The following is a 57,671-nucleotide window of genomic DNA, read 5'->3' on the forward strand; positions in this document are numbered from 1 at the left end:
GCTATCTTAGGCTTAGTATTTCTTGTGCGGGGCTTTTTTCAGTCTGTGCAGGACATCTATATGTCGAAAGCGGCGTTAAGAGTGGCTTTTTACCTGCGGAAGCAAGTATACGCCCACCTGCAAAAATTAGATTTAAGCTATTTTGAAACTGCAAAAGCCGGTGATTTATCTTACCGCCTCACCGAAGATATTGACCGCATCGGGGAAGTAGTTAAGAAACTATTTCATGACTTTCTCCCCTGTGTGTTGCAATTAATAGCCATCCCCATCTATATGATATACCTGAATTGGCAACTCACCTTAGCCACGGTGATAGTTGCGCCATTGATGGGTGTGTTAATTGGTTGGTTTGGGGAACGCTTACGTAAATATTCGCTTAAAAGCCAAAACCGTGTATCTGATTTATCAGCAATTCTAACAGAAGTTTTCAGTGGTATTCGCTTAGTGCGGGCGTTTGCCGCAGAAAATTATGAAATTGCGAGATTTAGCCACGAAGCAGAACGCAGTTTTCAAGCTAAATACTCAGCCGAACGCCTGAAAGCTGTGCAGATACCGATTATCGGATTTTTAGAAGCTGTGAGTGCTTTATGCTTAATTTTGGTGGGAGCGTGGCAAATTCAGCAAAAAAACTTAACAGTAGGCGAATTTTTCAGTTATCTAGCCGCCGCCGGCTTATTAATTGACCCTATCGGTCATGTTACCAACAACTACAACGAATTTAAACAAGGGGAAGCATCTGTTGACCGAATTTTTGAATTGATGGCGATGCAGCCAACAGTCACAGAGAAACCCAATGTAATCAGCTTACCACAAGTTCAAGGTAAAGTTGAATATCGTCAGGTGACATTTGCTTATCAACCAGGTGAACCCGTCTTAAAAGATATTAGTTTGTTAGCGATGCCAGGGGAAGCGATCGCTTTAGTCGGTGCTTCTGGTGCAGGTAAAACCACCTTTGTAAATCTGCTGCCACGTTTCTATGACCCCAGCAAAGGTCAAATCTTAATTGATGGCGTAAATATTCGGGATGTGTCTTTAGAGAGTTTGCGGCGACAAATTGGTATAGTTCCCCAAGAAACCATCATGTTTTCGGGGACTGTAGCCCAAAATATCGCCTTTGGGCAAGAGTTTTATGATTTAAATGCTGTGGCAGAAGCGGCAAAAATTGCTAATGCTCATCAATTTATTAGCCAGCTACCAGAAGGTTATCAGACTTGGGTAGGTGAGAGGGGGGTAAATTTATCTGGTGGACAAAGACAAAGAATTGCGATCGCTCGTGCGGTATTATTGAACCCGCAGATATTGATTTTAGATGAAGCGACATCAGCCTTAGATTCTGAGTCAGAGGCTTTAGTACAGGAAGCCTTAGAAAGACTAATGCAGCAACGCACAGTATTTATTATTGCTCACCGTTTAAGTACAGTGAGAAAGTGCGATCGCATTTTAGTTTTAGAACGGGGGCAGATTGTAGAGTCAGGCACACATGAAGAACTTTTAGCCCTTGAGCGTCGCTATGCCAAATTTTATACTCAGCAGTTTAGTCATTAGTCAATATAAATTCAAAATTCAAAATTCAAAATTCAAAATGGTTGACTGTTGACTCTTACAGAATTTCTCCCTTGTCTACCTTGTCTTCCTCTGCTCCCCTGCTCCCCCTGCTCCCCCTGCTTCCTCATCCCCCTCATCTCTCCTAACCCCGAACTACCCCAGCTTGCTTTTGCTGTTCCTGTAGCCAAGCTTCAAACAGTTCATTTAAAAGTCTTGCTTTCATGGGTTCATCTAGTTGGGCGGGGACTAACTTCTCTACACGCACAATTACGAACCATTCAGCAATGCGCGCCGGGGTGGAAATTTGACCGGGTTGACAACTGGTAAGTAGTTGTGCCATCGTCGGATGAAGTGTATTTAGTTCCACAGGCCCGACTAACCCACCTGTTTGAGCCTCTGGCCCTTGTGAATATTTCTGCGCGACTTCTGTAAAAGACTGTTCTTTCGCTTGAAGGCGAAAGTAGAGTTCTTGAGCTAGTCCAGCGTCTTGAGTTCGCAGTAGGGAATAAATTACTTTATCTAATTTCGTCTTCAACTGGAAAAAATAAGATTCCAGTTTATTACCCCAAGTGACTTGCTTAAATTTTTCTAATTTTAATTTCCGAGCAATCATATTGTCTAACTGGTCAGCACTTAAACCTTGTTGCGCCATCCATGCTTGAATATCGGCAGGTTGTGTTAGCTGTCTTTCGGCGTAAAAACGCTGTTTAGCTTGGGCTACTTCTTCAGCATTGCATTCTATGGGGGCTATGGCTTCATCAATAATTATCTCGCGGATTAATTGCGGTAGCAGTTGATAATTTGCCAGTAAGGGAAGAAGCTCACTAGCTGGGATGGTACGGTTGCCGATTTGCAGCACTTCAGTCATGATGCTTTTAGTTTGGCACTCTTGGGTAATCAATGCTGAGTTTCTACAGCTTTAAGATTTTAATACAGTAATTGATTACTAATGTAAAGTTTTTTCTACAACTATACGCAGGACTGACGCAACTGGCATATTAGTAGGGTGCGTCAGATATCAAAAATACGTTTATTGACAGCATTTAAACAGTCTTCTGTAATGTGGCACTTGCATAAATCCTATATAGTGATTCAGATCCCCGAATTCTTTGAGAAGTTGGGGAGCTAAACTACACAAATGTATAAAAATTAGCAGTAAGTGGACAATCAAAAGTTACCCACCTACTGTTAATTTTGGTAAAGATGCCAATTACAAACTCTCTAAATAACTTAAAAGGTCTGCCATTTCTTGGGTGCTGGGCTGAAATTTTGGCATTGGTGGAGTTTTCCCACTAATGACTTGATTGATTAGTCCATACCTGGACTTACGTTTAGAAACGCCTTGTAAGCTAGGGCCTACTCGTCCATCAGCTTCTAAACCATGACAGCCAGAGCAATTGATTTGAAAAATAGCGTGTCCTTGTATTGGGTCTCCTTGCAACGCCAGAACACCCTTGACGTATGGGTCAGAGGCTTGTACCATCTGAACACCAAAAACGCCCAAAATCACTACTAGCAGTATCGCTAGAGCCAATAAAACGATCTGCTGAATCAGATTTTCAGGTTTAGTAAGTTGGTTATCCAAACGGTTTGCTGTTAAGGTCTAGTTGATTTGCAAAATTTTCATTTCCTACACATAGCTTAAAAGTTCTTGATGTTGTCTGCAAGCACATCCAGGGCTGGGCTGATGAGTAACTATTGCTAAAATCTTTGTAGCAAGCGGGATTCATCCGCAATTTGGTAAAATCAAAAGCGGGAAATGAATATTCAAGAATCGTAAACAGGAGATTAAAAGTGGTTGAACCCCTGCTTTCTGGCATTGTGCTTGGTTTGATTGTTGTTACCCTTGGTGGGCTATTTTACGCTGCCTACAAGCAATACAAACGCCCCACTGAGTTGGGTGGTTAAGTAGAGACGCATTTCATCGCATCTTTACATATTTTTGAGTAGGGGATAGGGGATGATGATCAAGTAATTCTGATTTTCCTTCCCCACTCCCCACTCTCTATTCTCTACTCCTCTAATTCCCCAATTCTGTAGAAAGTTATGGCTGTGTTACCGTAGACTTTTTGGCGGCAAATTTCCCAGTGAGGAATGATGATATCTGTCCAACCGTGGGGATTATGCTCAACGGCGATTTCACCATGAGCATCTAATAATTGATATTGTGCGATCGCCTCTAATACTGGTTGATATAATCCACTAGCATAAGGTGGGTCAAAATAAATTCTATCAAACTGCTGCCCTGATAAGTTCTTTAGCTGCTGGATGACATCACCACGTAATACTTGCCATTTTTGATTTTGCTGTGCGACTTTTTGCCAGTTCTGTTGAATCACAGCACAGGCTCGACTTGATTTTTCAATTCCAATTACTAGGCTAGCTTCTCTACACAAAGCTTCTGCACCCATTGAACCGCTACCGGTGCATAAATCTAGCCAGCGACAACCCGCTATTTCACCCTGCCAAATATTAAACACTGCTTCCCGCACCCGCGCACTCGTGGGTCGGGTTTCTTGTCCTGGTAAGGTTTTAATCTGACGATTCCCGTAAATTCTTAGACTCATTGTGTCGATAGTCATTAGTCACTGGTCATTAGTCATTAGTTTGTCGCAAAGCTAATGACAAAGGACAAAGGACAAATGACAAACCCTCAAATTTATACTTAATATTATGCCGCGATTTTTTCCCGTACTTGCGAAACAAAATTAGACAGGATTTGCAAGCCGATGTTAGAAGATTTCTCTGGGTGAAATTGTACCGCCATCAGGTTTTCATGGGCGATCGCTGCTGTAATGGTTTGCGTACCGTGAGTAACAGTTGCAGCGCGAACTTGCGCTTCTACGGGGTCAACATAATAGGAATGCACAAAGTAAACCCAAGGTTGCGGGGGTAAATGCTCCCACAAAATACTTTTTGGTTGAGTTAATTGCAACTGATTCCAACCCATGTGAGGAATTGTAATCCCAGGTTCATGAACAAACCGCCGCACTTTTCCCTTAACAATTCCTAGCCCTGGTTGAGTTCCTTCGGCACTGGATTCAAATAAAATTTGTAGTCCTAAACAAATGCCTAAGAAGGGTTTACCGGATGCGATTATATCTTTAATCGGTTGTTCTAAATCTCGCTCGCGGATATGCTGCATTGCGGGATCAAATGCGCCCACACCTGGCAAAACCACCGCATCTGCTTTAGCTAATTCCTTGGGGCAATCAGTAATTTTAGGCGTAGCTCCAGCTTTTTCTAAACCTTTACAAACAGAATGCAAATTTCCCATGTCATAGTCTACAACCGCAATCACTGGCATTGGCCTGTTCCTTGTAAATTATTTATGGAGGTTTTTTTATATTCTAAAGAATATTTCTGATGAAGAAAAGAATTCTATTAACTTCTTTTGACACTTGGCTTGCAGATCAACAGTCAAATTCCTCTGATGATCTATTACTTGAACTGCTCAAACTTGACTCACTCCCATTAGATTTAAAATTTTTGCGCCTGTTACCTGTTGACATCGACCTTGCTAGTGAGCAGGTGATAGCAAAAATCCAGGAATACCAACCAGATTACATCGTTTGTTGTGGCATGGCATCCAGTCGGCAAAAATTAAGTCTAGAAGTTCGTGCTAGTCGTGGAGAAACTTTTTTACACACCACAATTGATGTCAAACAATTAGTAGCAGGAGCAAAAGTCACAGATATTAGTGAAGACTGCGGTAAATTTGTATGCGAGGGACTTTATTATTCTGTACTGGACTACTTAAGGCAAAATCAACTGAAAGCACAGTGTATATTTGTCCATGTCCCAGTTTTGAATCAAGAAAATTTGATTGTGATTATGGCTAATTTCTTATTAATTATTAACAATTTGGCACTTTTGTAAAGTTATCACCGTCCGAAGGGTGGGGGATGAGGGAGATGAGGGAGATGAGGGAGATGAGGGAGATGAGGGAGATGAGGGAGATGAGGAGGATAAGGGAGAAATTCTTTCCCAGTCCCCAGTCCCCAATACCCAGTCCCTAATACCTTCCAGTCTTTGTTATCAAGGAAAATAAATTAATTCAGAATATGTTACCGTTTTTACTTGGTTTTTTAGTGGCTCAATCAACTCCTGCGACACCACCACCGGCAGAAGTGGTACAACCGCAACAGGTGCGTCCGTTACCAGGACAGTTGGATACAATACCAACATTTAATAGCAATAGTCCAGAATTAGTTTTAAAAGAGGGTATTTTACTTTCGACTTTTCCACCGGAGGGGAAAAAAGTTCCATCTGCCCATTTGAATTTTCCCTTTCGCGGTAGATTTGATGTGTTTGCTCATCACGTTGCTAGGGCTGAACCACCGGAAGATTTACGCTCATTATATGTAGGGGTAATTTTACATAATCCCACTGCCCAACCAGTAACTGTGAATGTGTTGCAAGGTGCGAGTTATTTAAGTCAACCGGATGCGCCATTTATTCAGTTACCCTCGTTTAGTCCGAATTTGTTGGGTAATGTGTTCGCGGGGCCGGGCGATCGCGTTATGTTAGATATACTCCGAGGACGACGACAAGATATTTTCCCCGCTCAAATTGTCATACCACCAGGGGAAAGTCAAATGTTACTTAACCAACCTATTCCGGTAAGAGGACTCACCCCACCCCTCAACGGGCGTTCAACTTTAGCACGACTGCGAAGTAATGGTACTGTTTATGCAGCTAGTTTGGCGATGTTTGCCAAAACTAATGCTGATGCTAGTGAACGTGCGCCGACATTAGAAGAATGGCAAGATTTATTAAAAAATAGTGATGTATCTGGCCCCCGTGATAAAGTACCTACACCCTTAGAAGAAACTGGTAAACCGCGCATTTATGGACGAGTAGCTGGGGTAGCGCGTGGCGTACATTGGCGGGCTTTGATTGCTGATAGTCCGAAAGCCAAGTATTTAACTATTCCCCAACCCGGTGCAGCATTTTCTTATCCTCTTAGCAGTCTGCATGGTGGTACTTTGGGAACAGAACAAATTCAAAGCGCACCGCTTTTGGTACGTTATCCTGACACCGCTTATCGCGCACATGGAAATTACGGTATTCAATATAGTTTGAGGTTGCCGTTATATAACAATACTCCTAATTCCCAAACTGTGAGTATCTCGATCCAAACCCCAATTAAAGAAGACAGACTGACAAAACCAGGACTGCGCTTTTTTACTACTCCCGCCCGTCAAGTTTTCTTTCGGGGTAGTGTGAGAATACGACATAAAGATGAGAATGGCCAGCCTAAAACTAATTTTATCCATTTAGTGCAGAGGAGAGGCCAGCCTGGAGAACCTTTAGCTTTATTAAACCTGAAATCAGGCGATCGCTCTTTAGTAGAAGTAGACTTTCTTTATCCTCCCGATGCTTCACCACCGCAGGTTTTAACGGTAGCTACCCAGGCTCAACAATAGGGGAAAAGGACAAACTTTTGCTAGTGGTATGTGCAAATATGTAGAGACGTTGCATGCAACGTCTCTACATTTTCCTTATTTGGTGTCGTACTTTCCACCTAACACACCCTACAATTTATTTTTTATTAACGCTGACAGTGTTTACTCATGTTAGGCATACTATTTATTACACATATAGTATTTAAAAACCACTCAAGATTGTAAACACCCATATAAGTTGCAATAATAGATATTATAACTACTACTGTAGTAGTCCAAGGCTTGATCTCACGCATAAATTTTTTTTATTTTCATCCATTCTGGTGAGTATACACCAAATATGCTACTTAAATATGACTTCAATTTAAAATGTTACTTAATATACTACTTAGCCTAGTTAAGTAGTGGCGTGGCAAGCCTTAAATGTTGCATTAAAACTCTCTTGTGGGATGGGCTTCTAGCCCGTCCGGTGCGGGCTAGAAGCCCACACCACAAGAACTATATTTTTGCACTACTTTAGCCTTGCCACCCCACTACAATTTATTTATTGAAAACCCTTGGCTGGTTTTTGTTTCCCCTTTCCTTTAGGTTTAGACTTGTGAACTTCTACTACAGCTTCTTGAAATAATTCATGCAGATGTAGCGGTACACTGGCAATTTCTGGTAAGTCTGGTTGCAGGGGTTTATCAAATTCTTGCAATAGTTTATCTAAGTCATCTTTAAGGTTAAATTCTGGACGTTGTAAATAATCTTGTAGGACTTTTTCTAATGATTTGGGGTAATTTTGGGCTAAACGATGCCAAATAAACGCATTAATATTTTTATCTTCCAGGTAATGACGAATTAGTTTATCAGCACCTTCGATACTTTGCCAATTTTCTGCTGTTAATAGTGCTTGAAATTGGCTGTATGTTGGTAAAAACATCTGTCCCCAACGGGGATGAGAAATAGCGGTGACTTGTTCTGCTTTTTTCAGTTCCGCAGGTAAATCAACTTTTGGCATTACCATTTTACTGTTGCCATTTTTGTTGTTAAATATCTGCGCTACTAATTTGCTATCAGCACCAGCTTCTTTTGCTGCTTCTGTAATTTCTGCTTCTGATACTCCGGCTTCGGCGGCTAAGTCACTGAGAGATTTATTTTGATCAATTCCTAAAGCTGCCAAGCGTTTCTCGGCGGTTAATTCTTGGAATTCTCTAATTTTTTGGTTAAGTTGATATCCAGGTAATGTGATTTCATCACTCCCAAAAAAATCAATAAAATCTTCGTGATATTGGGCTACTGACTCCCAAGCAGCTTGTAATAAATCTGGTGCGTCACTATAAAGATAGTTTTTATAATTGTCTTTGAAATTGCCAATGGCTACAGCGAGTTTTGGTTTACCCAGTTTACCTAATATTGTGTATTGTCCAAAAAATGTCCAGTAATTATCGGTGACTGGGGCTATGCGAGTTAATAAGATTTCGCCTAGTTTTATGCGAGAAATTGCTTGTAGTGTTTGGGGATTGTTGGGTTTTACAAGATAGTATTTATCGGTTAACCAGTTTTTTAATTTTAGGCGATCGCTCTCTATTTGGGTAATGGCAAATAAACCCATAAAACTATGATACCAACTTAAAAGAAGCTGGCGATCGCTCTCGGTTAAATCTGGTTGACTGGCAATAAATAAATCTATGGGAGACTTATCCCCAATTTTCCCTTCTACAATAAAACTGTCAATAATTAAATCTTGCTGTTTACTATCACCACTACCACGGCGATACTGTTCGGCTGCATAGGTTTCTAAAGCTTGTGCTAGTTCTCCTTCTGCATCTAAAACGAAATCTACTAAAGCTTGTTTCAGGAAGTGCGATCGCTCTAATATCAAATCCACAGGTATACTCTATCTCTTGATGCCATAACTATAGATTAAGGGTGACGAGCAAATCACAGCATCTAACAATAGCTAGATTTATCAAAATATATATTGAGCAAGTTGACGAATTACTTAGTTTAAAATAAACACAAAGCATCAAACAAGGTTATAAAAAATGATTGCAAATCCCAGTTATAACTATATTGCCCCAGAAAACTATCTCAAAGGTGAAGAAAATAGTCCCATTAAGCACGAATACCGCCAAGGAGACGTTTATGCAATGGCTGGGGCTAGTAATACTCATGTGGTAATTTCTCTAAATATTGCTTCCAGCCTGAGAAACCACTTACGCGGAAAAGGATGTCAAGCTTACATATCAGACACCAAAGTTCACATTGAATCACTTAACACTTACTACTATCCTGATGTAATTGTTAGTTGTGACCAAAGAGATAGAGCTTTTGATAATTTTATCCGCTATCCTTGCCTAATTATAGAAGTTTTATCACCATCGACAGAAGCCTTTGATAGAGGTGATAAATTTGCTGACTACCGACACATAGAAACACTGCAAGAATATGTCTTAGTCAGTCAAAATCGGATGAGTGTTGATTGTTTTCGCCGTAACCAAGATGGGCAATGGGTACTTTATCCTTATGGACAAGGAGATGAGATACATTTAGCTAGTATAGATTTTCGGTGTGCGGTAACAGACGTATATGAAGATGTTACTTTTGAATTGCCGCAACCTCAAACATAAACAGAAAACAAATCTTCAGAGTTGCTGAGTCAGCTTGGTCACAGATTAGCCCCATTTTAGTAGCTTATCATGGACTCAGAAAACAACGAGGTGTAAATTTATGACAAGTGTTGTTAAATCTCCCTACAGTAGCGAACAGATAGCCGCTTGGTTGCGGGGACTGCTAACAATAGCTTGGGCTGATGGTAACTTTGACGAACAAGAACAGCAATTAATTGCGAGTCTCACCAAGGATGAATTAGCCCCTTGTCTAGAATGGGAGTCACTGGAAGTCATTACACCAGAAGAATTAGCGACGGTTTTGGGGAAGCATACACCAGCTGCGGAGAATTTTTTGCGTACAGCTGTCATGGTAGCGATCGCAGATGGTATATATTCCCCCAGCGAAGATCAAGTCCTGCATCAATTTTGTCAAGCCCTCGGCGAACCAGAAGACATACTCACAGCCCTACGCCACACCATAGAAGAACAAGATGCACCAGTCAATTCTACCCCAGCCATACCCACCCACCCCTCACCTGATGCACTCCAACCCCTACGCCACTGGCTGGATGAGTTAGATGTCAAAGACCCCAGAGTTGCCCGGTTTTTATGTAAAATGATACCTTCCCAATGTCCCTTTGAGCGAGATGTCACCTTATTCGGACGTAAAATAGTACATATTCCGCCATTATGTAAAATTAACCCACTGTATGAACAACTCGTAGGTTTACGCTTCCGCGCCCTCTCCTATTTAGCAGATGAATGTAACGAAGATGTGACACCATATATTTAGTCAATAGTCATTAGTCAATAATTTGGCATAATGGCAATTAGAAGCTCTCAGACAAAAAAACTACTCAAACAACATACAATGTCTAAGGTGCGTTCATAAAATGACGCACCATTATCATCTTCAGCAAGCTCATAAATAATAACTAATGACTAATGACTAATGACTAATGACTAATGACTAATGACTAATGACTAATAACTAACTATGCAATTTATCGACCAAGCAGAGATTGAAGTAGAAGCTGGTAAAGGTGGCGATGGTATTGTTGCCTTCCGGCGAGAAAAATATGTACCAGCTGGCGGCCCTTCTGGTGGAAACGGTGGGCGAGGTGGTTCAGTCTTTTTCGTAGCAGTGGAAAATCTACAAACCTTGTTAGACTTTCGATATCAACACATATTTAAAGGCGAAAATGGCGGACGTGGCGGCCCCAATAACTGCACAGGCGCATCCGGGAAAGATTTAATTATCGAAGTTCCCTGTGGCACAGCCATTTATGATGCAGAAACAGGTGATTTAATCGGAGATTTAACCGCACCTAACCAAAAGCTACTAATAGCACAAGGTGGTAAAGGAGGTTTAGGAAATCAGCATTTCTTAAGCAACCGTAACCGCGCCCCAGAATACGCCCTCCCAGGACTACCAGGAGAAAGAAAACTCCTACACTTAGAATTAAAACTGTTAGCGGAAGTAGGAATTATTGGTTTACCCAACGCTGGTAAATCTACCTTAATCTCATCATTATCAGCAGCCCGTCCCAAAATTGCTGACTATCCCTTTACAACCCTAGTGCCAAATTTAGGTGTAGTCAGAAAACCCACGGGTGACGGTACTGTGTTCGCCGATATCCCCGGACTAATTGAAGGTGCAGCCGAAGGTGCAGGTTTAGGACATGATTTCTTACGCCACATTGAACGCACAAGAGTATTACTGCATTTAATCGACGCAACCAGTGATGATGTTATAGGGGATTATAACACAATTCAGCAAGAATTAGCCGCTTATGGACGAGGTTTAAATGAAAGAATGCAAATTTTGGCATTAAATAAAATTGATGCCGTTGACAGGGAAAGTGTTGATTTAGAAGCACTGGCGACGCAATTAAATCATCTGTCTCACGCGCCAGTTTTCTTGATTTCTGCGGTGACTCGTACTGGTTTAGAGCCAATGTTACAAGAAGTTTGGCATATTCTCGACCAAATCAACGCAATGGAAGAAGTAGAAGTGTTTACTTAAGTTTTGTAGGGTGGGCATTGCTTGAGATTTGCTCAAACCATAAATTTTATGTTGTTAGCAATGCCCACCTGACGCTGATTAAGTTTTGTAGTGTGGATTTTAGTGTGGAGGAGTAGGGGGAATTTGCCTCACGCAGAGACGCAGAGGCGCAGAGAGGGAGAGGAAGAGGTTAGACTTTGAGAAACCAGCGTTGGCGGTACATGAGGAGGGCGACTAACCACCAGAAGATGACGGTGGCTAGGGCGAATAGTAGTGAACCGTTGTAAGTTCCTGCCCAGGATGCGAAGATGTTTTGATATATCCAGTTGTAGGTGCTGATGGCGGTTTCTCCTGTGCCGATTTTGGTTCTGGCGAGGATTTTGATTAGTAATACTGATAGGACAAACAGAGCGATCGCATTTAGTCCCATAATTTCAAAAGGTTTACCCCAGCGTCGAATTAATCTGACTTCAATTAATTCATAACAAGCTGCCAGTAGCAACAACGCCCAACCGCTAGTCAACACCACATAGGAACTTGTCCATAATTTTTTATTTATCGGGAATACCCCACCCCACGCCCAACCAATAATTAAGCAACCCACGCCAAATAATGCTAATCCGATACTCGTCCGTGTTTGTACTGGCTGTTTACGTATCCAATCGCCAGTAAAGTAACCAGCCAAAACACTCACAATAGCAGGAATCGTACTAAATAATCCTTCTGGATCTCCCATGAAGTTAAAGCCATCGCCCTTATATAGATGGGCTTTCGGGATAATCAACCTGTCAATATACGCGCCAAAATTGCCTTCTCTAGACAACACACCTGCACCATAATCTGGTACTGGAATATACATCATTGCTAGCCAATAGCCAATGAGTAAGACAGCCGCTAGTATCCATTGTCCTTTGCGTGGTAATTTTAGGACTATCACAGAAGCTAGCAGGTAGCTCAGGCTGATACGCTGCAACACCCCCATAATGCGGATGCTACTCAAGTCAAAAGTCCAAACGCCTTGATTCCAAAAGCCATTGAGAAACAAACCCAAAATAAACAGAATCGCCGCCCGGCGCAATATCCGCCCATAAACAGCCGAGGTGGGTTTGTTGTCTTCGGTGTATTTGGATAACGAAAAAGTCATTGCTACACCGACAATGAACAAAAAGAAAGGAAAAACTAAATCAGTCGGTGTGCAACCATGCCAATCAGCATGAGTTAAGGGAAGATAGACATCATTAGCGACTCCCGCCATATTAACCAGAATCATCCCCGCAATGGTGATACCGCGAAATACATCAAGTGAAGTCAGGCGCATGGATAGAACTATGTGTATGTGAATGAGTATATAAACTATCCTGCCTAATGTTCGTCAAGCATTAAGATTTACAAATTACCGAACCAATATATAAAGTCAGAGTAACGACACTTTGACAAATAATTAATAAATGTACACAAATTTTATTTAGCGTCTATGCCAGTTAAAGTTGGAGACACTGCCCCTGATTTTACCCTACCTGCTCAAAATGGTTCATCGGTGAGCCTGAGTGAGTTTCGTGGTAAGAAGGCTGTGGTGCTGTATTTTTACCCCAAAGATGACACCCCCGGATGTACAGCAGAATCTTGCGCTTTTCGTGATCAGTATGAAGTTTTTCAAAGTGCTGGCGCGGAAGTCATCGGTGTGAGTGGTGACTCTAGCGAGTCTCACCAACGTTTTACAGCTAAGTACAATCTGCCTTTTACACTATTAAGCGATAAAGGCGACAAAGTACGCAAGCAATACGGCGCAACAGCAGCGTTTGGTTTGTTCCCCGGTCGTGTTACCTACGTGATTGACCAACAGGGAGTTGTGCGCTTTGTATTTGACTCAATGCTTAACTTTAATGGTCACGTTGAGGAAGCATTGAAAACTTTGCAACAGCTTGCAGCAAAATAAGTTGAAAAGTCTAGAGGCAAAAGAATTTTTCTTTTGCCCTTTTGTATTTTCAGTTTGTAGTCTGGACTTTAGTCCTGATACTTGTTGGGTAGGGTATCTAAGAGAGGACTAAAGTCCTCACTACAAACTAAAATTTTCGTGACAAGCTACTATCTTTGAGAGGATGAATGAATGTATACATTAATACTGAAATAATGTTATATCAGTTTTTTGAACATTTGCATACATCCCTTGGGGAGATGCGAAAGTATAGGAATAATAGGTAAATTAATCCGGGATGTTGTTATGCACTGGATTTAAAGAGAGGTTTGGTGATGAGCCAAACCTTTTTTCTTTTTCTTTTTTAAGTTGGGAATTTTCAGGTTTTGCCACTACCTAATAAATACAATAGTGCCATCCGCACGGCTACGCCACTTGTTACTTGTGATTGAATCAAGCTAAATTCTGGATCATCCATTAAATCCGAACTGATTTCTACACCCCGGTTAACTGGCCCTGGATGTAAAACTTTCACGTGAGGTTGGCACAGTTGCAACTTGGCGCGGGTAATGCCAAATAACTGATGATATTCTCGCAAACTGGGTAATAAATGGGCTGTCATGCGTTCTTTTTGCAAGCGTAATGTCATGACAAAATCCGCATTTTCTAAGGCTGGTTCTAACTGCCAATGAATAAACAGTTTACCTGGAGGTACTTCTGTGCCTTCCTCACGGATATAATCACCAAATAATTTGGGTAACAATGTCGGTGGTGCGGCTAGGTGGACTTCTGCGCCACTGGCGATTAAACTCCATATATTAGAACGTGCCACACGAGAATGTAAAATATCGCCGACAATGGCGATTTTTTTCCCATTTAACAATTCTAGTCGGGGGTTAACTGGGTCAATTAGACTACAAATTGTAAATAAATCTAGTAGTGCTTGGGAAGGATGTTCATGTTGTCCATCGCCAGCGTTGAGGACACTAACTTTTACACCTAAACGATCCATTTCTTGAGCGATCGCATTTGGAACTCCGGCTTCTTTATGGCGAATCACCATAATATCAGTTCCCATCGCCAAATAGGTTTTCGCCGTGTCGAGAATTGTCTCGCCTTTAGTCATGGAAGAAGTAGCGGCGGCAAAGTTCAGCGTATCTGCACTGAGACGTTTGGCGGCAATTTCAAAACTGCTACGGGTACGGGTAGATGGTTCAAAAAATAAATTCGCTACTACCTGTCCTTGCAATGCGGGAACTTTCTTAGTCCGTCGTGATAATACCTCCTGAAAACTAGCAGCTGTTTGTAAAACAGTATCGTATTCACCAGCCGTAAAGTCAGCTAGGGAAAGAACATGATGACGATTCCAAGTGGAAGTAGGCATAAATCAATTCAAAATTCTCTCATTCAAAATAGCTTGCGGCAGGGCTTACGCCTACAAAATTAAAGAATTCTGGGGAAATGGGCATTGGGAATTGATGCACTGTTGACTGTTGACTCTTCAAGAATTTTTACCTTGTCTATCTTGTCTACCTCATCCCCTCCACTTCCTCCGCTTTTTCCGCTTCCCTGCCTCCTGCCGTCTCTAAGTGGGTAAATTAAAAACTTTCAAAGCGATAGAAATCATACTTAGGAAAGTCAGAAACCCAATTGTATCTAGCATGGTGGTGACTAAGGGGCCACTCATCAGGGCAGGATCTAACTTCAGCCGTTTTAAGGCCATGGGTAGTAAAGTACCCAGAGTTACAGCCACTATTGTATTAGTTGCCATGACCACCCCAGCAATCAAGGCTACCCATCTTTCTTGAGGTTTTGCCCAAATTAGAGATAGTGCAAACATGGTTAAGGCTAAAACTACGGCTGTGCCTAAACCTGCCAGTATTTCTTTGCGGAGAATTTTGAAAGTGTCTTTGGGTGTGACTTCACCTACGCCCAAGCTGCGGATAGTGACTGTTAAGGCTTGAATGCCCACTGTGCCACCTGTGTTAGAAAATATGGGCATAATCACTGCTAACACTGGCACGGCAGCAATTACAGATTGAAAGGGCGCGATCGCACTGGCTGCACCAATATACAATGCCATAATCCCTAAAAGCCAAGGCAACCGCTTACGAATCGTTACAATCGGCGGTGACAAAGCCGCTTCATCGCCGCTACCACCTGCTAATCTTTGAAAGTCTTCTGTGGCTTCTTCTTCTAAAACATCAACTACATCATCTATGGTAATAATCCCAACTAATCGTTCTTCTCTGTCAACTACAGGGATAGCGATTAAGTCATAGCGTTTCATGACTTGGGCAACTTCTTCTTGCAATGTATCCGTTCTGACTTTAATCACGCGATCGCTGGCAATATCACGAATCAAAACTTCTGGAAAGGTAAACAATAACTGTCTGAGTGATACCACCCGCACCAGTTTGCGGTTATCGTCTGTGACGTAGGCATAATAAATTGTTTCTTTGTCTTCATCTTGAAGGCGAATTTTGCGGAGTGCTTCGCCTACAGTTAATCCTTCCCGCAACCGCACATATTCTGTAGTCATGATTCTCCCAGCTGTACCTTCGGGATAACCAAGAATAGTTGCAGTTGCTTGTCTTTGTTCGGGACTGAGTTCTTTTAATAGCCGTTTAATCACTAAAGCCGGGAGTTCATCAAATAATTCTGCCCGTTCATCAGGACTCATCGCTTCTACAAGTTGTACCACTTGGGTATCTTGCAGGGAGTTGATTAGTTCTTCCTGAATTTCTTTTGGTAAATATTCAAATACATCAATTGCCTGATGTTTGTTCAACACCCGAAAAGCGATCGCCCGTTGTTTTTTGGGCAATTGTGCAATATATTCTCCCACATCCACAGGTGGCAGCTGATTTAAATCCCATTTCAGCTGATTCAAATCAGCAATATCGATAGTGAAATTGCGAAGATCCTGTGTGAGCATGATACTACCTCCTATAGTCTCCCCCACGCTGAGAGACTAGCTCACCAGCTTAGAGGAGGATAATACTGCCGTCTTGTGGACTTTTGTCCATAAAATTTCAAAAATTGAACTCGATATAGAATCAAGGTATTGCTAAACAACTATCCTAACTCGGAATTTACTTCTCCGAATTGGTGTTGGGGTAAAATCTGCAAAATTTGGGAGTTTTCCCACAAGTTTGCTTTATTCCCTGTGTTTTGCCTAGTTGTAGATTGTACTACTATCAAAATCTCTGTCAAGTTAATCTGAGAATAACTCAGTCAACTTGCTAGAGGCAACTTATTGACAGCTTTAGTTTTACGTTGTTAGGTGTGCATCGCCTTCGGCTTATTGAGAATGATGCAAGATATAACAATACCCTTGATTTAACAACAAAATCAGGAGATGCGTCAAATTGCCATGCTGTTTGCTGTATTATCAACTAGATTCTGATAACCATAATATTTTATTTATTTTGTGAGGAAACAACTTTTATTTTTGACTATATTGCTACAAAATTACGCAGTCCACATAAATTTTAGGGCGTGTGAGGCGTATATTTTCAGATGATTGGTTACGTCAAACCAAACATTTACACCTCAGAGGATGTGGGAAAAGTTAGCAGGTGGCTAAAATCCAAATAAATGTCTTTCAACTATCTGCCTATATTGCTGCTGCCACTCACATTATATTCACGGATGAAAAAAATAATTCCGTATCAGAATTAACGGTGAAAACTACACTAACTCTAGGTAAGCGTGATCGCGCTTATATGTTGCGACTGAATGCCCCAGATGGGCATGAAATAGCGAAATCACGATTAATAATTTAGGATGGAAAATTTCCATCCTAAAATTTTGGGGATTAATTCAGTTTGAGGAGACGTTGCGTGACAACATCTCTAACAATTAAACATTTGCTCTGGTGGTTTGACCGCCTAATCTTTCTTGAATACGGCTTTTAGCTGCTTTAAATTGTGTAGCTAATTGCTCACTTTGCTCTGAACTCAGGTTGTTGCGAATAGACGCAAACATGGTACTTTCTTCTTGACGAATATGATCACCCACAATATCCATCAAATGTCTAACTCTATCTTTGAATTCAGATGTAGATGGATTAGTGTTGCGGATTGTATCTAACAACCGCTTCATTTCAGATTGTTCATCATACAATTCTTGGGTTTCACTATCACCATAGAAAGAACGTACTCTAGGATAAACTACTTCTTCCTCTGCTTCAGCATGAGCAGTTAAATCTTTGTAAATTTGACCGAAATATTCTTGAATTTTTTGAGGATCATTGCTTTGTAGCAATTCGGTAAACAGGATATTTACCTTATTGTGATCTAAGCGAATCACATCTTGGATATTCATATCCCGCTTGTCAGTACCTTGGGTGACAGCACTACCAACCGCACCACTCAAAGCTGCCATCGCATCTTGAACTCGTCCCCAAATACCTTGGTCTACTTCTTGTCCAGTCAGTTCACGCACTCCCAGCACTTCTAAAATACCTTTAAGTTGTTCTTGGTGAGCGCGGTTTTCAAAGTTAACGGTGTTTAAAGGGCCAATTGCCGCCATGACATCAGCACCAACTTTTTGTGCCGCTTTATGAATGGTAATCCCACTCATTACTTGTTGATGCTTCAATAATTCGTGCTGAAATACTTTTTCATATAAACTCAATTGATTGCCCTGCATTAATTGACGAATTTTGTCAACCATTTCTCTGACTGTATTGCATGGCTCTTTTTGGATGCCATACTGCACATTGACGGTTTCGAGAATGCCTTGATTTTTGCGATCATCATCAAGCATACTCCGCAAGCGATCGCAAATGTCATTATCAGTGCATTCTCTCAAAAACAATTGCTCATTATCTATGAGCAACTGTTGAATTGATTTCATATCTGCCAATTTAACAGCAATAGCATTACGTTTTGTATCATCTAATGTGGATACCATTAGGGATTCTCCTCAAAAAATACTCGTATTCTTACTAATTAGTAAATTGACATATTAATTATCAATATTCCTCTTTCTTTTGAACGATTAACTCGTAACTCAAGATAGAAAATACGTATTTTCTTGACATCAAGTTATACTTCTTCTGCTAGATAGATAGGATTTAAACATTGACTCCATCGCTAGGTAGATAAAATTTTGATGCTAGTTTTATAAATTGACTCAAAGATATTGAAAATTTGGGAGATTAATTAATAATGCCAGAGGACTCTGGAATAGGGGAGGAGGCACTGAATAAAGCCGCAGAAATTGGTTTATCCAGTCAGCTAGATGAAGTAGAAAACTTAGATGTAAATGTGAAAGCTGAACCTTTAAAACTGGTGCAGGGAGAGGTTGAATCAGTTCAGATTGCAGGTGAAGGTTTAGTCATGCAGCAAAACCTCCGGGTGGAGGTAATGGAAATGCAGATTAATCGTGTGGCTATCAATCCTTTAAAAGCAGCTTTGGGTAAAATAGAACTCACAAAACCAACAGCAGGGAAGGCGTGGGTAGTGTTAACAGAAGTAGATATCAACCGCGCTTTTAACTCGGAATATATCCGCGCACAAATCCAAAGTCAGAAAATAAATATCAATGGTGAACTCAAAACAGTTGCACCTCAACAAGTAGATTTTCGCCTATCAGGTGAGGGTAAGGTGACACTCAACGCCAAGATTTTGTTAGTAGAAAATGGCGAAACTCATCAAGTTGCGTTTACAGCAGTACCTCGTATAAATGCTCATGGTACAACTGTCACGCTGGAAAATGTCACCTACTGTGAAGGCGAAGAAATTTCACCAGAGTTAACTAAGGCTTTAATCGCACAAACAAGTGAGATTTTGAACTTGAATAATTTCGATTTAGAAGGAATGAGTTTGCGAATTAAACAACTAGAGGTAGACACAGGTAAACTCACGCTACAAGCAGAAGCTGACGTTGAAAAAATTCCCTTTGCTGAAAACTAGGATGGATATTATGGAAACCACAGAAACCACTTCTACAACTTCCACAAATTCCACACCATTTCCCCATATTCCCCCAGTGATTGAAAGTGACGATCGCGAATATCGTGATTCGGGCGTACCCAGTACAGTAGCGATCGCAGGACATCCCTTACATCCCTTAAGTATAATCTTTCCCATCGCCTTTTTAGCCGCCGCCTTGGGCAGTGACTTCGGCTACTGGTTAACCCGCGATTTTTTCTGGGCTAGGGCTTCCCTGTGGTTAATCGGATTGGGATTAGCTACCGGTGTGATTGCCGCCATCATCGGTTTAAGCGACTTTTTACAAATTGAACGAGTCCGCAAGCGTCAAGCAGGTTGGGCGCATCTGATTCTCAACGTTTCTCTATTAGCCTTAACAGGAGTCAACTTTCTACTGCGACTAGGCGACGCTGAAGCCAGAATCATACCTTGGGGACTGTTACTTTCGTTAATCGTCGGTACTCTCACCAGCATTTCCGGCTGGTTTGGTGCAGAACTTTCCTACCGTCATAAAATTGGTGTAGTTGGTGCTGGTAGTAGAAGATACCCTTAATACTTAACTCCCTCTTCTGAAGGCTAAAATCGTGCATAGTTTTTAGCCTTGACAAAATGTTAAATAATCGCACCCAATCAAAATTAATTATTTTATCTTTGCTCATCGTGGTAGCGATGGGCTTTTTGTTTAAATATTACCCTGGTATTGGTCATCAATGGTTAAATAATTATGGGGCAGCAATATTTTATGAAATATTTTGGTGTCTCTTAGCATTTTGGTTTTTTAGAAGTCAAGCCGCTATCAAACAAATTCCTATATGGGTTTTGATCATTACCTGCATTCTAGAAGTTCTCCAACTTTGGCATCCACCACTGTTAAATCAAGTTCGCGCTACATTCATAGGTAAACTCTTGTTGGGTACTACCTTTGCTTGGTGGGATTTTCCTCATTATGCACTCGGTTGTATTCTCGGCTGGTTTTGGCTGCAAAAATTACAGATTACAGGTTATGCAAAAAAAAGTTAAAGTTAAACCCAACACAAAACAGCAAAAAATTGCAGAACAACCCGATGGTAGCCTGACTGTATATTTAAAATCCCCACCTGTAGACGGAAAAGCTAACGAGGAATTAATTAAACTACTAGCGGATAAATTCGATGTACCCAAATCTCATATCAGAATTAAATCAGGTGTATCTTCACGACAGAAATTGATTGAGATTGATACTGATGTTTAGTCTCATCAGAGACACTGAGGCTAGTATTTTTTACTAATACAGCATATTTCATCTGCTCAAGGTACGCCAGTAGCGGGCAAGATGCCCGCACCACAAGAATTTTATCATATATGTTTGTACCTGATTGATGTGCAACTTGCTGTAATTTTTGCTCTCTCCTCTGTGCCTCTGTGACTCTGCGTGAGCTTTTAAAAATCCTGTTCAGCAACACCAAAGTATTACCAATCAAAGCATAATTGTGGCTCATGAGTAATACTTATATATCCAGGTTGGCCTTTAACACGTTCTAGCCAAGCTTGAATAGCAGAAAATTGTGTTAAATCAAACCCACCTTCATCAGCGACATGAGTGTAAGCAAATAAAGCAATATCAGCAATAGTGTAACGCTCATCTACAAAGAAACTATGGTGTTTTAAATGATTTTCCATAAGTTTCAGGGCTGCATAACCTTGTTCTTGCTTTTGTTCTAATTTGGCGCGATATTCTTCACCTTTCCCTAAAATAGAAAGCCAAAATCTTGATGTGGCAATGTATGGCTCGTGGCTATATTGTTCAAAAAATAACCATTGCATCACCTGGGCTTTTAAATAACGGTCATAAGGCAAAAATTCTGTATACTCGCTCAAGTACAACAATATAGCATTTGATTCTGACAAATATTTTCCTGGCTCAATTTCTAAGACTGGTATCTTACCGTTAGGATTTTTACTTAAAAACTCTGCTGTGCGGCTCTCTCCTTGCAAAATATTAACCTCTACTCTCTCAAAAGGTATACCCATTTGTGTTAGTAACAGGCGTATCTTGTAGCCATTACCTGACGGTAAAAAATCGTACAATATTATATTTTCCATATACAAAATATAGTGCAGAATGTGTTGACGATGTAGAGACTAAAATACAATAATTTACTAAAATATTTTAGCAAAACAGGATATTTACAATAATTTATTTACCTAAACAGTAGATATTAATTATCTGAAAAAATAAAATTAATAGTAAGATTTATTTATACCAATTTAATGTTTAATTTGATGCAAAAATAAAAAAAATATGTGTGGAAGGTTTACTTTAACCCAGTCAGCAGAGGCATTAGCGGAAATTTTTCATGTTCAAGCAATCCCCAATTTGACTGCACAATATAACATTGCACCTACGCAAATGGTGGTGACAGTGTTACATCATCCTGAAAGCAACCAACGTCAATTGCAACAGTTACGCTGGGGACTAATTCCTTCATGGTCTAAAGACTCTAGCATTGGGTCAAAATTAATTAATGCCAAAGCCGAAACTGTGGCAGAAAAACCCGCTTTTCGTTCTGCTTTCAAGCATCGACGCTGTTTAGTGGTAGCTGATGGCTTTTATGAGTGGCAAAAACAGCAAGACACCAAACAGCCCTTTTATTTTCGTCTGCAAGACGGAAAACCCTTTGCTTTTGCTGGTTTATGGGAAAGATGGCAATCCCCTGCTCAAGAAGAAATCATATCTTGTACAATTTTGACAACAGCAGCCAATGAATTACTGCAACCCATCCATGAGCGGATGCCAGTGATTATTGACCCGAAAGATTATGATGTATGGCTAGATCCACAAGTGCGATGGGCTACGCCCCGCCAGAGGCGATCGCCCCAAGCTCTACAGTCCTTATTATCTCCCTATCCTGCCACAGCTATGACCGCCTACCCAGTCAGCAAACTGGTGAATAGCCCAAAACATAACAGCCCAGAGTGTATCATCCCACTTAACGAGCAGAGTACCCACCCAAATCAGTTAAATTAGCTAATGAGTGTAGTAAGGGACTAGGGACTAGGGACTAGGTAAATAATTACTTTTACCCAATCCCCAATCCCCAATCCTCAATCCCCAAACAATCAGCGATTATGCCAAGAACGCAGAAAAACGATAACTTTATTGACAAATCCTTTACTGTCATGGCAGATATTATCTTGAAGATGCTGCCAACCAATAAAAAAGCTAAAGAAGCATTTGTTTATTACCGAGATGGGATGTCCGCCCAGGCAGAAGGTGAGTATGCTGAAGCTTTAGAATATTATGAGGAAGCCCTTACCCTAGAGGAAGACGCAAACGATCGCGGTTATATTCTCTACAATATGGGTTTAATCTACGCCAGCAATGGCGACCATGCTAAAGCGTTAGAACTCTATCACCAAGCCATTGAACAAAATCCTCGTCTACCCCAAGCTTTAAATAACATTGCTGTAATTTACCACTACCAAGGCGAAAAAGCTAAGGAAGCCGGGGATAGTGACGGCGGCGAAGCACTATTCGATCAAGCCGCAGACTACTGGGTGCGAGCCATTCGCATGGCTCCCAATAACTACATTGAAGCCCAAAACTGGCTCAAAACCACCGGAAGAATGCAAATAGACGTATTCTTTTAGTCATTATTCAGTAGTCTTTAGTCATTAGTCCAGAGTACAAATAATTAACTGTTGACTATTGACTATTGACTATTGACCATTGACTATTGACTATTGACCATTGACTATTGACTATTGAATATTGACTCATAAATAAACCATGATTGATCGCGAACAAGTTCATAAAGTAGCTCTATTAGCTCGTTTAGAATTAACTCCAGAAGAGGAGGAACAATTTACTACTCAGTTAGGCAGTATTTTAGATTATGTGGAGCAGCTGAGTGAGTTAGATGTCAGCAATGTACCTCCTACCACACGAGCGATTGACCTCAGCAATGTCACCAGAGAAGATGAACTACAGCCTTATCCTGATAGAGAAGGCATCCTCAATAGTGCGCCGGAACAAGAAGGCGATTTCTTTAAAGTGCCAAAAATTTTAAATGCTGATTAATAAAAAAGATGGGTAATATCCAGATCCCCGACTTCTCAAAGAAGTCGAGGATCTGTCCCATAATCATTTGATGTTTAATTATGTTGACTTAGTTATCTGCGGCTACTTAACCACTTTGCTGCTGCAATTCCAATAATCCCTGCCACAATGGGATTGCTGAGAAACTTGATAATACCCGGCTGTTCCGCCAGCACTTCCCGGAAAATATCAGGGTGGTTGTGATAGGCGAAGGATGCAAGTCTGCTGACATCATCAGCATTCATGCGGCTAGCATGGTGTGTGGAAAGTCCTAGTTGTTGCTCTAGATGTCGCTCGTCTAGTCCTCTTTGCTTCAAGTGTTTGAAAAAGGCGCGTGCAACATCATCTCTTTCATTGGGTTTAATTTGTGCGATCGCTCTTTGCAATTCTGGCTCCATTTGGCTGGGAGGTATCCGTTCTGGATGTAAAGAACGACTGAACAAATTACGCCGTTGATCTGGTGTTGTCCGTTGAGCGAAATCATCGAAGGTTTCGTATTGAGTATCAACATCGGTGGTTGTATCATCCAGATACTCAATATTCCCCTCAGCCAAATCCCTCATGATTTGCCGTCTATATTCTTCGCTGCTTGTCACGTCGCTTCGCTCCGAATTCAAAATTCTTTCATTCAAAATCGCCATCAATAAATCTCGTTAGCTGAGTTACTTTTCTAGTTCGATAATTTGCATCATCAACTAGCTATACTGAATTTGACTGGTCTGCACATCGTAATTTGCAGTCAAAATCAACTTTTTATCAGGGCCGTAAACCAAAACAGTTAAATCTTGATTAGGAAAGTTTTTGTGAAAACCTTGCACCAGAGATTTTGCTAAAGGTCGCACTTCATTCGGACGCACTTGTGGCGCAATCACAATACCTAATTTGTTGTTATCGCGTACATACGCATCTTGAACTAAGCCTCTGGATGTTTGCACTACCCAGTTACCAAAACTTTGTCCTGTTGGGGTATTACCTCGCTCTAACTCCGAATAGGTGACGCTTCTACCAATTGCTGGCGGTGCAGTTGCGCGATCGCTTTGTGTATATGTTCCACCGCCGCAAGCAGTAGTTATCATCAACACTGCAATTAAGACAAAAGTCGTCAAAATTTTGCGACTCTGCTGGAGCAAAATCATATTTTTCCTCCTATCAAATACAGGTAACAACACATAATTTATGTGGCTGTCTTAATACTTAATTGCATCCAAAAATAATATTTATAAATGGGAAATTTGGGAATGAGTCATATTCATCAACCATACTTACTGTAAGGTTTTAACATTGACCAACCCTGACTCTATAATATTTTTAACTGCAAAAATTTTCTCTATCCTAATAGATATTTTCCAGAGATGTAGAGACATGATGCACACGCCTCTACAATAAATAACTATGCAATCAATCATTTACCTTGCAAAGTTACAACTGAGACTTAATCGAGCTTTTTCTTGACGTTATCTTTGACATCTTCAACCGCATGACGTACTTCGCTTTCGGCTTGCTTGGCTTTTCCTTCAGCTTTATCTTCTGGGTCGCCAGTCACTTGTCCTGCTGCTTCTTGGGCTTTACCTTCAATATTTTTAGCTGTAGCTTTTGCCCGTTCTTCTAAACTCATTTTACACTCCTATTGTTTATAGTAAATTAGTTTCAAAGCTATAAAGTAACTTTGAATTATTTGTGATTACTCTTACAAATTAGCTTAATAATTTTCTTAAAGACTTCTGCCACAAGATGTATTAGTTCCTATACAAAAAGTGATAAAAACTCAAGGCAGATGGAAATTCCAACAAAGAAAATATACAATATCATCAATTACGCAACTGGCACATTGGTAGGGTGCGTCAGATGGCAAATATAAGTTTATTGGCAGGATTTATGCAGGCTGACGCACCCTACATATAGATATTTAGTATGACACTGGCGTAAGTCCTAAATATGAAAGGGAGAAAACGGTTGCCGTCCGCAACTGTTTTCTCCCCACGATAGATACGAAAAATGTTAAATATTGATCAGAGTTCTGGTGTTACCAATTTCATAACGCGCCAATATGCTTCTTAATTCTTCAGGAACGTCTTCATCTTCATTCTTGAGAATATAGCCGTATTTGATGGCAGTGAGAACATTAACCATGTAGATGAGATTGGTAAATTCGATAATCGGATCATCTTCACTACCGAAACTACCACCGCGTAATATCAGGGTTTACAGCCACGTTTGAGATAGTTCTGGAAGTAAATACTGGTGTTACCAGAAGCATCTTGTGGATTAGGCTGCATATCTGCTAATGAAGCCCCAAAAGTCGCACATTCAGATGTAAAACTCTCATCATTGAATAAAGACTTGGGATATTCTCCAGGATAATCTTGAGTTTCTCGCGGTGTAATGGAGTGCCGGAAAGAGACACGAATATCAGCCGTGTCTGACACAGCAAAATGAGATTTAGACTCAAAATAGCCAATACGTTGAGCTTCTGCTTTGGGATTATCGGTAAACTGGTCAGCCACATAGACATCGAATAATCGCACACCTTGGTCTTTCTTAACCTGTCCCTTGTCATTCGCAGGAATACCTTGATTCAGTGCCAGGAAATCTTGTCGAAAATCATGTTGTTCCTGGGAAAAAGCTCGTCCTTCTGGGGGAACCAGAAAGATAAAGCGTGGGGATTCAGGGTTATCAACCGTTTTCCCTTTAGCATTAATGCTGGCAAGGTGTTGGATAGACAATTCACGGGGATCAACCATCTTCAGATTGCTCTCGTTTTTGAGATAGTCTTGAGTTGCGTTGAAGAAACGGGAGAAAGCAGCAAAACCAGCTGGTTGATTCTCAATAAATTTCAGTTTGTTGGAGAGGGGATACTCGTAGTAGTTGATATTATTACCTTGACCGGCAATCGAATGCTGAACGATCAGATTTTCACTACTATGCTTACCATCAATAAAGAATTTAGCCGCAAAGCCAGGGGTGAAGCGATTCCAGCTAGTTGCAGGACTAACTGCTGAGGAAAATCGGACTAGCACACAATCAGACCCTTTTTTGAGTAGTCCAGTATAACGGTTCTGAAATTCTGGTTCGATGACTAAACGTGCTTGGGCAAATACACCATGTCTATGAGTCAAACGAAGATAATTCTCCGGCTTGATCTCTGGACTGTCACCGAAGCTTTTCCAGAACCTTGTGGACGTTCCTGCTAAAAAAGCTTTTACCTGATCTGTTTGGAAGGGAACGAGGTTATCAGCTGACTCCCTACTTGCATAGATGGCTGACCAAAGGGTATCCAACTTGTCACAGGCTTTTCCTTCCAGAAAAAGGGGAGATTGAGCAACCTCATCAATTTGCTGATTGACATCAGCCGAAGTAATAGCAAAAGCTGGTTGAGATATGGTTGTGAAAATGACACTAATTGTCACAATTGCAAATACTAGAGTTCTCTGCAAGAGCTTTGATAGGAAGTTACTCAGATTCATCGATTACCCGTTTTTTGTTGGTTGTAACAAAAATGCACAAGTGCATAAGTTTTCGGACTTACGCAACGCCTCTATTAATAGCGTCTGAACGTAAGTCCTAGCAATTTGTAGCTACTGAGCTTGGTTTAAATATTGATCAAAGTTCTGATGTTGCCAATATCGTAGCTCAAAGCAGCAAATTTTTCTTTGTAAGCTGCTAATGTGGTTCTTAATTCTTCAGGAATGTCGTCATCTTCATTCTTGAGAATATAGCCGTATTGAATGGCAGTGAGAACATTAACCATGTAGATGAGATTGGTGGATTCTAAAATATTAGGTGCGATCGCCGGATCATCTTCACTACCAAAACTACCACCACGTAAAGCCAATGAATTATAGAATATCTCCCCACCTTCATCAGCTTGCTGATCATTTACCCAAGAATGCCATAGAGTAATGTGGAAGATGACATAACGACAGAACTCTTTCAAGTTGGCGATGTCTGCATCACTGGGTTGATCAGCAGTAGTAATGGCGCGAGTTGCTTTCACTGTACCATTGACTGTTGGTCTGGGAATTTCCGGTTTATCAAGCTCGTTGTCATCGTACCAATCATAATCACCAGTGAGTTTTGGTAATGGTTGATAAGCTACACTATGCTCGATAATATCATCTGAGAAACGGTGAATTTCTGCCCATTCTTTAACAATTTCTTCCTGATATTTTTGGAAGAAATTATCAATATATTCTGTTAAAACTTGCCAGTAAAGATTAGCTATCTTAGCAAAGTTATGAGCTTCACAAAGTGGTTGACGAGGTTTCCAACCTTTCCAATCATAACTAGCCATTCTTTCCTTACATATTTGCACCACTGAACCAGGAGTTAAAGGCCCATTGGTGGTAACTAAACCCACAGTTGGCGATACCAATACTTCATCAGCACGTTGGTTGATATTCACCAAGCTTTTTAGATGAGGATATAACATCAACCGCACAGGATTTTTACGTAAGTTACGGAAAGCAGCAATGGTATATTGCTCCATCTGTAAATGAGCCTTAATATAATGCTCAATCATTTCTGCGGCAAAAAAGCTGTTAGTGCGGAAAATGCGTTTAGCTTGTAGCCATTTTTCCCCATCATTAGGTGTATAGGTGACAGGATCTTTGAGAGGAGAATGAGGTGCTATAGAATCAGGATAACGACTTTGTACTGTAATTGCAGTCACTACCAACTTGTTATCTTTTAATTCAAAAAATGCTTCCACATTATTGAGATCGTGGTCATCATCTTTTTCGTAATCATCCCAATTAAATGTAACTTTGAATTGATTGGGGTTGTTTTTATGACGCTGTAACAAACAGGGATTCATGCCATTGAGAACCCGATCAACAAAGTATTCATCACTTCTGCTATAACCGGGATTTTTCCGATCTAATTTAATCGTTAAATTCGGAGGATAAGCAGCTTGAATTTCTGGAAGAGTAGGCTGATCAGGATTGAGAGTATGAGTAATGACGTGCTTGGCTTTAATCGGAACTAAACTACTAGCAGCATCATAACCTTGGAGTGTACGACCGACTGAATAATCATCTGGAGTTCCTTCCAACTCACTAAAAAACAACCTTGCAAAGTGGCTGTCTGGTTTATAAATCCAGTAAGGAACGGTACAAGTGCCAAAGTCATATTCTTTTTGGCTGACATTATTATCACCTTTGATGGTGTAAGCAATGCGATAGGTAGAAACAGGCTGATTATCGTTATCAAAACTAATGCGATTATCTAACAATCTTAATTCTAAATCGGGTGTGTCGAGAAAACCTGCTTTTGCCGGATCATAATAGATGGTAAATCGACCATCATAATCCGTAATTCCTGTACCTAAGTAATCCCCAGGTGTACCGATATCTCTGTCCCACAATTCTAAGAGAATATTGTGTAGTGGCTTGTTGGTGTCACTAAAAACTAACTTACCTGTAGCTTTATGCAACTGTTCCAGAGGTTTATCAAATTTTTGTTCACGAACTTCGACAATGCTTTTTTTTGCTTTCTTTTCTGTTTTGCTTTTACCTAAATCGCTATCAGCTACTTTAATGCCAATAACTTGTTTAATTTCATCGAGAATTGTTTTGAGTTTGGACATAATCACTCCTTTTGAAATAGATTGAATAGTTTGCAAGTTGAAAAAAGCTGTTCTTTCTCAGGCATGAGGCACAACTGAACCTTACAAGGGAACACAAAAGCCATTTAAAATTTCAGGCGACCTTGTACCTAATTGGAAGGATGCTTTATAGGGAGGTTCGGGAGCGAATTTAGTCTGGACTTGAGAGACAAAAGTTGCCAAAGCTAATTTGATGATGAATAACCCAAAATATCGACCAATGCAAATTCTCTCCCCCCGACCAAAAGGAAAGAAGTAGTCGCTATCGAGAGGGTTAGCAGTACGGGTGGCTTCATCCCAACGTGCAGGATTATAAACCAAAGGATTAGGCCAATGAGTGGGATGACGATGTAGATACCAGTTACTAATCAATAATGGTGTATTTGGTGGTATCTGATATCCTGCAAAAGAAATTGTCTTTTCCCTATGGGTATTACGGCCAAAAAACGCTACAGGGGGTAGTATCCTTAAAGATTCAAGAACGCATTGTTCTAAAAGTAAACATTGTTGTAAATCTTCAAGTGTCAGAGTATCCATAGAAATACTACTGAGTTCATTTTCCAGACGCGATCGCCACTCAGGATTTTGATCGAGGAGATATAGCGTATTGGTCAGACCCCCAGGAGTGGAAAAATTGGCACTAAAATAGATTTCTGCAAACACATGACCCAATGCTTGTTCCGATAATTCTGACCCTCCTTCCCGAATCATCAGACACAGTAGATCCTGACCAGTGGGATTTTTCTTGGCTTCACTGACAATATTGGCAAACAACCTAAACCAACGTTGACTAGCCTGTTGATACTTGAGTTCTGTGGGTTCTTCGGGATAAGAACCGCGAGCTTGAAGACGTTTATCCGCTATCTCAGCCATCACCAAGTAATCCTCAAAGGCTTGATTTCCTAAGACTCGTCCCACAGTGGCGCGAGCAAACCCATCGAAGATAAACCTTTTCATCGCTGGGAAGAAAGGAAACGATCCTGACTTTGAGCGATCAACCAGTCTTTGAATATCTTCTGTGAACTGATGCTTGAGAATGGATACTTGTTCAGCTAACCACTGCTGAACATAAGTCATACTTAAAGGATGATTCCGCCGAATAAAGCTCCAGTCTTGATCTTGGTTAGGAAAGAGAAAAAGACTATCATCGGTCATCATCGGCCGCGCTGCTTGTCGGAGCTTATCCTTATAAAAGGATTCTTGTTTGGAAATCAGAACCTGTTCAATTAATTCCGGATCATTGAGAACTAAGGCAGGTTTTCCCAATAACCAAACTTGTGTTATCCCACCATAGGTTTCCCCATACTTGGCGCAGAGTTCCCAGGGTAGACTATTTTTAAAGTCGAGAGCATTGCCAAAGGGAAAGCGTGGAATCGGCCCTGGAATACCCTCAAAGGGTTCCATTTTCGACCCATGTATTAATTTGAAAAGTTGGTGCAGTATGTCTACCATGCTATCTCCTTGTTCACCTTAGTACCTACAGATTGATCAGGATGAATTTGCTGGTTTTAACTATTGACAAAATCCCTAATGTTACTGGTCATCAGCAACCACAAAACGGACAGGTAGATTACCCTAATAGTTAATTTTTACTTTGGCATCATCATATCCTGGGCTACTAATGATTTTGAGGATGTAGCTTTTGGCTAGTTAGTACCAGGGAAAACATTTTCACTGATAGCGGGAGACACTGCATAAATTACAAGTGATGTCATTATTTCAGATTGAGTTGGGAAATAATTTTTGCTAGATTTTTGGGTCGATAGTCTTGACAAGTTTTCAAACGTTCGATAGCAGTTTCATGAAGACCGTCAATTGCATCACCAACATCACGCAATTTAATTCCTGCCAGTTTAAAGAAGCCAGGATCGTTAGTAAACTTGCATCTATAGTCTATTTGGCAGTCTGTTAATAAGTTTTGATCAAAATCCAGTCCCAATCCCAAATCTTTTATTGACTCTACCATCCACATTAAGGCAGCATCTGATAAGGGACTGGTTTCTTTAGTGCCACCACCAACGCAACCATGATCACCCGGAAACCACTTTTCCATTACCCGTTGATTTTCTGCATCAGGGTGTTTGATCATGCGAGTTACATCAAATACCTCGCGGATTTCGTCGATAGCCATAGCGTGCAGCGCATTTTGGATATATTTGTTTAGTGTTGTGTCGTAGAATTTGTAACGACGGTGAAGCAAAGGTTTTAAGTTTCTGAATAGGGGTACAACGGGAATACCTAGCGCACCTACAGTATCAAAACAACCTAACAAAGTAATGGGGACGGGTTTTCCTTCGTTTTTTCCGTATGTTTTACGGTAGTTAACAGCTTCTTCACCACTCGGTTTGATATTTCTGTTACGATAAAGCTCGTAGGCTTGAGGTGCTTCAGTAATATATTTGCGTTGGAGAAGACCTGAGCAATAGATCATCCCTGCTAGACTCCTGACTGTGTATGCACCACGGCTAAAGCCAAATAAGTATATTTCATCACCATCTTCATAGTTGAGACAGAGAAATCTGTAGGCTTCTTGGATGTTCTGGTCTATACCTAGTCCCGTAGCACCGCCTAAAATCTTGTAATTTTCTGTACCAATGCCTTGGTCATAAAACAGGATTTGTGATATCCCATCATTGGCAGTTCGTTTGACTGATTGACTCAGTTTGACTACGTTACTAGGGCAAGGACTAGCTAATTTTTGCCAAGTTCCATCACAGCAAACCACTAGACGCTTCATAGTTTATTGTGGTTGATAATTTTAACTAAATAAAACAAAATAAATTCTGACATAGATAATACTGACAAAAAACCGTATTTTTTCTAAAATAAGTCTTAAATTACAGATTTTGGTCAATTTATGAACTTTGGTAACATAATGAGCTTTCTCAGTATCCATAGGACTTACGCAAGATTTGACCGAAAACCTGATTATTGCGTAGGGTGAATTCATTTAGGCGAAGCCTTTCGGCAGGTATTCCCCCTACTTTCATGATGTTGTGCGTAAGCCCTGATCCAGTTTGATTTGTGAACAGATACGTAGTTATACTAAGTTGAGTTAAAAAATAATATTTAGAAATCAAGAAAGACGTATAATCCTGCTTGTGTAGGGGTTTAGGACTGCTAAAGCCCTACTGTCTTTGACTGCAATTTGCTATTAGGTGAAAGTACGGCACCGAAGTCTGAAAAATGGTGCTGTAATTTCGGTTAACCCGCCCGATAAATACTCAAAAACCCAGTTCTATGTAGGAACTGGGTTAATGTGATTATTGCGAGGACTGAGATTAATCTTTAGCTTAATCTATAAAACCCATGAGGCTATCAGAATCATCAATAATATTTGAAGCTACCGGACGGTTCCCCATGATCGAGTAGTTGCTAGAAATTACTAACGAACTAGAAGCAATGGGACGAATTCCCGAAAGATTAATGCTGTCAACAACTTGTATTGTATTAGCCGCAATGGGACGAATTCCCATCACATTCATTGTCTCAACTACTTGCAAACTACTCGTACCAATGGGACGCAACCCAGCTACTGACATTGTTTCAGCTACGTGCAAGTCACTTCCGGCGATGGGACGGACTCCAGCAACAGCTAGTGTTCCCACTACCTCTTTTTTATCGGAATTTTCTCCCTGCACTGCTAAATTAGCACCTTCTGTGACTTGTTCTTGATTCAAGCTATGACCTTGATTGTTTTCAACTTCCACTGTTGTTTCTCCTTTAAGTTTGGCACGTCTTTGCCGAGGGCTGACCGTTTTGCCATTACTGCTGATGGTCATAACTAGACACCTCTGGTTTATTAACTGAACTTTACAATATTTAAGGAAAAATTAGTTAATTTCCTATACAAGAGAGTGTAACCTTAAATAACCTTGCATAGATATAAGTATCTTCAAAACTGATACATAAGTAAATTTAAACTGCGAATTTTTGTAAAGTTAGATAGCTAATTGATAAGAGGAACTGGGAAGTAGGGTAAGCAAATTATCATGCTTGTGAGGTGTGATTTATTACATGATATCTTGGAAAATAGGGGTTTAGCAATGCTAAACCCCTACTCATGACTATCTTTGAACTGTTAACCGTCAACTGTCAACAGTCAACAATGATGGGAGATTTATTTAATGTCGTAACCAAACAAATTCGGGTTAACTTCACCTAGTTGTAAATCAGCCAAACCATACTCAGACCATCTTCTCTCTACCATTGCGGCTATGTCGGAGTCAGACTCTAAAGGCGCGCCCCATTCGTGGTCTGTTTCTGGGGGAATTTTGGTGGTTGCATCAATACCCATGCGTCCACCTAAGCCGATTTTCTCGCTGGCAAAATCTAAAGTATCAAAGGGTGTATTTGGTAAAATGAATACGTCGCGTGTGGGGTCAACTTTGGAACTAATAGCCCAGACTACCTGACGGGGGTCACGGATATTAATGTCTTTATCGACAACAATCACAAATTTGGTGTAAGTGAATTGGGGTAATGCACTCCAAAATGCTAAAGCTGCTCGTCTGGCTTGTCCAGGATATGCTTTATCAATGGAAATAATTGCGGCTTTGTAACTCAAAGCTTCCATTGGTAGGAAGAAATCAACTATTTCTGAGACTTGTTGCCGTAGAATAGGAGTATAAATTCTATTGAGGGCGATCGCCATCATCGCTTCTTCTTTCGGTGGACGACCGCTAAATGTGGTTAAATAAATTGGGTCTTGGCGGTGGGTCATACACTGAAAGCGAATTAAAGGCGAATCTTCTACACCACCGTAGTAACCCATGTGGTCGCCAAAAGGCCCATCTGGTAAAACTTCCCCTGGTGTAATTGTCCCTTCTAAAACAAACTCTGCATCGGCGGGTACTTCTAAATCTACGGTTTTACACTTTGCTAACTGCACTCCCGAACCGCCATATAATCCAGCAAATAACCATTCAGATAAATCGACAGGGATAGGGGTAGCAGCAGCCATGATAATTAAAGGATCTACACCAAGTGCGATCGCTACTTCTAATTTTTTGCCATTTTCGGCAGCTTTGCGTAAATGTCTCGCCCCACCCCGCACCGATAACCAGTGAACTGTCATGGTATTTTTAGATTGCAGTTGCAAGCGATATACACCGACATTCGGCGTACCTGTCTCACAATCTTTAGTAATTACCAGTCCTAATGTGATAATCTTGCCAGCATCACCAGGGTAAGGACGAATCAAAGGTAATTGGTTTAAATCTAAATCATCGCCTTGAATTACCACTTGCTGACAAGCGGGAAAAAAGTCCCGTCCTGGTTTCGCCTTCAGTACATCAAACAGCACTTTCCCAAAATCTATAGCCTGAGAAATCTTTTTTGGCGGTTTTGGTTGTTGCAGCATACTCAGCTTTTTACCCAGAGTCTCTAACTCTTGGGGATGCTGCATATTCATAGCCCAGCATATCCGTTCCACGGTTCCCATCAAATTCACAGCTACCGGGAAGGATGAGCCTTTGACGTTTTCAAATAACAAGCCAGGGCCACCTTGTTGTAGCATCCGGTTGGAAATCTCAGCAATTTCTAAATCTGGGTCAACTAAGGCAGAAATTCGCCGCAATTGACCTTTTTCTTCTAAAATTTTAATGAATCCCCGCAAATCTCTGGCCATAGTTCTAGTCAAGCTAAATATTTAAGAAGTGTAAACAGACTTCTTATATTATTAGCGATCGCTTGCTGTCGTGGATTGAAAATAGGGAGTGGGGAGTGGGGAGTGGGGAGGCAGGGGAGGCAGGGGAGGCAGGGGAAGCAGGGGAGGCAGGGGAGGCAGGGGAAGCAGGGGGAGAAAAACTAATGACTAATGACTAATGACTAATAACCAATGACTAATGACTAATGACTAATGACTAATGACTAATGACTAATGACGTTAACTATAAATTAACCATGAGGCTGACTTTCCTTAACCCCTAACAGCATTAATTTCAGTTATCTTAATTATGGATAGGCATTATTTCCTATAAATAAGCACTACCCGCATCAAACATGGCTCAAAAATACCGTGCCATCCTGGCAGTCAGTCTGGTGACATAGACTCTGCCAGGTTTATTTTTTTAGATATCTGCAATTGCGATCGCCCTCCCATCGGGAAATTAATGATATCATGTCCGTTTGAATAGTTATCATATCTGTTGGGGTAGGGAACTCTTAACAGGGAACAGGGAACAAGAAAAGAGAAAAGGGAAAAGGGAAAAGATCAGCATCGAAAACTTATCATAAGTAATTAGCCGGACATAATATGACTCATCACTCTCTGGTGGTGGTCTAAGAATGCCAAAATTTTATGAAATTGGTGCAACATTTCTGCATGAATTTAAGTATTGGTACAATGCAGCATATTGCTTGATTATCAAATTTTTTTATTGAAAATTACAGCAGGGAACTCTTAACAGGGAACAGGAAGGATCAGGGAACCGGTTTGAAAGTCTCTGAGCATCAGGTTTTGTTCCTAAAATTTGTACCTCATTTACCCCAAAACTGCTGTAAGTTTAATCAGCCAGAAACAAGGCTAAAATAAAACTTTTTTTAAACACAGTTTAAATATCTCTTCACTTACCCTTAACCTGAATTAAAACTAAAAAATGTACTTTAATTACGGCTTTATTAAATGCAGCTAGTATTCCTTTAAATACGAGGCAATATGATTTCTTCACCCACCGTTTTTCAGCGTGTATTTAGCACAGCAGTTGTAGCATCTGCTGTGACACTTACTCCTATTTTTACAGCTACGGCTCAAGCGCAAACTCTCAACGGTGCTGGAGCAACTTTCCCGGCTCCACTATATGAAAGATATGCGCGTGAAGTGAGAAAGAAACATCCAGAGTTAAAAATTAACTACCAAGGGATTGGTAGCGGTGGTGGGATTCGTCAAACGATAGCTGGAACAGTTGACTTTGGCGGTAGCGATGCGGCAATGACAGATAGTGACATGGCTAAAGTTAAAAGAGGTGTGATTTTAGTTCCCACCGCCGGTGGTGCTGTTTCTGTTGTTTACAACGTTCCTGGTGTCAATAATCTCAGATTGTCTCGTACTACATTACCAGCTATTTTTTCTGGTCAAATCACCAATTGGAATGATGCAAAAATTAGAGCTGATAACCCTGGTGTGAACCTGCCAAATCAACCAATTCGATTTGTAGTTCGTGCTGATAGTAGTGGTACAACTTTCATTTTTACTAACCACTTGAGCAGCATTAATGGTTATTTTAAGGGCAGAATTGGTGCTAATACTGCTCCTAAATGGACTTTACCAAACGTCCTCAGAGGTAAAGGTAATCCTGGGGTAGCGGCTTTAGTAGCGCGCACTCCTGGCTCTATTGGATATGTAGAATATTCCTACGCTGTCAAAAATAACATCAGATCAGCGCAGATACAAAATAGAAGAGGGGAATTTGTGGCTCCTTCTTTACAAACAGCAAACGCCGCTTTAGCAGCTGTCAGCTTCCCTGATAACTTCCGTACTTTTGTCGGTGATCCAGCACAAGGTTATCCCATTGTTGGATTGACTTGGATGATGGTTTATAGACAGTATCCAACTGCTGCTAAAGCTGAAGCTGTCAGAAAATGGATTAACTGGGTATTAAGAGATGGTCAACAATTTAATGATGACCTTAACTATACCCGAATTCCTGCGGAAGTCGCAAACCGGGTACTACAAAAAGTAAATAGCAATGTTAAGCCTTAATTGGCAATCTAACTAATTGTTTATGAATTTTGGGTGGGCGATTTGTCCACCCTCATGAATATCAAATCATCTGATTATCTAGTTGAAAAAGACTTTATGGCGAATTTATCTCAACCATCTGATGAGCATTCATCAAGTCAAGCCAATTTAGGTAATGAAAATTTTAACTTAACAGCTAATGATGGGGTAAATTTTTGGCTAGAACAGGGATTTACAAGGCTAGTATATCTATTTTCTGCCATCACAGTGACAGTATTGTTTGTGATGAGTTGGATTATTTTTCAAGAAGCTAAACCAGCAATTGCACAATTTGGCATTGGGTTTATATGGGGTAAAGATTGGGATGTAGGTAATGAGATTTTTGGAGCTTTACCTTATATTTATGGTACTCTGGTCAGTAGTGCGATCGCCATTTTTTTAGCCTTTCCTGTAGGTCTAGCAGTTGCCTTAGTCACGAGCGAAAATTTCTTACTGCCATCTGTACAAACCACATTAGCATTTGTGGTGGAATTAATTGCAGCCATCCCCAGCGTCATTGTTGGTTTATGGGGAATTTTTATATTTATTCCGGTGATCGAACCCTTACAACAATGGTTAGCCAATAACCTGAAATGGATACCAATATTTAAATCAGATTTCCCTGTCGGCACAAATATGTTAACAGCAGGGATAATTTTAGCCATTATGATTTTACCAACAATGGCAGCAATTACCCGTGATGTTTTACTGGCTATTCCCCAACAATTACGTACTGCTTCTATGGCTTTGGGTGGTACTCGTTGGGAAACAATTTTTCGGGTGTTGTTACCTGCGGGGTTCTCTGGAATTGTCAGCGCAGCCATGCTGGCTTTAGGGCGTGCTTTGGGTGAAACTATGGCCGTGACTATGGTAATTGGTAACTCGGCTCAAATTAGCTTATCTTTGCTTGATCCAGCCTATACAATTCCTTCTGTATTAGCTAATGAATTTGCCGAAGCTACCCCAGGTTTACATATTGGGGCTTTAAGTTATTTGGGGTTAATTTTATTTGCTTTAACTCTTGTTGTAAATATTGGCGCACGGTTATTAGTGCAGTGGGTAGGGAGAAAAAATAAATAAATTTTTCATCCATCAACACATCTTGATATATCTTGAGTTAATTAACAAATTTTCCCGAAATGAGTAATTATCAACCGTCAGAAATAGATAAATTATTAGCAGCAGAATTATACAAACCGCTACCCAAAGACAGACTGTTATTCACTTATTTCATGAATGCAGTGGCGTTCACATTTTCGGTTTTAGCTTTAATTCCTCTCATATCTATCCTGTGGGAAATTATTGTGCGAGGTATTAGTGGACTCAGCACAGAAATGTTTGTCAAAACAGTGATTGACAACGGCTTTGCTAATGCCATTTTAGGAACAATCACAGTTGTCATCGTTGGCTGTGTATTCAGTCTTCCCATCGGTTTATTTACAGGGATATTTCTCGCGGAATTTGGGAAAACTAATGCTATAGCTCGTTTCGTTCGTTTTATTACCAGTATCATGACTGGTGTTCCTTCGATTGTGGTGGGAATATTTGCTTATGGTGTGATTGTTTTATGGACTAAAAAATTTAGTGCGATCGCCGGTGGTTTTGCTCTAGCTACAATCATGCTACCTATTATTGTACTAACTACAGAGGAAGCTTTAAAACTGATTCCCATAGACCAACGTCTCGCCTCTGCGGCTTTAGGCGGTACACGCTTACAAACTACTTTTCGTGTCATCGTTAAAGCTGCACTACCCGCCATCACTACAGGAGTCTTACTAGCTGTAGCGCGTGCGGCTGGAGAAACAGCACCTCTAATTTTCACAGCTTTATTTAGTTTAGATTGGTCGCCGGGATTATTTAGTCCTACCGCTTCCTTACCAGTATTAATTTTTAACCTCTACAACGACCCCGACCCAGAAAGAAACCGACTGGTTTGGACTACTTCCATAGTTTTACTTGGCTTAGTTTTGTGTGTGAGCGTGATTTCTCGCCTAGTTACCAGGAAGAAAAAAATTAACTAACAAGTTCACAATTTAGAACTCAGGAGTCAGCATTTAAAACCTTAATTATGAGTCAACTAAACCCTTCTATCAAAGTTAAAAACCTCAGCTTTTACTACAACACCTCTAAAGCAATTGAAGGGGTGTCTATGGACATTTACCAAAACCATGTTACTGCGATTATTGGCCCTAGTGGATGCGGTAAATCAACTTTTATTAAAACCCTCAATCGCATTAGTGAGTTAGAAGGGCCCGTAAAAGTAGAAGGAAGTGTAGAATTTTTTGGTCAAAATATTTACGACCCAAAAATTAATATTAATAGATTACGCCGCCAAATAGGGATGGTGTTTCAAAGACCAAATCCTTTTCCCATGAGCATCTATGAAAATGTTGCCTATGGTGTGAGAATAACAAGTAGACTTCCTCAAACAGAATTAGATGAAATTGTTGAATCTGCACTCAAAGGTGCTGCACTCTGGAACGAAGTGAAAGATAAGTTATATCAATCAGCTTTAGGACTTTCTGGAGGACAACAACAAAGACTTTGTATTGCTCGTGCTTTAGCTGTTAAACCAAAAGTTTTATTGATGGATGAACCTTGTTCAGCACTTGACCCCATCGCTACCATGAAAGTTGAAGAACTGATTCACAGTTTACGTTCTGAACTCACCATTGCCATTGTCACTCACAATATGCAACAAGCGACTCGCGTCTCTGATTTTACTGCTTTTTTTAGCACTGATGAAAGTCGTATTGGTCAGATGGTCGAGTTTGGGGCAACAACTCAAATTTTTAGTAATCCTCTCGATCCTCGTACCCGTGACTACGTTTCAGGACGTTTTGGTTAAATTTTAGTGAGGGAGTGATATAGTTTTAAGCTGTATCATTACCCTAAAAGTTACGTTTATATAAATTGATATATATTTAATAAAGTTTTTACGGTAAACAGTTTGTTGATAGTGGAGACTTTACTCCTCGATTGTGGCAGGAATAAAGCCCTGACTACGAAATCAAAATTCATAAGAATTTATGAATATTTTTTATTTTTTTTTGTATATAGTAATTAGTTTTTTTGTAAAATTAATCCTAAAAGTAGCTCAAACTGCTGATGTAAGCTGATACTTGATGCACCTGTCTGTCAAGTTTAGCGTTAATGTTAATCCTTCTCAGGTTTTATCAAGGATAAATGTTAAACCAATCAGTAAATTTACTGTTGTTTTTTCTCTATAGCCTATTAAATTAATAGATTTTCTGAGATTAGCCTACAGACATGACATAATTCAGATGATGATTGAAAACTAAGAAATTTATCAGTGATTGAAAACCATGAATATACAAGAATTACATAATGTTTTGTTTTGTTTACTTACCACATAATTAAATGAGGTTAGAAATATTTTATCCCAGCCAATAATCTTGTTATTGATTTGCTTCTGCTCAATGCTGTGATTTAGCTATACATGAACCTTATTTTTCTGTTTAGAGAATCATAGCGAGTCCATATTGGCTTTGCAAATAGTGAAACAACAGCACTGATTTTTCCTGATTTGTTGAGTCAATATTTATTGCACAAGTTGTACCAGGATGAATAAAGTAATTCCAGCCATCAGAGTCAAAAATCTTAGCTTTTATTGTGACAATCAAAAAATACTGGAAGGTGTGTCTATAGATTTTCATGAAAGTAAAGTTACGGCAATTATTGGCCCTAGCGGTTGTGGAAAGTCTACCTTCGTTAAATGTCTCAATCGCATGAAAGAATTAGAAACAGAGGTACAGGTTGAAGGTAGGGTAGAATTTTTTAACCAAAATATTTATGAGCGTCGAATTAATTTAAATCGGTTACGTCGCCAAGTGAGTATGGTGCTTCCCAAACCAAATCTTTTTCCCATGAGTGTTTATGATAATATTGCCTATGGGGTAAAATTGGTAGGATGGCGACCTAAATTTGAAATTGATGAAATTGTCGAAAATGCCCTGAAAGATGCTGATTTATGGGATGAAGTGAAAAATAAATTGCATCGATCAGCTTTAGAACTTTCTGGTGGGCAACAACAAAGACTTTGTATTGCTCGTGCTTTAGCTGTTAAGCCAAAAGTGATTATTATGGATGAGCCTTGTTTTGGTCTTGATCCTGTTGCTAGCATGAAAGTAGAGAATTTAATTCAGAGTTTACGTTTGCGCTCTGAATTAACAATGATCATAGTTAGTCACAATTTACCGCAAGTCAGCCGGATATCGGATTTTACAGCCTACTTTAACCTCAATGAACATCGGATTGGGCAATTGGTTGAATTTGGTACTACCAATAAAATTTTTAGCAGTCCTTTTGATGCTCGTACTCGTGAATACGTTTTAACTCGAATTGGGTCATATTAAATGTGTACTTTATTTACTTGCAAAGTGCTGTATTTGCAAACAAAGTCAATCACTTCTCTGAGTCCTGATTGAGTTTTTAAATTAGTAAAAACAAAGGGTTTATCACCGCGCATTTTTTTAGCGTCCCGTTCCATAACGCTTAAATCTGCACCTACATAGGGAGCTAAATCTGTTTTATTAATTACCAATAAATCAGATTTAGTAATACCGGGGCCGCCTTTGCGGGGAATTTTATCACCAGCAGCGACATCAATTACATAAATTGTTAAGTCTACTAATTCAGGGCTAAAGGTAGCGGCTAAATTATCGCCACCGCTTTCTAAAAACACTAAATCTAAGTTAGTAAAATGCTGTTCTAGTTGTTCAATTGCTGCCAAATTCATGGAAGCATCTTCACGAATTGCAGTGTGGGGACAACCGCCAGTTTCTACGCCGAGAATGCGATCGCTCGCTAAGGCTTGAGAACGCACTAAAAACTGCGCGTCTTCTTGAGTATATATGTCATTTGTCACCACCGCAAGTTGATAGCGATCGCGCAAAGCTTTACACATCGCATCAACTAAAGCTGTCTTCCCCGAACCAACCGGCCCCGCTACACCTACACGAAAAGCATTCATAAGTCAACTAAAATCAATATAATTTTGAATTTTGAATTTTCAACTTCTAAACAACCTGGTATACTGGGTTTCATGCTGCATACTAGCCAAAGACAAACCCCAGCTACAACAGCCCAAGTCATCATCTGCTAAAGAGATAATTTCTACTGTGGCATGACTAATTAATGGTTGCAACTGTAGTAACATTTCTTGTCCGGCTGTTTGTCCTAGGGGGATGAGTTTAATCCCAGCAGTAATTAGATTAGTTCCCCAACTGTGCAGATATGCAAGCAAAGCGGCTTGATGATCAATTTGCCAATGTGCAGTCGCCAAGCCAAAAGCGATCGCATAATTGCTAGGATTACCTACAGCATTGACCAAGGGTAAAACTTGTGGTTGTATTTTAGCAAGTAACTGCATGAGCGATCGCCCCATTTGCAAGCTAGAATTACGTAACTCTTGAGTTTCCCTAGCAGCAGATAACCACATATTCCAATAACGCAAACCTTCTACATCACCCCTGACAGTCGCCTCACTAGCTCTAAGCATCACCGCCGCTTCTAAACGAATCGCCCCATAACGCAATTCCGACTCTAACCATGCTTGCAAGCTGACTTGATTAGTAATTATGCCATTTTCTACTAAAGTTTCTAAACCTTCCGAATAGCTATATGCTCCCACAGGTAAAGCCGAGCTAGCTAGTTGTAAGATATGCAAGAAATGGCTATCAGTGAGGGTGATGGTGTCCATAGGCGCCCAATTCTGGCTGAAAGGGTGAAATTTCCTCAGTAATTTCTAACCCCATTTGTTGTAACAGCTTGCATAATACTGGATCTGGCGAGAGACGTAAATAGTTGGTGGTAATTTCTACAGGTACATGACGATTGCCTAAATGGTATGCAGCCCGCATTAATAATAGTGGAGTGGAAGCCACAACGGTTAAAACTGGCTCTGGTTTAGCCGCAATTCTAATCAAACTGCTGTGAGATTCATCTTGGAGAATATCCCCATCTCTCAACACCGTTCCCCTAGGTAAACGCAAAAATACTACCTTACCATCTGCTGTGTCAAAGCGGTGACGGCTACGAGTACGTTCTTCGGCTGTTAACGCTAAGGTGAAAGCGACTACAGCATCAGGGTTTGGTGGTTTACGTTGGGTTAACGTCAGCATGATCAATCACAATTGCCTCTGGGAGAATTGTACAGTCTATGTAGGGTGCGTCAGTCAGAGAAACTCTTAAGCTTCCCAGAAATGATTCGTACTGACGCACCCTACTAACTTTTACTCAATCCCCAGTCAACAATTTTGAATTTTGTAGGCTTGCCTTCCCGTAGGGTATTTTGAATTTTGAATTGATTTCCAGCCCCCTCTACGTCCACTCCAGCCAACCTTGATAACCGGTGACAATCCGATTACCATCTTTGAGGATGTGAACTTCTATCTGGTCGCTAGCCCAAGTAATTTTATCAGCAAAAGCCGGATTGAAGACATGAACTCGTTGATTCCGAGAGGAAACCGGGGAATCTGGAGAATTTATTGCTAAAGACTGGACAAACGGCCCATCAATTAAAATATCTAGTTGTTCTAACAAGGCTTGAGAACCTGGAGGTGCAGATTCAGATTGCAGTTCTTTGAGGGTGAAACCACTAAAGGACATGACATTTAAACCAGCAGCTTTGAGTTTTCGCGCTAGTTCTGCTAATGCTGGTGCTTGCCAAAAGGGTTCACCACCGGAGAATGTTACGCCTTGATTTTGCGGTTTGCTTAAAATTTGCTCAACAAGACTATCAACGCTGACTAATTGGTTAATTTCAAATGTCCAAGAGTCAGGATTAAAGCAGCCAGCACATTCACGGGGACAACCTTGAACCCAGACGACAGCACGACAACCGGGGCCATTCACTTCTGATTCATCAATGTAACCCATAATGTTCAGGTAGCCAGAGGGAATTTCTGGGACTGAAAAAGATAGGTTGGTTGGCTTGGTTTGCATTGGTTTCTCCTTTGAATGGTGAATGATCACAAAGCTATCGGGGCGCAACGCACCGGAATGCTGGTTGCATCGTAAATAGCATCAGCTACAGTTTTGAGGACGTTAGCACTGATACATTTGAGTTTGCGAAATGCGGCGTTGGAAGATTCAACCGCATGATTTCCCCTAGCATCCAATTGGCGAACCAAAACACGAGGACGAGCCGGAACGTTGAGTTGAATCTCATCGGGATGAAGACGCTGGAGGAGTTGGATATAGTCTTCGATCATTTCCGTAGTCCAGGGTGATAACAACATGGTTTGGATAGCCAATTGTCCTGAATATTCCCCTCTAAATTGCTCGATACCAGCCAGGATATGCGGTAGATTGATTGTCTCTGTTGGCTGATTGATGCGCTGCAATTGATTTGACGAAATTGCATCTAATTTGACAGCAACAATATCCGCTAGTTGTAACGCACGGCGTACCATGCGATCGCCTAGTAATGTGCTGTTAGTCAATACTACCGTAGGTCTTTTGATTTCCTGCTTGGCGATCGCTAAAATTTCCGCTAAATTTAATGCTAAGGTTGGTTCACCACTGCCACTGAGAGTTATCACATCTATCTGTTCATCAGTGGATAGTGCTTGCAAATCACTGAGTATGTCAGATGTTGGTACAAAAATCTGACGCTGTGTGGTATAATCTTGTATTACCCCTAATTGACAATAAACACAATTAAAAGAACAGGTAGACACCGCACCAATCGGGTCTATACCGAGCGATCGCCCAAATCGCCAGGATTTCACAGGCCCGTAGACAAAGGAACTGCGGGGATTTTGTGTAGATTCTATGGCGTTCATTTTGTTTGACCGCTAGTGAGGCGATCGTTTAAATTTGACTACCAAAAATGTAGAACTAAAAGTTGAGGAACTTGTGAAGGACTGGGAAGTGTTAACTGTTGATGGTTAATTGTTGACTGTTGACTGGGTAACAGTTATTCTCCCTTGCTCCTCTGCTCCCTCCGCTCCCTGCTCAGGACTATTGATGTGTTTGACTGGAATAGAAATAATCAATTCTGTACCTTGACCGAGTAAAGACGAGCATTTTAATTGACCTTGGTGTTTTTCTACGATAATTTGATAACTAATAGATAATCCTAAACCAGTTCCTTTTCCTATAGGTTTGGTGGTGAAAAATGGATCAAAAACACGGCTGATGATTTCCTCGCTCATTCCTGGGCCGTTATCTGCAATGCGAATCACTACTTGCTGCTGATGGGTGATTTCTGTAGAAATATAAATTTGTGGTTTATGATGAAATTTAGGGTTGTTAATCACTACTTCTTCTAAAGCATCAATAGCATTAGCTATCAAATTCATAAATACTTGATTCAGTTGCCCCGCATAACATTCTACCAGGGGTAATTTACCGTACTCTTTAATTACTTGAATTTCTGAACAATCTGGTTTAGGTTTGAGGCGATTATGCAAAATCATCAAGGTACTTTCAATACCTTGATGAATATCTACCGCTTTGAATTCGGCTTCATCCAAGCGGGAGAAATTACGCAAAGATAAGACAATTTCTCGAATTCGTTCCGCACCTACATTCATCGAAGATAACAACTTGGGTAAATCTTCGATAATAAAATCCAGTTCCACTGACTCAAGTTCTGCTTTTAATGTTGGTGCTGGATGAGGATAATGTTGTTGATAGCATTGCAATAGGTGCAGCAGGTCTTGAGTATATTCAGTAGCATAACAGATATTGCCGTAGATAAAATTAACTGGGTTATTGATTTCGTGAGCAATACCCGCTACAAGTTGACCGAGGCTAGACATTTTTTCGCTCTGAATTAGTTTAATTTGGATTTTCTGCAACTGCTCTAAAGTTTGTTTTAATTTTTCCTTTTCTTGATGTAAAGCTAAAGTGCGTTGCTGTACCCGAAATTCTAATTCTTGATTTGTCTGTGCTAATTGTTTGAGCGCAGCTTGTAAAGATATTTCTGCTTGTTTGCGTTGACTAATATCTAGTAAGAAGCCAAATAATTGTGTCACATTTTCAGGCGATCGCGCCACCGTAACAATATCTTTTACCCATACCCACCGCCCATCAGCAGTTAAAAACCGATACTCAACTATATAATCATCCTGATTTAATAGTACATCCTGGTGATGAGAAACAACTTCTGGCAAATCTTCAGGATGAATGTGTGAATACCAAAAGTTTGGCTTATACCACTGTACTAACTCATAACCAAATAATTCTATAGCTTGCGGCCCTACATAAGTAAACTTACGATTTATATCTACTGCTTCCCAAGGAACTAATTTCACACCTTCTACTAATCGCTTCAGTCTTTGTCTAGTTTGTTCTAAATCTATTTCTGTCAGCTTCCGCACAGTAATATCACTAGACATAACAGCATATTTATTTGTTATCCCTTCTGCATCTTGTATGGGTTCTCCATCTACTAATAACCACCGCTCTTTTTGCTCCGGCGATAAATAAGAAATCTCAAATTTAAAGCTTTCTCCTTTTATCATTTGTTCCCGAATATAAGCTTGTTGAAAATTCTCTGGTGAGTTAGCAGCTAAGACAGTAAAAAATTTCTTTCCTATAAGCAAATCAATCGCTAAACCAGTGTATTCAATAAATGCTTGATTCACCCATTCAATTCGCCCGGTTCTATCCGTCAATGCCATCAATAAATCTGAGCGTTCTGACAAAGCAGTAAACATAGTTAATGGTAACTTGAGTGAGTCATCTAACATACCCATCACTCCGGCTCAGAGTATTATAGAGCATCACGTCTTCCTGCTATGTATGCTAAAAGTAACTTGCTGATATCATCCCGCACCTGTCGGAATACTTGCAGCTTTTCGGTTTCCGTTCCCGTTGCGTCTGCTGGATCAGGAAAGGCAAAATGATGACGTTTGACTGCTGAAGGTAAAGAAGGACAACTTTGATCAGCGTGATCGCACACTGTAATCACAGTATCAATTTTTTGGTCTAAAAATTGGTTGATATGTTTACAATAGTTTTGAGAAATATCTATACCAATTTCTTGCATTACTTTCACAGCTAAAGGGTGAACTTTTTCGGCTGGATTCATCCCTGCACTATGTACTGTTAATAAATCATCTGCTAATTCATTTAAAATTCCTTCTGCTATTTGACTCCGGCAAGAATTACCTGTGCAGAGTATAAGTAACAATGGTTTTTGCATATTTGAATTTCATAAATTTTATCATGCTCGATAAATTTTAAGTCAAATCAAAAATCATAGTCTTCCGGGAAAGCACATAAATCTCAGTAAATATGGGGAATAAATAGGGAATTAATAATGTTATCTTAACCTTGATTTAACAGAAAGATTACTATTACGAAATTCAATTATGTTATGTGAAATAACTTAATTAAAGATAAAATGACGATGAAATAGATCCCCGACTTCTCAAAGAAGTCGGGGATCTGAGTTCCGCAAAATATGCCGTGTCTATCTTTTAATACTACGAGGATCGAGAGCATCTCTTAACCCATCACCGAGTAAGTTAAAAGCTAAGACTGTGAGAATAATTAGCACGGCTGGCGGCCAAATTAACCAAGGTTGTAGAACTAAAATAGAAGCATTACTGGCTAGAGACAGCATATTACCCCAAGATGGGTCAGGTTGTTGAATACCCAAACCAATGAGACTTAAGACGGCTTCCGCACCGATAAAACTGGGAACGGCTAAGGTAGCAGAGATAATTACATAAGTAGCAGTTTGCGGTAAAACGTGGCGCACAATGATATAAATTGGTTTTCCGCCCATTGCTCTGGCTGCTTGGACAAATTCCCGCTCTTTAATTGATAGTACCTGTCCGCGAATTACTCTAGCTAATCCTGCCCAACTTATTACCGAAGTAATTAATACAACAAGTAAGAAGCGTTGACTGCTGGATAATCCGGCTGGTAAAACCGCGCTTAGGGTAACTAACAGATAAATGCTGGGGAAAGTCATTAGCACTTCTGACACGCGCATGATGACGCTATCTGCCCAACCACCAAAGTAACCAGAAATACCACCTATGAGCAAGCCCAGGGGAAAGGTAAACAAAACTCCCACAATACCGATAAACAGACTAATGCGCCCCCCATACAGCAAGCGACTAAATTGATCCCGTCCTTGTTCGTCAGTTCCTAGGATATTTAATTTAGCGTTACCCTCTGCGCCAAACAAATGCAAGTTTAAGGGAATACCTGGGATAATAGTGACTTCCTGCCATTTAGGAGGTAGTGGTAAACTGAGTTGAAACAGTCGGTATTCTGGCCCTGAGACAAACAACCGCACTGGCGATGGCTGGGTGAAGTCTACAATTAGTTTGCGATCGCCTGTCTGTAAGTCGGTGTCTCCCTGAGTTGTAGGATAAATATGAGGGCCGATAAACTTACCCGATTGTGGTGCAACCCAATAAATTTTAGTTGGTGGTAATAGTGAACCATTAGGCTGTGACGCATAAGGGTTATAAGGGGCGACGAAATCAGCAGCAATTACCGCTATATAGAAAACTAATAGCAAAATTGCCCCAAATCGCGCCAATGGATTTTTTTGAAGTCTTTGCCACCAATTCATAATTATTAGTCATTAGTCATTAGTTATTAGTCATTAGTCATTGGGGAAGGTTGACGGTTGACTGGGTTGAAGAATAAATTCTCCCTTGTCTCCCTTGTCTCCCTGCTCCCCCACTGCCTTGATTACGCTTGTAATTCCTTAACTAAGTATTTTTGTTCTTCTAGGTTTTTCTCATGTTCAACCACAAATACATTTGAGTAGAGATTGGCAATAATTTGTTGTCCTTGCTGTGTCAGAGATAAATATCTCAGCCCAGCTTGAATATAGGGATAAACGCAATTCCAATAAAATTTGGCGTAATTTTTCCGTAAATCCGCAGGCGTTTTATAGCCTAAATCTTTGCTAACTCCGGTTTCCTCAAACTCATAGAATAAAGAAGTGATTTTCTTTAAGTAACGTGGATCGCTTAATTGTCCAATTAAATCAGCAGCACGTACCAATCCGGCAAAGCTAGTTGTATCTTGATGATCTTCCGCACTAGGTACTGGAAACCTTGTTAACTCAATATTCCTTTTAATTACCTCCACATCAATCAGCTTATGTCCGCCAAAACGCTCATCAATAAACAGTTTGGCTCTGTCTACATGATAAGGTGTCAGACTAGCATCAGAAGCCCCAGGCGGCAGAGTAATCATTTCACCATTTTTACCTGTGGCATACAAGTTTTCATGTTCTTGGTCTTGTCGGCAAACTCCTTTAACATAACCAATATCGTGACATAATAAGGAAATAATAAAATGTAACCAGTCTTCACTGGAAACACCACCTTCACGGATATGTTTACCGCGTAGAATTTCCTGACCGACAAGGGTAACTAATATGGAGTGTTCGACATTGTGATAGAGTGCATCACTGTTGGCTATGTTTTCCAACGCCATATTACCAGCCCAAGCGATGATGTCTTGATAATCATTTTTTAGACAGCCATAAGTACGGCTGTAGCCCTCTCTCAGTTGTTTGACAAACGCATCAATTAAAATCTCAGTGGCGTTGAACATAGTTGCGGCTCAGGTGGGATAGAAATTATTGATAGGGTATTAACAACAATCTACATTTACAATTTCTCTCAATGGAGTTTAACAAAATGCAGATTGATCTTTTTTAACTCACGGATGACGGTACGTGCTAGTTATGTTTATACTGCGATCGCCTCTGGTGCTGCACCCCCCCAATCACAGTCAGTTAATGCGTGAGGTGTTGGCGACAGTAAGATTTTGCCGACATCAAACCCAGTAAGCAGTTGCAATAAAATCAGACACATCAACCAAAAACAGTTAAAATTTCCATATATCTCCACACTCTCCATCTTCCACTTTTTTTCACTGGATGGCGGTGATCTAAATACCATGAATGTGTGATTGAGCGATGATGATACAAAATCACGATTTTCCTGTGCTTCACCGTTACAAGATGGGGATTCATTTACCCACTTTAATAAAGATTTATATTTACTTCAATTGAATTAATCATTATTTATGCTCATCAATTACCCAATTAAGTATACTTCAATTTAAGATGATACAATTCTATGGTGTTACATAAGTTAAATCCAGCCTTTAATGCTACTAAAAGTTTAATAGCAAATGTAAATTCTAGTTTTTTCAGTTAATAGTCGGGTAATTATGCTATAATTTAGCTGAATAATTTTGCGGGCGTAATTCAGTGGTAGAATGTCACCTTCCCAAGGTGAACGTCGTGGGTTCGAGTCCCATCGCCCGCTTTTTGATGTCGATTGCCAAATTATTTGTCCGCATTGACAAATTTACGTTTGACCCTCACATTATAGCGGGACAAGCTTGTATTCGTGGTATGCGTGTCCCAGTTGCTTTAATTTTAAATTTGGTCGCGAATGGTAAAACTGTAGGGGAAATTATCCAAGACTATCCTTATTTGGAACCAGAGGATATTTAGCAATCATTAATGTATGCAGCATGATTAGCTAAAGAGCAGGTTTACCCAATAGATAGATATCATCAATTATTAACACGGTTCCCCGTGAACCAGCCCCCACTACAAACAAGCAAAAGCTAATATTATATTTTCTTAATTGAATCGTCTTGATTAATGAAAGGTAGGTTTAACACAGGTTTTAAACCTACCCTTTATAATTAAGTATGATGGCAGCTACAGAGTGGTTGACAAAAGTTTCTACCTGAGCTTGGATGTTGGCAATCAATCAAAACCACATCATGGTAGATATAGAGCTAATATTGCTTGATTGTTAACGGCACAAGCTTAACTAAATACTGTGTAATGGTTGCAAGCGATCGCTCTTACACCAGCCAACCCAGTATTAAGTAATACTTGTAGATATTCGATTCATACCGCTAATCAGATAAGGTGAAATCATAATTAATTTAATCATAACTCAGAGGTGAATATTAAAATGCCTAAATGGAAAGTAGTCACAGAATTTGCTTTTAATGCTGCTCACTACATCAAAGATTATAATGGCCCCTGTGGTCGGATGCACGGGCATAATTATCAAGTCCGCATTGAAGCTACATCTACACAACTCCACGCTTCCCAATACTGCCCACATCCGGTGATGGTAGCTGATTTTAGAACGCTACGTTGGGCTAAACAAGATATCACAAAAGGAGGGCTTGATCATGGTGTGCTTAACGAAGTCATGCCTCCTGAATATGAAACAACGGCAGAGATGATCGCCAAGTATATCTATGATGAAACTAAAAAGCGACTACCCCCAGATGTACAGTTAAAAGTTCATGTTTCTGAAACACCTAATAGCTGGGTAGAATACGAAGATTGATGTAGTGCAAATCATTTTGGCTGATTGTGCATCAGGAATTTCCACATAATAAAATTTTCCAGATGCAGGGCGCGTCAGTAATTTCCCGACATGAAAAAAGATTATTCCTACTGACGCAACCTACTAAATTTTAATCACAATTCATTGGTTATATGATGCTAGTATTTCTATATGGCAAATTTACTTTCTAATTCCTCAGACAGAATTAAACAAATAGTTTTTCTGTCACCTGTTATCTATGTCCATGAATACTAATTGCACACATTTTTTTGTTTTCATGGCTCAAAGCCTATCCATCCTGAAGAATGTACTTTCAGATTTGATTATTCAACCATGAATCTCGGATTTTTGTGAAGTTGTGTAAACTATGTAGTGTAGTAGCCTTATGCTTAAACTTAATCAAGTTTTAAAACTCTATATTAAGTTTTTAATAATAGTTGTCTCAACTTGTAGGTAAATGGCGTGGTTTGCGGTTGTAATTGTGTAATCTGAAAACAGCTAGACTAATGATTAAATTGAGGTCTGATGACTCCTAAAATTCTGCGTCAGCTCTGGGCTATAGTGGAAAACTCCCAAAGCAAGATCCTCTTGCAGATGGATGATGCTAGCTTGGTGCAATGGTTGGCAAACCAAATTACAACACAAGCTTTGTTAGATGCCCACGAAACTGATTTTTTAGTGGACTACATTCAATCTCGGCTATCTCTCATCCGTGATATTGCTTATGAAAGACAGTGTTAATAATAACAGAACTATGATAAATAGTCCATAGTTAATCGTGATCACGATTAACTATGAACGACTGACTGATTAATGCTGTGGCGGCAAATAACCTTCCACTAAACAATCACAACCAACTACGCGCCAACGGACACGTTCTAAAAGCAGTGCCTCAGTCATAGTAGTCAAACCTAAGTCACCTACAGGTGTGGGTGCATGATTACCGCCAATAATTTTGGGAGCAATAAAAGCTAAGATTTTTTGTACTGCCCCTTGAGCGATCGCACTAGCGGATAATTTACCACCACATTCCCATAGCACACTACAAAAACCTCGCTCATATAAATAATTCATTGCGGCTTGTGGTGTGAGCGATGGTAACTCTAACACCTCCACGCCATAATTGAGCAACAGTTTTTGGAAATCGGGATTAGCACCTACTTCTGTTAATACCAAAGTCGGAGCCTCCGCAGTTTGCCACAAACGGGCATCTGCTGGCAAATTCAGTTGCCGACTCATCACCACCCGTAAAGGATTGTGCGCCCCCTGCTGATGGCTAGTTAAATAAGGATTATCTTGACGGACGGTATTACCACCCACAATCACCGCATCACAAGCAGCTCGCAGTTGGTGAACTTCGCTCCTAGCCGCCTGATTTGTTACCCATGCACTGTGACCGGAAGTAGTGGCAATCTTACCATCTAAAGTCATGGCATATTTTAAAATCCCTAAAGGTTGTTTGTGAAGAATCCGGTAAACAAAAGCCTCATTGAGTTGCTGACAGGCTACCGTTTCTACCCCCACCAACACCTCGATTCCTGCCGCCCGTAACCGCGCAATACCACCACCAGCAACCAAAGGGTTAGGATCAACCATCCCCACCACTACCTTAGCTACACCAGCCTGAATTAAACCCTCCGAACAAGGGGGAGTACGTCCGTAGTGATTGCAAGGCTCAAGATTCACATATACAGTAGCACCACGAGCCAATTCTCCAGCTGCTCTGAGGGCAAAAACTTCGGCATGAGGTTCACCTGCACAGGGATGAAAACCTTCCCCGACAATCTTCCCATCTTTAACAACCACTGCCCCCACTAACGGATTCGGTGAAGTGCGTCCCAAAGCACGACGGGCAAGTTCCAAACACCGTTGCATCATAGCACGGTCAAAGTCGCTTCCTACCTGTTGCTGTGTTGATGAATCGGAATCGACAGGCGATCGCACTAAAACTTCTTGTTCCTGATTATTTTGAGGTTGGTATGCACCTGCTTGAGCAACCACTGGCAAGTTATCCATAATTTTGGGCATTACTGTAAATATTCTGCACCCTAAATGCTCTTATGGCGATACTGACACAGTAATATCCCCAGGCTAAGATTGGGGATAGGTTCGGGCAGGAAGCAGAGGAAGCGGAGGAAGCAGGGCAGCAGGGAGAGAACAGCTAATGACTAATAACTAATAACTAAGGGAACACCAAAAAATAAATTATCCAAATCGACTGTTAGTAGGGTGCGTCAGGATGAATATTTGCTTGGTATAGCTAGGGTTTCTCGTACTGACGCACCCTACATTTTAGATATTTTTTGATCTGGCAGTCCCTAATAACTAATGACTAATGACTAATGACTAATAACTAATAACTAATGACTATTAACCATTTTCAGCCGTTGCCACCAACGATTCAGGGGATAATACAGCACAGGAGCCCACAAACTACTGAGAATAGCAGAAGCCAAGGTGACACGCTGATAATATGCCCAGATGTATTCTGTGGAGCGATCGCCTGCTATAGTTAACAGCAACCCAAAAACAGCATCTGCCACAATTACCATCACAAACACAATCAAGGCAATCGAAATAAAATCTTCTTGGATAAATCGCTGCTTTTGAAGCATCCCAGTTATCAATCCCACCAGCCCCAAAGTGATGGCATGGGAAGGCTCTGGCGATGTCATAGCATCCTGAAGTAAACCTAAAATAATCCCTGCCAAGGTTCCCGCCCAAACTGAGCGGTTAATACTCCAAGCTACCACCCAGATTAACAACCAATTAGGCCCAATCCCTAATAATTCCATCCCTGGAAGTCGGGTTGGTAACAATAACAAACATAAAACTACAGATGCAAATGTTATTGCCCAATCTAGCAGATGCAACAAACCAGGAGGCCAATCCGCTAAAGACCTTTTTCGCTTTTTGGGTCTGCGTTTTGGCTGTTTTGACTTACCATTCAATGAAGGTAACTTCATCATTTTGGGAAACTTATTTAATTAGACTTGTGCGTTTTTTGGGTTGCTGACTGCTGGTTTTCCAAATCTAGGTTTTGCGGTTTGGGATATACAGCTACCCAATCTAGGGTTCTGATGGGTGGAAACAGTTCAACCCTAGCGATAGAAGCAGGTAGTTTTTTCAAATCTAAAGACTTGATGCGCCCAATTGGTACCCCAGCCGGGAATCTCTGACTATACGTAGATGTAGAAACTAAATCCCCCACTTTCACACTTGGGACTTTTTCATAAAACTCCAACACAGCTTCGGCGGAAGAGTCTCCCCGTAGCACCCCCTTAGTAGAAGTGCGACTAATTGTTACACCTACTTGACTTTTCAGGTCACTAATTAACAAAATACGGCTAGTGTTGGCAGTGACACTTTCTACTAGACCGACTAATCCACCCTCAGCCTTAACAATATAACCTGGTTGAATCCCAGATGTTGAGCCACGGTTGAGAGTAACTTGTTGCCACCAATGATCAGCACTGCGCCCTATAACTCTAGCAGGAATTGGTCTTGATGCCAGAGGTTCTTTTGCAACGTAACCTAATAAATCTTGCAGTTTTTTGTTTTGACTTTCCAATTCGGTAATGCGGGTTTGTAACTCCATAAATTGAGCATCCCGCAGCAGTTCTGCTTGACGTTCTTCTGGAGTCATGCCTGGAGACAACATCTGTAACGGACTGCTAATAACTTGATATGCTTCCATTAAAAACTCGCCCTGAGTTTGACGCAGTATCCAAGCTCCACCCAAAGCTAAAGCTAGTAAACTCACCTGTAAAGCTTTATGATCCCACCAACGACGTACTGTTACCATATCTGTTTCTATAAATTCAAAAGATACTGGATTCTATTTTGATAGAACCCAAATTACAGCTCAATAGAACCCAATATCCAAACTTTTTTGAGTTACATATTGCGAGAGCGTCCACTAAACACGCGTTCTAGCTGTTTGAAGTTTTCTAACACCCTACCTGTTCCCAAGACAACGCAACTCAGAGGATCGTGGGCAATATGGGTGACAATTCCTGTTTCATGGCTAATCAGGGTATCAAGGCCTTTAAGCAATGCTCCACCCCCTGCCAACATGATACCTCTGTCAATAATATCTGCTGCCAGTTCCGGCGGCGTGCGTTCTAGTGTCCGCTTCACCGCTTCGATAATCACAGATAGAGGTTCTAGCATACTTTCACGGATTTCTGCCCCTTTGATGGTGACAGTTCTGGGTAAACCAGATAGCAGGTGTAAACCTCGGACTTCCATGATTGCGTCATCATCATCATGGGTGGGGTAGGCAGAACCAATGCGAATTTTGATGTCTTCCGCAGTCCGTTCTCCAATCACCAAGTTATGCACTTTTTTGAGATACATGATGATCGACTCGGTTAATTCATCACCAGCAACGCGTACTGATTCGCTTAATACAGTCCCTTGGAGACTGAGAACGGCAACTTCTGTAGTACCACCACCAATATCAATAATCATGTTCCCAGTCGGTTCAGCCACTGGTAATCCCGCACCAATTGCGGCGGCTACTGGTTCATCAATTAAATATACTTCTCTTGCCCCTGCTTGAGCTGCTGCATCCATCACGGCTCGTCTTTCTACACCCGTGACACCACTGGGTATCCCAATGACAATCCGAGGTAATATCAACGACCGTCCCTCATGGACTCGCTGAATAAAACTTTTCAGCATCAACTCAGCCGTATCAAAGTCAGCAATCACCCCATCTCGCAAAGGTCGCATTGCAATCACATTTCCAGGTGTACGACCCAGCATTTTTTTAGCTTCTTCACCTACTGCTATGGCTACCTTTTCATTTTGATCAATTGCCACTACAGAAGGTTCTTGGAGTACAATACCTTTACCAGATACATAAACGAGAGTATTGGCAGTACCGAGGTCGATACCCATATCCCACGATGAGCGAAAGTTCCTAAACAGACCCACGCGTGTCTACGCCCCCTAATTTGCGATAATTCTAGACTACAACTGTTAGAGCGAATCGAGCTGGATTCTATTATTTTTTTGGTGTCAGAGTCCAGTCCAATGCACTGTTTTATGAACAGTTGTGCTAACACCTACTTAATCGTAGGCGTTTATGTCTTTGATATTCTGGGACTAATTAGGTATATCCGTATATTTTTTCAGTTTCTCCCAAGAATTTTGCTGATTTTTATACCTAATTTTTTTGTGATTTTTTTAACGCTTTGCAAGAGAATGACAATTCGCTATGATCAAATTCAAGACAAACAGGTACGTGCGTACTAAAAGGTAAATCAATCAAATGAATATTAATATAGTCACCCTAGTTGGTCGGGTAGGTACTGACCCAGACCTGAAATATTTTGAGTCGGGCAGCGTCAAGTGTAGATTAACACTAGCAGTTGACCGTAGAAGCCGTAATAGTGATGAGCCTGACTGGTTCAATTTAGAACTATGGGGAAAAACAGCAGAGATAGCAGGTAATTACGTCCGAAAGGGTAAGCAAATTGCTGTCAAAGGTTCCTTAAAGTTCAATACTTGGAATGACGCTCAAACTGGAATGTTACGTTCTACACCAGTTATACAAGTAGACCAATTAGAGTTGTTAGGTTCCAAGCAAGATAGAGACGCAGGTGGAGACTACTCCCCAGAACATTTTTAACAAGAGTCATTAGTCAATAGTCCCAAGTATTGACTAATGACTAATGACTAATAACTAATAACTAATTTGCAACGTTACCGATGCTTCAACTTCTTGTTCACCAGCAATTACAGGTGTGGAAGCGTCGGCGTTAGCTAACTTAGCAGCCTCAGCGCGATATAACATTGGGGGTGGAGGCGCAGTTGCACCACCTACTTGAACACTTACTATTTCTTTAGCTTGAAAACCTAGACTGCTCAAAACAGCATTAGCTTGTTGTTGAGCGTCTTGGGTAGCTTCTTTTAAAGCTTGTTGTCTAGCAGATGCGATCGCTTCATCAGTAGCCACAAAACGAATACCATTAATTTGGGTTGCACCTGCTTTCACCGCATCATCTAACAATGTCCCAGCCTTGTCATTAGGAACTCGAAAACTCACAGTATTACTGGCAGCATAACCAGTAATGCGCTGCACATTATTGGTGTAACTATAAACTGGGTTGAGGCGAATGCCAGTAGTTTGTAATTTTTCCACATTCCGGTTTTTCAGTAAAGCCACCACCGCCGCAGACCTACGTGCTGCTTCTTGCTGTACCTCTTGAGCCGTTTTACCTTGAATTTCTACCCCCAGACTGACTTGTGCCAAAGTTGTGGGAATTGATTCTTCACCGCGGCCTGTCACAGTTAAAGTCCGCCAGACTTTTTCTTTTTCTTGCGCTATTCCAGGCTGCACAAAAGTCACAAAGATGAACAACGTTAGCGGTAAAGTTTGCCAAAATTTCCCAGCAAACAACCGAGAACGCAACAAAGCGACTCTAAGCATACAATTATTTTTACTCCTATCCAGAATCTTTACGGATACTTCCACCGTATTTATTAGTTTTCCATTAATTTTTAATAGTCA

Annotated in this window: 60 protein-coding genes and 1 tRNA gene (1 of these 61 only partly in view); 26 read left to right on the top strand and 35 right to left on the bottom strand. The window is 40.6% G+C overall.

Going from position 1 to position 57,671, the window contains the following annotated elements:
- Positions 1-1,545: the 3' portion of an ABC transporter ATP-binding protein gene (locus A3775_RS02510; RefSeq protein WP_066423727.1), read on the top strand. Its footprint begins 183 nt before the window's first position; the window shows 1,545 of its 1,728 coding nt (coding positions 184-1,728); the start codon falls outside the window, past its left edge; it ends in the stop codon at positions 1,543-1,545.
- A gap of 142 nt (positions 1,546-1,687) precedes the next feature.
- Here the strand turns inward: A3775_RS02510 and A3775_RS02515 are convergent, their stop codons facing one another.
- On the bottom strand, positions 1,688-2,413 hold the full coding sequence (locus A3775_RS02515; protein WP_066423729.1) for a peptidylprolyl isomerase: 726 nt from the start codon (positions 2,411-2,413) through the stop codon (positions 1,688-1,690).
- Positions 2,414-2,755: 342 nt separating this feature from the next.
- Complete coding sequence (locus A3775_RS02520) at positions 2,756-3,130, bottom strand: cytochrome c (protein ID WP_066381437.1); 375 nt, start codon at positions 3,128-3,130, stop codon at positions 2,756-2,758.
- A gap of 209 nt (positions 3,131-3,339) precedes the next feature.
- Between A3775_RS02520 and petG the strand changes: the two genes are divergently transcribed.
- Positions 3,340-3,453, top strand: coding sequence for a cytochrome b6-f complex subunit V (gene petG, locus A3775_RS02525; protein WP_066381439.1), 114 nt, complete (start codon positions 3,340-3,342; stop codon positions 3,451-3,453).
- Between the two features lie 104 nt (positions 3,454-3,557).
- On the opposite strand, the gene rsmD is transcribed toward petG, so the two are convergent.
- Both rsmD and hisH read right to left on the bottom strand, forming a co-directional pair.
- Positions 3,558-4,112, bottom strand: a complete 555-nt coding sequence (rsmD, locus tag A3775_RS02530; protein WP_066423848.1) for a 16S rRNA (guanine(966)-N(2))-methyltransferase RsmD — start codon at positions 4,110-4,112, stop codon at positions 3,558-3,560.
- Between the two features lie 104 nt (positions 4,113-4,216).
- Complete coding sequence (gene hisH, locus A3775_RS02535) at positions 4,217-4,852, bottom strand: imidazole glycerol phosphate synthase subunit HisH (RefSeq protein WP_066381441.1); 636 nt, start codon at positions 4,850-4,852, stop codon at positions 4,217-4,219.
- Positions 4,853-4,911: 59 nt separating this feature from the next.
- Between hisH and A3775_RS02540 the strand changes: the two genes are divergently transcribed.
- Positions 4,912-5,424 (top strand): peptidase C15, encoded by a 513-nt coding sequence (locus A3775_RS02540; protein WP_066381443.1) that lies wholly within the window; start codon positions 4,912-4,914, stop codon positions 5,422-5,424.
- 185 nt (positions 5,425-5,609) lie between these two features.
- The gene (locus A3775_RS02545; protein WP_066423731.1) at positions 5,610-6,974 is read left to right on the top strand and encodes a DUF3370 domain-containing protein; all 1,365 of its coding nucleotides are present in this window, start codon (positions 5,610-5,612) and stop codon (positions 6,972-6,974) included.
- A gap of 523 nt (positions 6,975-7,497) precedes the next feature.
- Here A3775_RS02545 and A3775_RS02550 read toward each other — a convergent pair.
- Entirely contained in the window at positions 7,498-8,826 is a 1,329-nt protein-coding gene (locus A3775_RS02550) for a hypothetical protein (RefSeq protein WP_066423733.1), read from the bottom strand.
- Positions 8,827-8,983: 157 nt separating this feature from the next.
- On the opposite strand from A3775_RS02550, the gene A3775_RS02555 reads away from it, so the two are divergent.
- From A3775_RS02555 to obgE, 3 genes are all read left to right on the top strand, one after another.
- Positions 8,984-9,568 (top strand): Uma2 family endonuclease, encoded by a 585-nt coding sequence (locus A3775_RS02555; RefSeq protein WP_066381449.1) that lies wholly within the window; start codon positions 8,984-8,986, stop codon positions 9,566-9,568.
- 100 nt (positions 9,569-9,668) lie between these two features.
- Entirely contained in the window at positions 9,669-10,343 is a 675-nt protein-coding gene (locus A3775_RS02560) for a Mo-dependent nitrogenase C-terminal domain-containing protein (protein ID WP_066423736.1), read from the top strand.
- 204 nt (positions 10,344-10,547) lie between these two features.
- Positions 10,548-11,576, top strand: a complete 1,029-nt coding sequence (gene obgE / locus A3775_RS02565; protein WP_066423738.1) for a GTPase ObgE — start codon at positions 10,548-10,550, stop codon at positions 11,574-11,576.
- Positions 11,577-11,745: 169 nt separating this feature from the next.
- Here the strand turns inward: obgE and A3775_RS02570 are convergent, their stop codons facing one another.
- Positions 11,746-12,873 (bottom strand): acyltransferase family protein, encoded by a 1,128-nt coding sequence (locus A3775_RS02570; RefSeq protein WP_066381455.1) that lies wholly within the window; start codon positions 12,871-12,873, stop codon positions 11,746-11,748.
- Positions 12,874-13,029: 156 nt separating this feature from the next.
- Here A3775_RS02570 and A3775_RS02575 point away from each other — a divergent pair, with 156 nt between their 5' ends.
- On the top strand, positions 13,030-13,491 hold the full coding sequence (locus A3775_RS02575; RefSeq protein ID WP_066381457.1) for a peroxiredoxin: 462 nt from the start codon (positions 13,030-13,032) through the stop codon (positions 13,489-13,491).
- A 358-nt stretch (positions 13,492-13,849) separates the two neighbouring features.
- On the opposite strand, the gene A3775_RS02580 is transcribed toward A3775_RS02575, so the two are convergent.
- Both A3775_RS02580 and mgtE read right to left on the bottom strand, forming a co-directional pair.
- The gene (locus A3775_RS02580; protein WP_066381459.1) at positions 13,850-14,854 is read right to left on the bottom strand and encodes an aspartate carbamoyltransferase catalytic subunit; all 1,005 of its coding nucleotides are present in this window, start codon (positions 14,852-14,854) and stop codon (positions 13,850-13,852) included.
- 201 nt (positions 14,855-15,055) lie between these two features.
- Positions 15,056-16,408, bottom strand: coding sequence for a magnesium transporter (gene mgtE, locus A3775_RS02585; RefSeq protein ID WP_066381461.1), 1,353 nt, complete (start codon positions 16,406-16,408; stop codon positions 15,056-15,058).
- Between the two features lie 643 nt (positions 16,409-17,051).
- Here mgtE and A3775_RS02590 point away from each other — a divergent pair.
- Positions 17,052-17,258, top strand: a complete 207-nt coding sequence (locus A3775_RS02590; RefSeq protein WP_066423739.1) for a hypothetical protein — start codon at positions 17,052-17,054, stop codon at positions 17,256-17,258.
- A 76-nt stretch (positions 17,259-17,334) separates the two neighbouring features.
- Here the strand turns inward: A3775_RS02590 and A3775_RS02595 are convergent, their stop codons facing one another.
- Complete coding sequence (locus A3775_RS02595) at positions 17,335-18,390, bottom strand: hemerythrin domain-containing protein (protein WP_066381465.1); 1,056 nt, start codon at positions 18,388-18,390, stop codon at positions 17,335-17,337.
- Positions 18,391-18,647: 257 nt separating this feature from the next.
- Here A3775_RS02595 and A3775_RS02600 point away from each other — a divergent pair, with 257 nt between their 5' ends.
- From A3775_RS02600 to A3775_RS02615, 4 genes are read left to right on the top strand one after another with little or no spacing between them, the layout of a single operon-like run.
- Positions 18,648-19,394 (top strand): DUF2993 domain-containing protein, encoded by a 747-nt coding sequence (locus A3775_RS02600; protein ID WP_066423740.1) that lies wholly within the window; start codon positions 18,648-18,650, stop codon positions 19,392-19,394.
- A 10-nt stretch (positions 19,395-19,404) separates the two neighbouring features.
- On the top strand, positions 19,405-19,965 hold the full coding sequence (locus A3775_RS02605; protein WP_066381751.1) for a DUF2231 domain-containing protein: 561 nt from the start codon (positions 19,405-19,407) through the stop codon (positions 19,963-19,965).
- 56 nt (positions 19,966-20,021) lie between these two features.
- A complete protein-coding gene (locus A3775_RS02610; protein ID WP_066381469.1) occupies positions 20,022-20,432 on the top strand; it encodes a DUF2809 domain-containing protein in 411 nt (136 codons plus the stop codon).
- The gene (locus A3775_RS02615; RefSeq protein ID WP_066423741.1) at positions 20,416-20,643 is read left to right on the top strand and encodes a DUF167 domain-containing protein; all 228 of its coding nucleotides are present in this window, start codon (positions 20,416-20,418) and stop codon (positions 20,641-20,643) included. Before A3775_RS02610 ends, A3775_RS02615 begins: the two co-directional genes overlap by 17 nt.
- 218 nt (positions 20,644-20,861) lie before the next feature.
- On the opposite strand, the gene A3775_RS02620 is transcribed toward A3775_RS02615, so the two are convergent.
- Positions 20,862-21,494: a glutathione S-transferase family protein gene (locus tag A3775_RS02620; RefSeq protein WP_066381472.1), complete on the bottom strand. Its 633-nt coding sequence runs from the start codon at positions 21,492-21,494 to the stop codon at positions 20,862-20,864.
- A 199-nt stretch (positions 21,495-21,693) separates the two neighbouring features.
- On the opposite strand from A3775_RS02620, the gene A3775_RS02625 reads away from it, so the two are divergent.
- From A3775_RS02625 to gatC, 3 genes are all read left to right on the top strand, one after another.
- Positions 21,694-22,419, top strand: a complete 726-nt coding sequence (locus A3775_RS02625; protein ID WP_066381475.1) for an SOS response-associated peptidase — start codon at positions 21,694-21,696, stop codon at positions 22,417-22,419.
- 101 nt (positions 22,420-22,520) lie between these two features.
- Entirely contained in the window at positions 22,521-23,042 is a 522-nt protein-coding gene (locus A3775_RS02630; protein WP_066381477.1) for a photosystem I assembly protein Ycf3, read from the top strand.
- A gap of 139 nt (positions 23,043-23,181) precedes the next feature.
- Positions 23,182-23,472 (top strand): Asp-tRNA(Asn)/Glu-tRNA(Gln) amidotransferase subunit GatC, encoded by a 291-nt coding sequence (gene gatC / locus A3775_RS02635; protein WP_066381479.1) that lies wholly within the window; start codon positions 23,182-23,184, stop codon positions 23,470-23,472.
- Between the two features lie 92 nt (positions 23,473-23,564).
- Here gatC and A3775_RS02640 read toward each other — a convergent pair whose 3' ends face one another.
- From A3775_RS02640 to A3775_RS02680, 10 genes are all read right to left on the bottom strand, one after another.
- The gene (locus tag A3775_RS02640; RefSeq protein ID WP_066381752.1) at positions 23,565-24,086 is read right to left on the bottom strand and encodes a hypothetical protein; all 522 of its coding nucleotides are present in this window, start codon (positions 24,084-24,086) and stop codon (positions 23,565-23,567) included.
- Positions 24,087-24,185: 99 nt separating this feature from the next.
- A complete protein-coding gene (locus A3775_RS02645) occupies positions 24,186-24,626 on the bottom strand; it encodes a hypothetical protein (RefSeq protein ID WP_066381481.1) in 441 nt (146 codons plus the stop codon).
- A 296-nt stretch (positions 24,627-24,922) separates the two neighbouring features.
- Positions 24,923-25,105 carry a CsbD family protein gene (locus A3775_RS02650; RefSeq protein WP_066381483.1) on the bottom strand — a complete coding sequence of 61 codons (183 nt, stop codon included), beginning with the start codon at positions 25,103-25,105 and terminating at the stop codon, positions 24,923-24,925.
- A gap of 383 nt (positions 25,106-25,488) precedes the next feature.
- Positions 25,489-25,620: a hypothetical protein gene (locus tag A3775_RS25190; RefSeq protein ID WP_255362906.1), complete on the bottom strand. Its 132-nt coding sequence runs from the start codon at positions 25,618-25,620 to the stop codon at positions 25,489-25,491.
- A 65-nt stretch (positions 25,621-25,685) separates the two neighbouring features.
- Positions 25,686-26,897: a hypothetical protein gene (locus A3775_RS02655; protein ID WP_156481553.1), complete on the bottom strand. Its 1,212-nt coding sequence runs from the start codon at positions 26,895-26,897 to the stop codon at positions 25,686-25,688.
- Positions 26,898-27,079: 182 nt separating this feature from the next.
- Positions 27,080-29,074, bottom strand: coding sequence for a lipoxygenase family protein (locus tag A3775_RS02660; protein WP_197480079.1), 1,995 nt, complete (start codon positions 29,072-29,074; stop codon positions 27,080-27,082).
- Between the two features lie 81 nt (positions 29,075-29,155).
- Complete coding sequence (locus tag A3775_RS02665; RefSeq protein WP_066423743.1) at positions 29,156-30,496, bottom strand: cytochrome P450; 1,341 nt, start codon at positions 30,494-30,496, stop codon at positions 29,156-29,158.
- Positions 30,497-30,806: 310 nt separating this feature from the next.
- The gene (locus A3775_RS02670) at positions 30,807-31,829 is read right to left on the bottom strand and encodes a DUF2235 domain-containing protein (RefSeq protein ID WP_066381488.1); all 1,023 of its coding nucleotides are present in this window, start codon (positions 31,827-31,829) and stop codon (positions 30,807-30,809) included.
- Between the two features lie 556 nt (positions 31,830-32,385).
- A complete protein-coding gene (locus A3775_RS02675) occupies positions 32,386-32,874 on the bottom strand; it encodes a hypothetical protein (RefSeq protein ID WP_066423744.1) in 489 nt (162 codons plus the stop codon).
- 338 nt (positions 32,875-33,212) lie between these two features.
- Positions 33,213-34,721 (bottom strand): UbiD family decarboxylase, encoded by a 1,509-nt coding sequence (locus tag A3775_RS02680; RefSeq protein WP_066381491.1) that lies wholly within the window; start codon positions 34,719-34,721, stop codon positions 33,213-33,215.
- A gap of 1,029 nt (positions 34,722-35,750) precedes the next feature.
- On the opposite strand from A3775_RS02680, the gene pstS reads away from it, so the two are divergent.
- The 5 genes from pstS to A3775_RS02705 all read left to right on the top strand — a co-directional run bounded on the left by pstS (position 35,751) and on the right by A3775_RS02705 (position 41,188).
- Positions 35,751-36,794, top strand: coding sequence for a phosphate ABC transporter substrate-binding protein PstS (gene pstS / locus A3775_RS02685; RefSeq protein ID WP_066381493.1), 1,044 nt, complete (start codon positions 35,751-35,753; stop codon positions 36,792-36,794).
- A gap of 96 nt (positions 36,795-36,890) precedes the next feature.
- Positions 36,891-37,892: a phosphate ABC transporter permease subunit PstC gene (gene pstC, locus A3775_RS02690; RefSeq protein ID WP_066381759.1), complete on the top strand. Its 1,002-nt coding sequence runs from the start codon at positions 36,891-36,893 to the stop codon at positions 37,890-37,892.
- 59 nt (positions 37,893-37,951) lie between these two features.
- On the top strand, positions 37,952-38,833 hold the full coding sequence (gene pstA, locus A3775_RS02695) for a phosphate ABC transporter permease PstA (protein ID WP_066381498.1): 882 nt from the start codon (positions 37,952-37,954) through the stop codon (positions 38,831-38,833).
- 44 nt (positions 38,834-38,877) lie between these two features.
- Positions 38,878-39,660, top strand: a complete 783-nt coding sequence (gene pstB, locus A3775_RS02700) for a phosphate ABC transporter ATP-binding protein PstB (RefSeq protein WP_197480082.1) — start codon at positions 38,878-38,880, stop codon at positions 39,658-39,660.
- Between the two features lie 736 nt (positions 39,661-40,396).
- Positions 40,397-41,188, top strand: a complete 792-nt coding sequence (locus tag A3775_RS02705) for a phosphate ABC transporter ATP-binding protein (RefSeq protein ID WP_066381502.1) — start codon at positions 40,397-40,399, stop codon at positions 41,186-41,188.
- On the opposite strand, the gene ureG is transcribed toward A3775_RS02705, so the two are convergent.
- The 10 genes from ureG to A3775_RS02755 all read right to left on the bottom strand — a co-directional run bounded on the left by ureG (position 41,185) and on the right by A3775_RS02755 (position 49,726).
- Entirely contained in the window at positions 41,185-41,805 is a 621-nt protein-coding gene (ureG, locus tag A3775_RS02710; RefSeq protein ID WP_066381504.1) for an urease accessory protein UreG, read from the bottom strand. The genes A3775_RS02705 and ureG overlap by 4 nt on opposite strands.
- A gap of 39 nt (positions 41,806-41,844) precedes the next feature.
- A complete protein-coding gene (locus A3775_RS02715; RefSeq protein ID WP_066381506.1) occupies positions 41,845-42,534 on the bottom strand; it encodes an urease accessory protein UreF in 690 nt (229 codons plus the stop codon).
- The gene (gene ureE, locus A3775_RS02720; RefSeq protein WP_066381508.1) at positions 42,512-42,955 is read right to left on the bottom strand and encodes an urease accessory protein UreE; all 444 of its coding nucleotides are present in this window, start codon (positions 42,953-42,955) and stop codon (positions 42,512-42,514) included. The genes A3775_RS02715 and ureE overlap by 23 nt, the downstream gene beginning before the upstream one ends.
- 199 nt (positions 42,956-43,154) lie before the next feature.
- Positions 43,155-43,778, bottom strand: a complete 624-nt coding sequence (locus A3775_RS02725) for a 4Fe-4S single cluster domain-containing protein (protein WP_066381510.1) — start codon at positions 43,776-43,778, stop codon at positions 43,155-43,157.
- Between the two features lie 26 nt (positions 43,779-43,804).
- Positions 43,805-44,620 carry a radical SAM protein gene (locus A3775_RS02730; protein WP_066423745.1) on the bottom strand — a complete coding sequence of 272 codons (816 nt, stop codon included), beginning with the start codon at positions 44,618-44,620 and terminating at the stop codon, positions 43,805-43,807.
- A gap of 105 nt (positions 44,621-44,725) precedes the next feature.
- A complete protein-coding gene (locus A3775_RS02735; RefSeq protein ID WP_066381762.1) occupies positions 44,726-46,534 on the bottom strand; it encodes a PAS domain S-box protein in 1,809 nt (602 codons plus the stop codon).
- A gap of 23 nt (positions 46,535-46,557) precedes the next feature.
- Complete coding sequence (locus A3775_RS02740; protein ID WP_066381520.1) at positions 46,558-46,989, bottom strand: arsenate reductase ArsC; 432 nt, start codon at positions 46,987-46,989, stop codon at positions 46,558-46,560.
- Positions 46,990-47,259: 270 nt separating this feature from the next.
- Entirely contained in the window at positions 47,260-48,378 is a 1,119-nt protein-coding gene (locus tag A3775_RS02745) for an ABC transporter permease (protein WP_066423747.1), read from the bottom strand.
- Between the two features lie 122 nt (positions 48,379-48,500).
- Complete coding sequence (locus A3775_RS02750) at positions 48,501-49,376, bottom strand: Npun_R2479 family HD domain-containing metalloprotein (RefSeq protein ID WP_066381524.1); 876 nt, start codon at positions 49,374-49,376, stop codon at positions 48,501-48,503.
- 137 nt (positions 49,377-49,513) lie between these two features.
- Positions 49,514-49,726, bottom strand: coding sequence for a hypothetical protein (locus A3775_RS02755; protein ID WP_066423749.1), 213 nt, complete (start codon positions 49,724-49,726; stop codon positions 49,514-49,516).
- A 300-nt stretch (positions 49,727-50,026) separates the two neighbouring features.
- Between A3775_RS02755 and A3775_RS02760 the strand changes: the two genes are divergently transcribed.
- The 4 genes from A3775_RS02760 to A3775_RS02775 all read left to right on the top strand — a co-directional run bounded on the left by A3775_RS02760 (position 50,027) and on the right by A3775_RS02775 (position 51,892).
- Positions 50,027-50,098: transfer RNA gene (locus A3775_RS02760), tRNA-Gly, on the top strand.
- On the top strand, positions 50,074-50,289 hold the full coding sequence (locus tag A3775_RS02765) for a DUF433 domain-containing protein (RefSeq protein WP_339373710.1): 216 nt from the start codon (positions 50,074-50,076) through the stop codon (positions 50,287-50,289). The genes A3775_RS02760 and A3775_RS02765 overlap by 25 nt, the downstream gene beginning before the upstream one ends.
- Before the next feature lie 475 nt (positions 50,290-50,764).
- Positions 50,765-51,151 (top strand): 6-pyruvoyl tetrahydropterin synthase family protein, encoded by a 387-nt coding sequence (locus A3775_RS02770; RefSeq protein ID WP_066381527.1) that lies wholly within the window; start codon positions 50,765-50,767, stop codon positions 51,149-51,151.
- A gap of 525 nt (positions 51,152-51,676) precedes the next feature.
- Positions 51,677-51,892, top strand: coding sequence for a hypothetical protein (locus A3775_RS02775; RefSeq protein WP_066381529.1), 216 nt, complete (start codon positions 51,677-51,679; stop codon positions 51,890-51,892).
- 69 nt (positions 51,893-51,961) lie between these two features.
- Here A3775_RS02775 and ribD read toward each other — a convergent pair whose 3' ends face one another.
- From ribD to A3775_RS02795, 4 genes are all read right to left on the bottom strand, one after another.
- Positions 51,962-53,167, bottom strand: a complete 1,206-nt coding sequence (gene ribD, locus A3775_RS02780; RefSeq protein ID WP_066423852.1) for a bifunctional diaminohydroxyphosphoribosylaminopyrimidine deaminase/5-amino-6-(5-phosphoribosylamino)uracil reductase RibD — start codon at positions 53,165-53,167, stop codon at positions 51,962-51,964.
- A 344-nt stretch (positions 53,168-53,511) separates the two neighbouring features.
- Positions 53,512-54,117, bottom strand: a complete 606-nt coding sequence (mreD, locus tag A3775_RS02785; RefSeq protein WP_066381533.1) for a rod shape-determining protein MreD — start codon at positions 54,115-54,117, stop codon at positions 53,512-53,514.
- A gap of 17 nt (positions 54,118-54,134) precedes the next feature.
- Positions 54,135-54,956, bottom strand: a complete 822-nt coding sequence (gene mreC, locus A3775_RS02790) for a rod shape-determining protein MreC (RefSeq protein ID WP_066381535.1) — start codon at positions 54,954-54,956, stop codon at positions 54,135-54,137.
- Positions 54,957-55,048: 92 nt separating this feature from the next.
- Positions 55,049-56,056 (bottom strand): rod shape-determining protein, encoded by a 1,008-nt coding sequence (locus A3775_RS02795; RefSeq protein WP_066381537.1) that lies wholly within the window; start codon positions 56,054-56,056, stop codon positions 55,049-55,051.
- Between the two features lie 373 nt (positions 56,057-56,429).
- Between A3775_RS02795 and A3775_RS02800 the strand changes: the two genes are divergently transcribed.
- Positions 56,430-56,789, top strand: a complete 360-nt coding sequence (locus A3775_RS02800) for a single-stranded DNA-binding protein (RefSeq protein ID WP_066381539.1) — start codon at positions 56,430-56,432, stop codon at positions 56,787-56,789.
- Positions 56,790-56,843: 54 nt separating this feature from the next.
- Here A3775_RS02800 and A3775_RS02805 read toward each other — a convergent pair whose 3' ends face one another.
- Entirely contained in the window at positions 56,844-57,590 is a 747-nt protein-coding gene (locus A3775_RS02805; RefSeq protein WP_066423753.1) for an SIMPL domain-containing protein, read from the bottom strand.
- Positions 57,591-57,671 lie beyond the last annotated feature (81 nt).

Source organism: Anabaena sp. 4-3 (assembly GCF_001597745.1).
Lineage (GTDB): Bacteria > Cyanobacteriota > Cyanobacteriia > Cyanobacteriales > Nostocaceae > Trichormus.

Excerpts from the sequence above, each read along its gene's own strand:
- A3775_RS02800 (WP_066381539.1), top strand. The coding sequence starts at position 56,430 with ATGAATATTAATATAGTCACCCTAGTTGGTCGGGTAGGTACTGACCCA.
- A3775_RS02795 (WP_066381537.1), bottom strand. The coding sequence starts at position 56,056 with ATGGGTATCGACCTCGGTACTGCCAATACTCTCGTTTATGTATCTGGT.
- A3775_RS02745 (WP_066423747.1), bottom strand. The coding sequence starts at position 48,378 with ATGAATTGGTGGCAAAGACTTCAAAAAAATCCATTGGCGCGATTTGGG.
- A3775_RS02665 (WP_066423743.1), bottom strand. The coding sequence starts at position 30,496 with ATGGAACCCTTTGAGGGTATTCCAGGGCCGATTCCACGCTTTCCCTTT.
- A3775_RS02570 (WP_066381455.1), bottom strand. The coding sequence starts at position 12,873 with ATGCGCCTGACTTCACTTGATGTATTTCGCGGTATCACCATTGCGGGG.
- A3775_RS02580 (WP_066381459.1), bottom strand. The coding sequence starts at position 14,854 with ATGCCTACTTCCACTTGGAATCGTCATCATGTTCTTTCCCTAGCTGAC.
- A3775_RS02755 (WP_066423749.1), bottom strand. The coding sequence starts at position 49,726 with ATGGTATTTAGATCACCGCCATCCAGTGAAAAAAAGTGGAAGATGGAG.
- A3775_RS02515 (WP_066423729.1), bottom strand. The coding sequence starts at position 2,413 with ATGACTGAAGTGCTGCAAATCGGCAACCGTACCATCCCAGCTAGTGAG.
- pstC (WP_066381759.1), top strand. The coding sequence starts at position 36,891 with ATGGCGAATTTATCTCAACCATCTGATGAGCATTCATCAAGTCAAGCC.
- A3775_RS02630 (WP_066381477.1), top strand. The coding sequence starts at position 22,521 with ATGCCAAGAACGCAGAAAAACGATAACTTTATTGACAAATCCTTTACT.
- A3775_RS02775 (WP_066381529.1), top strand. The coding sequence starts at position 51,677 with ATGACTCCTAAAATTCTGCGTCAGCTCTGGGCTATAGTGGAAAACTCC.
- A3775_RS02730 (WP_066423745.1), bottom strand. The coding sequence starts at position 44,620 with ATGAACGCCATAGAATCTACACAAAATCCCCGCAGTTCCTTTGTCTAC.
- mreD (WP_066381533.1), bottom strand. The coding sequence starts at position 54,117 with ATGAAGTTACCTTCATTGAATGGTAAGTCAAAACAGCCAAAACGCAGA.
- A3775_RS02605 (WP_066381751.1), top strand. The coding sequence starts at position 19,405 with ATGGAAACCACAGAAACCACTTCTACAACTTCCACAAATTCCACACCA.
- A3775_RS25190 (WP_255362906.1), bottom strand. The coding sequence starts at position 25,620 with ATGGTTAATGTTCTCACTGCCATCAAATACGGCTATATTCTCAAGAAT.
- A3775_RS02545 (WP_066423731.1), top strand. The coding sequence starts at position 5,610 with ATGTTACCGTTTTTACTTGGTTTTTTAGTGGCTCAATCAACTCCTGCG.
- ribD (WP_066423852.1), bottom strand. The coding sequence starts at position 53,167 with ATGGATAACTTGCCAGTGGTTGCTCAAGCAGGTGCATACCAACCTCAA.
- A3775_RS02615 (WP_066423741.1), top strand. The coding sequence starts at position 20,416 with ATGCAAAAAAAAGTTAAAGTTAAACCCAACACAAAACAGCAAAAAATT.
- A3775_RS02610 (WP_066381469.1), top strand. The coding sequence starts at position 20,022 with ATGTTAAATAATCGCACCCAATCAAAATTAATTATTTTATCTTTGCTC.
- mreC (WP_066381535.1), bottom strand. The coding sequence starts at position 54,956 with ATGGTAACAGTACGTCGTTGGTGGGATCATAAAGCTTTACAGGTGAGT.
- A3775_RS02670 (WP_066381488.1), bottom strand. The coding sequence starts at position 31,829 with ATGAAGCGTCTAGTGGTTTGCTGTGATGGAACTTGGCAAAAATTAGCT.
- A3775_RS02660 (WP_197480079.1), bottom strand. The coding sequence starts at position 29,074 with ATGTCCAAACTCAAAACAATTCTCGATGAAATTAAACAAGTTATTGGC.
- A3775_RS02725 (WP_066381510.1), bottom strand. The coding sequence starts at position 43,778 with ATGCAAACCAAGCCAACCAACCTATCTTTTTCAGTCCCAGAAATTCCC.
- A3775_RS02555 (WP_066381449.1), top strand. The coding sequence starts at position 8,984 with ATGATTGCAAATCCCAGTTATAACTATATTGCCCCAGAAAACTATCTC.
- rsmD (WP_066423848.1), bottom strand. The coding sequence starts at position 4,112 with ATGAGTCTAAGAATTTACGGGAATCGTCAGATTAAAACCTTACCAGGA.
- pstS (WP_066381493.1), top strand. The coding sequence starts at position 35,751 with ATGATTTCTTCACCCACCGTTTTTCAGCGTGTATTTAGCACAGCAGTT.
- A3775_RS02770 (WP_066381527.1), top strand. The coding sequence starts at position 50,765 with ATGCCTAAATGGAAAGTAGTCACAGAATTTGCTTTTAATGCTGCTCAC.
- hisH (WP_066381441.1), bottom strand. The coding sequence starts at position 4,852 with ATGCCAGTGATTGCGGTTGTAGACTATGACATGGGAAATTTGCATTCT.
- pstA (WP_066381498.1), top strand. The coding sequence starts at position 37,952 with ATGAGTAATTATCAACCGTCAGAAATAGATAAATTATTAGCAGCAGAA.
- A3775_RS02650 (WP_066381483.1), bottom strand. The coding sequence starts at position 25,105 with ATGAGTTTAGAAGAACGGGCAAAAGCTACAGCTAAAAATATTGAAGGT.
- A3775_RS02735 (WP_066381762.1), bottom strand. The coding sequence starts at position 46,534 with ATGTTAGATGACTCACTCAAGTTACCATTAACTATGTTTACTGCTTTG.
- A3775_RS02575 (WP_066381457.1), top strand. The coding sequence starts at position 13,030 with ATGCCAGTTAAAGTTGGAGACACTGCCCCTGATTTTACCCTACCTGCT.
- A3775_RS02620 (WP_066381472.1), bottom strand. The coding sequence starts at position 21,494 with ATGGAAAATATAATATTGTACGATTTTTTACCGTCAGGTAATGGCTAC.
- A3775_RS02540 (WP_066381443.1), top strand. The coding sequence starts at position 4,912 with ATGAAGAAAAGAATTCTATTAACTTCTTTTGACACTTGGCTTGCAGAT.
- A3775_RS02680 (WP_066381491.1), bottom strand. The coding sequence starts at position 34,721 with ATGGCCAGAGATTTGCGGGGATTCATTAAAATTTTAGAAGAAAAAGGT.
- A3775_RS02675 (WP_066423744.1), bottom strand. The coding sequence starts at position 32,874 with ATGACCATCAGCAGTAATGGCAAAACGGTCAGCCCTCGGCAAAGACGT.
- A3775_RS02805 (WP_066423753.1), bottom strand. The coding sequence starts at position 57,590 with ATGCTTAGAGTCGCTTTGTTGCGTTCTCGGTTGTTTGCTGGGAAATTT.
- gatC (WP_066381479.1), top strand. The coding sequence starts at position 23,182 with ATGATTGATCGCGAACAAGTTCATAAAGTAGCTCTATTAGCTCGTTTA.
- A3775_RS02645 (WP_066381481.1), bottom strand. The coding sequence starts at position 24,626 with ATGATTTTGCTCCAGCAGAGTCGCAAAATTTTGACGACTTTTGTCTTA.
- ureE (WP_066381508.1), bottom strand. The coding sequence starts at position 42,955 with ATGCTGACGTTAACCCAACGTAAACCACCAAACCCTGATGCTGTAGTC.
- A3775_RS02740 (WP_066381520.1), bottom strand. The coding sequence starts at position 46,989 with ATGCAAAAACCATTGTTACTTATACTCTGCACAGGTAATTCTTGCCGG.
- mgtE (WP_066381461.1), bottom strand. The coding sequence starts at position 16,408 with ATGCTCACACAGGATCTTCGCAATTTCACTATCGATATTGCTGATTTG.
- A3775_RS02750 (WP_066381524.1), bottom strand. The coding sequence starts at position 49,376 with ATGTTCAACGCCACTGAGATTTTAATTGATGCGTTTGTCAAACAACTG.
- A3775_RS02600 (WP_066423740.1), top strand. The coding sequence starts at position 18,648 with ATGCCAGAGGACTCTGGAATAGGGGAGGAGGCACTGAATAAAGCCGCA.
- A3775_RS02705 (WP_066381502.1), top strand. The coding sequence starts at position 40,397 with ATGAATAAAGTAATTCCAGCCATCAGAGTCAAAAATCTTAGCTTTTAT.
- A3775_RS02715 (WP_066381506.1), bottom strand. The coding sequence starts at position 42,534 with ATGGACACCATCACCCTCACTGATAGCCATTTCTTGCATATCTTACAA.
- A3775_RS02560 (WP_066423736.1), top strand. The coding sequence starts at position 9,669 with ATGACAAGTGTTGTTAAATCTCCCTACAGTAGCGAACAGATAGCCGCT.
- A3775_RS02595 (WP_066381465.1), bottom strand. The coding sequence starts at position 18,390 with ATGGTATCCACATTAGATGATACAAAACGTAATGCTATTGCTGTTAAA.
- obgE (WP_066423738.1), top strand. The coding sequence starts at position 10,548 with ATGCAATTTATCGACCAAGCAGAGATTGAAGTAGAAGCTGGTAAAGGT.
- A3775_RS02625 (WP_066381475.1), top strand. The coding sequence starts at position 21,694 with ATGTGTGGAAGGTTTACTTTAACCCAGTCAGCAGAGGCATTAGCGGAA.
- ureG (WP_066381504.1), bottom strand. The coding sequence starts at position 41,805 with ATGAATGCTTTTCGTGTAGGTGTAGCGGGGCCGGTTGGTTCGGGGAAG.